The sequence below is a fragment of the Streptomyces sp. NPDC001220 genome (genome assembly GCF_053597895.1).
Genome location: NZ_JBSFJE010000002.1, coordinates 230,686 through 288,356, shown reverse-complemented (window position 1 = coordinate 288,356; position 57,671 = coordinate 230,686). Strand labels below are relative to the sequence as shown.

Below are 57,671 nucleotides of genomic sequence, written 5' to 3'. Positions count from 1 at the left end.
CGGGGCGTGGGACGCCAGCCCGTCCGGGGTGTGGGACTCCAGCCCGTCCGGGGTGTGGGGCCGGTAGCGCCTTCCGGTGGCCGGCGGCTCTCGGGGCGCGGACACGGCAGTGTGCGGCGGCCCGTAGGGGTACCCCGGACGCGCGCCCCTCAAGTCGGCCCGCTAACTTGGGCAGCGTGGACAAGAAGAACGCCCTGCGCGCCGGCGCCCTGGCTGCCGGTACGACGCTGATGATGCTGCTCCTGTCGTCCCCTGCCCTCGCGCTCACGCGTGACGACGGCGACGACCCCGGCAAGGGCCTGAGCGTCATCGAGACGCTGGGTCTCTACGTCCTGATCCCGCTCGTGCTGTTCGCGGTCATCGCGGGCCTGGTCATGGTGCTGGACAAGTCCAAGATCCGGGTCACCAAGCCGGGCACGACGAAGGCCAAGGCGAAGGCCTGACCTCCGCTTCTCCACCGAGGGCGCCGGTCGCCTTCCGTACGTCCCGTGGCGGGGCGTACGGGAGCTGACCGGCGCCCTCGGCGCGTCGCTCAGGGGCTCGGCGCGGTCAGGTACCGCTGCAGGGTCGGCCCCAGCCACGCCAGGATCTCTTCCCGCGCCAGCGCCACCACCGGCGGCAGCCGCAGCACGTAACGGGTGAGTGCGAGCCCCATCAGCTGCGCGGCGCACAGCCCCGCCCGTGTCTGCACCTGCTCGGGGTCGGGGCACACCCGCTGGGCCACCGGTACCACCTGCTCCCGGAAGATGCCCTGCAGCCGTTCGGCCCCCGCCTTGTTGGTGATGCCGACCCGCAGCACCGCGGTGAGCTCCTCGTTCGCCTCCCAGATGGTCAGGAAGTGGGCCACCAGCGCCCGCCCGACCTCGGTGCGCGGCACCTGGGACACGTCGGGCATCCGCAGGTCGAGCGCGACGGCCGCCGCGAACAGGCCGTCCTTGTTGCCGAAGTAGCGCATGACCATGGACGGGTCGATACGCGCGTCCTTGGCGATGGCGCGGATGGTGGCGCGCTCGTAGCCGTCGGTGGCGAAGCGCTCGCGGGCCGCGGCCAGGATGGCTGAGCGGCTGGCGTCGGAGCGGCGCGTCGCCGAGCCGGTCGTGGGCTCAGTGCTTCTACTGGGGGTGCCGGTCATGACAACGAGCGTAGGCCAACATGTGTGGGCCAACAAGTGTTGACTCTCGCGCTCGCCCCGACCTACGGTTGTCAACAAGCGTTGGCCAACAATCGTTGGCCAGCACCTGGTGGTCAACAGCTGTTGGCCAACGCGTGAAGGCATCCAGAGGAGGCCCCCCATGAACGGCCCGACCGCCGCCCCCGCAACCTCCCGCGTGATCGTCGTCGGCTCCGGTCCCACCGGCCTGCTCCTGGCCGGTGACCTCGCCGTCGCCGGCGTCCCGGTCACCCTCCTGGAGAAGCGGCCCCACCGGATCAGCAACCTCTCCCGCGCCTTCGTCCTGCACGCCCGCGCCCTGGAGCAGCTCGACGCCCGCGCCGTCGCCGACGAACTGGAAGCCGTCGGCAAGCCGCTCGCCCGGCTCAACCTCTTCGACGGGCTCACCCTCGACCTCGGCGGCCTCCCCTCCCGTTTCCGGCATGTGCTGGTGATCCCGCAGTACGAGGTGGAGAAGGTGCTGGAGCGCCGCGCGGTCGAGGCGGGTGTCGACTTCCGTTACGAGTCCGAGGTGACGGGACTGACGCAGGACGCCGACGGGGTCACCGTGCACGTCAGGGGCGCCGCCGAACTGCGCGCCGGGTACGTCGTGGGCGCCGACGGGATGCGCAGTGCCGTGCGGGAGGCGATCGGGCTGCCGTTCCCGGGGAGGTCGGCCATCCGGTCCGTGGTCCTCGCCGACGTGCTGCTCGACGAGCAGCCCGAGACGCTGATCACGGCCGCCGCGGTCGGTGACGCGTTCGCCTTCCTGGCGCCCTTCGGCGACGGCTACCACCGTGTCATCTGCTGGCACCGCGGCCGTGACGTCCCCGACCACGAGCCGGTCGGCCTCGACGAGGTCAGGGAGATCACCCGGCTGGCCCTGGGCCGGGACTACGGGATGCGCGAGGCCCGCTGGATGTCCCGCTTCCACAGCGACGAGCGGCAGGCGCCCGGCTACCGGGTGGGCCGGGTCTTCCTGGCCGGCGACGCGGCGCATGTGCACACCCCGGCCGGCGGGCAGGGAATGAACACCGGTCTGCAGGACGCGGCCAACCTGAGCTGGAAGCTCGCCGCCGTGCTGCACGGCCACGCCACCCCCGACCTGCTCGACACCTACCAGACAGAACGGCACCCGGTCGGCAGGTCGGTACTGCGCAGCAGCGGCGCGATCGTCCGCCTGGCGATGGCCAAGGGCTGGCAGCTGCCGGTGCGTTCGGTGCTCGTGACCGCCCTCGACCGGCTGGCCCCCGTCCGGGCCAGGATCATGGGCCGGATCACCGGCGTCGGCTACCGGTACCCGGCCCCGAGGGGCGCCCACCCCCTCACCGGCGCGCGCGTTCCCGACCTCCCCCTGGCCGGCGGCGGCCGGCTCTACGAGGCCCTGCGCGGCGGCCGGTTCGTCCTGGTGACCCCGGGTGCGTACGACGCGGGGGAGGGGCGCGCGGACCGGCTGGCGGTGGCGCACTGGGCGAGCGACCGCGGTACGACGCTGCTGGTGCGGCCCGACGGGTACGCGGCCTGGGCGGCGGAGGGCGCCCGGGCCGCGGACATCGGGTCGGCGCTGGCCGCGCACGTCGGCTGAACGGACGTCATCGGCGGCGGACCGGCTCAGCCGACGGTGAAGTCGGTGACCTTGGTGTCCAGGGTGGTGCGGCCGTCCTTGGCGGTGGCGAGTGCGGCGACGTGCCAGGTGCCGTGCGGGGCCGACGCGGCGTCGGCGGCGGCCACCACGGCCTTGTACACGCACCGCGTGGTGTCCTTCTCGGCCGCCGCGCAGGTCGCCGACTCCACCCCGGCCATGTCCTTGGCGGTCAGCGGCTTCTTCGCGAACGGGGACTTCTCCGGCCAGGCCAGCACCTTGAGGCTCTTCACCCCGGAGGACGCGGTGACCTCGGTGGAGAAGGTGACCGAACCGTCCCGGCCGCCGTCGGGCGCGGTGTAGCGGGCGGTGCTGTGCGCGAAGGCGGGCGGCTGGTCCCCCGCGTAGGCGAGGGCGTAGGCGCCGGCGCCTCCGAGGACGACGACACCGGCGGCGACGGACAGAGCGATACGACGGGACATGATGGTTTCTCCGTAACTGAGAAGTGCCTCGACTGGCCGAACCGGCGCTCTGTGCCGCGCCGTTGCACCGATGCTCGCAATCCGCGGCCACCCCGGGCGTGAGCACGGGTACTCAACTCCGGCTAGGTGATGGGGAGTAGGTGACCCGGGGGCACCCTTGACAGTCGTTGCGCCGGGAGTTCCCATGGGGACGCTCAACGTCCTTGCCGAAAAGGGAGTTGAAATGCCGGCCAAGATCGAGATCCGCCCGCTGGACAAGAAGGAAACCACCGGGGACAGCAACGCCAACGGGACCTGACCGAAGAGTGGTGTGCGGCACCGTCCTCCCGGCGGCCCTGCCACCCCGGGCCGACCGGGGGCATGACGAAGGGGGCGCCCGAAGCCTCGGCCCCGGGCGCCCCCTTCGTCGTACCGTCGGCTACTCGGCCGCCGCGTCCGCCGCCTGGGCCCGCAGGGCGCGCTCGACGCCCGCACGGGACTCGGAGACGAGCCGGGCCAGGGCCGCGTTCGGCTGGGCCGCGTTCAGCCAGGTGTCCGTCTTGGTGACGGTCTCCTCGGAGACCTGGAGGGCCGGGTAGAGGCCGATCGCGATCTGCTGGGCGATCTCGTGGGAGCGGGTGTCCCACACCGACTTCAGGACCTCGAAGTACCGGTCCGTGTACGGCGCCAGCAGCTCACGCTGGTCGGTCTGGACGAAGCCGCCGATCACCGCCTCCTGCACGGCGTTCGGCAGCTTGTCGGAGTCGATGACCGACGCCCACGCCTCGGCCTTCGCCTCCTCGGTCGGACGGGCGGCCCTGGCGGTGGCCGCGTGGCGCTCGCCGGCGGCCGTCTTGTCCCGCTCGTACTCGCCCGCGATCTCCGCCTCGTCGAACCGGCCGACCGCGGCCAGCCGCTCCACGAACGCCCAGCGCAGGTCGGTGTCGACCGCCAGGCCCTCGATGGTGTGGGTGCCCTCCAGCAGGCTGTCCAGGAGGTCCAGCTGCTCCGGGGTGCGGGCGGTCGTCGCGAACGCGCGGGCCCAGGCCAGCTGGTGGTCGCTCGCCGGGGCGGCGGACCGCAGATGGGCGAGGGTGGCGTCGGTCCAGCGGGTGAGCAGGGCCTCACGGGCGGTCGGGTCGGCGTACAGCTCGACGGCCAGCTTCACCTGGCGGTGCAGCGACTGCACGACACCGATGTCGGACTCCTTGCCGATACCGGCCAGCACCAGGGACAGGTACTCCCGGGCGGGCAGTTCGGCGTCGCGGGTCATGTCCCAGGCCGACGCCCAGCACAGCGCCCGGGGCAGGGAGGACTCGAAGTCGCCCAGGTGCTCCGTCACGAAGTGCAGCGACCGCTCGTCCAGACGGACCTTCGCGTACGACAGGTCGTCGTCGTTGAGCAGGAACACCGCCGGCCGGCGGCGGCCGGTCAGCTGCGGTACGGCGGTCAGCTCGCCGTCCACGTCCAGCTCGATCCGGTCGGTGCGGACCAGCTTGCCGCTCGTCTCGTCCAGGTCGTACAGGCCGACCGCGATCCGGTGCGGGCGCAGGACCGGCTCGCCCTTGGCACCGGCGGGCAGCGCCGGGGCCTCCTGGCGGATCGCGAAGGAGGTGACCACACCGTCGGCGTCCGTCTCGACCTCGGGGCGCAGGATGTTGATCCCGGCGGTCTGCAGCCACTTCTGCGACCAGGTGCTCAGGTCACGGCCGGAGGTCTCCTCCAGGGCGCCCAGCAGGTCGGACAGGCGCGTGTTGCCGAACGCGTGCCGCTTGAAGTACGCCTGCACGCCCGTGAAGAACTCGTCCATGCCGACGTAGGCGACGAGCTGCTTCAGGACGGACGCGCCCTTGGCGTAGGTGATGCCGTCGAAGTTGACGAGGACGTCGTCCAGGTCGCGGATCTCGGCCATGATCGGGTGCGTGGAGGGCAGCTGGTCCTGCCGGTACGCCCAGGTCTTCATGGAGTTGGCGAACGTCGTCCACGAGTGCGGCCAGCGCGAGCCGGGCGCGTACGCCTGGCAGGCGATGGAGGTGTAGGTGGCGAACGACTCGTTCAGCCACAGGTCGTTCCACCACTCCATGGTGACCAGGTCGCCGAACCACATGTGGGCCAGCTCGTGCAGGATGGTCTCGGCCCGCGTCTCGTACGCCGCGTCGGTCACCTTGGACCGGAAGACGTACTGGTCGCGGATGGTCACCGCGCCCGCGTTCTCCATCGCGCCCGCGTTGAACTCCGGCACGAACAGCTGGTCGTACTTCTTGAACGGGTACGCGTAGTCGAACTTCTCCTGGAACCAGTCGAAGCCCTGCCGGGTCACCTCGAAGATCGCGTCCGAGTCCAGGAACTCGGCGAGCGAGGGCCGGCAGTAGATGCCGAGCGGCACGCTCTGCCCGTCCTTCTCGTACACGCTGTGCACGGAGTGGTACGGGCCGACGATCAGCGCGGTGATGTACGACGAGATGCGCGGCGTCGGCTCGAAGACCCAGACGTCGTCCTTGGGCTCGGGCGTCGGCGAGTTGGAGATGACGGTCCAGCCGCTCGGCGCCTTCACCGTGAACTGGAAGGTCGCCTTGAGGTCCGGCTGCTCGAAGCTGGCGAACACGCGGCGCGCGTCCGGCACCTCGAACTGGGTGTAGAGGTAGGCCTGCTCGTCGACCGGGTCGACGAACCGGTGCAGGCCCTCGCCCGTGTTGGTGTACGCGCAGTCGGCGACGACCCGCAGGACGTTACGGCCCGCCAGCAGGCCCGGCAGCGCGATCCGGGAGTCCTCGAAGACCTCGGCGGCCTCGAGCGGGTCGCCGTTCAGGGTGACCTCGTGGACGGCCGGGGCCACCAGGTCGATGAAGGAAGCGGCGCCTGCTTCGGCGACGTCGAAGCGCACCGTGGTCACGGACCGGTAGGTACCGCCCTCCTGCGCGCCGGAGAGGTCGAGATCGATCTCGTACGAGTCAACGGTGAGCAGCTTCGCCCGCTGCTGTGCCTCTTCGCGAGTCAGGTTTGTGCCAGGCACGCGGTCATCTCCTCGTTATGTGTGGGTTGCGCCATCCTTCCACGGCGGCCCGGCCCCGGGCGACGAGGGAAAACCCCAGAGATCGCCCGGACCGGAGGCGTCAGGCGGCGGTCGTGCCGCCGTCGACCGGCATCGCCGCGCCGGTGACGAAGGAGGAACGGTCGCTGCACAGCCACAGCGCGGCCTCGGCGACCTCGGCCGGGCCGGCCATCCGCTTCTGCAGGGTCTCGCCCTCGAACCGCTCCCGCAGCTCCGGCAGCGTCCGCACGGCCCGGTCCATCATCTCGGTGCGGGTGCTGCCCACCACCAGCGCGTTGACGCGGATACCGCGCTGCGCGTACTCGGCCGCGGCCGCCCGGGTGAGCCCGAGGACGGCGTGCTTGGCGGCCACGTACGCCGCCGACGCCCCGGTCGCCCGCTGCCCCGCGACACTCGACGTGTTGACGATCGTGCCGCCGGACCCGAGCATCTCGGGGATCTGGAAGCGCAGGCAGTTCCAGACCCCGCGCACGTTGACGTCCATGGTCTGCTCGTAGACGTCCTGGCCGGTCTCGTGCAGCTCGGTGCCGGCGGTGCCGAACCCGGCGTTGTTGAAGGCGCAGTCCAGGCGGCCGAAGGCGGCCACGGCCGTACGGACGACCCGCTCGACGTCCTCGGCGGACGCCACGTCCGCCGGTACGGCCAGGGCCCGGCCGCCGCCGGCGTCGATCTCCTCGGCCAGCGCCCGCAGCCGGTCCGCGCGCCGGGCCGTCAGCACGACGGCCGCACCCTCCCGCGCGAACAGCCGCGCGGCGGCCGCCCCGATCCCGCTGGACGCACCGGTGATCATGGCGACCTTGCCGTCGAGGACGCGTGACGCGGCACAGGACGGCTGGGTGTTGCTCATGTGTGGTGGCTCCCCTTGACGAAGGACGTGAGGAACCGCGCCCCGCAAGGGGCGCGGGGCTGTGCCGATGTGCGGCTCCGCCGCGTGGGCGCGACCAGCCAGAACGGGTGCCGCACTCGCCCGACGGCGGTACGCGGCACCCCCTGAGGCGCCCGGCCCCCCTACTTCGCGGACAGCTCCGCCGCCACCAGCTCGGCGATCTGCACGGCGTTCAGCGCGGCGCCCTTGCGGAGGTTGTCGTTGGAGATGAACAGCGCGAGCCCGTTGTCCACCGTCTCGTCGCGGCGGATCCGGCCGACGTACGACGGGTCCTGGCCGGCCGCCTGCAGCGGGGTCGGGATGTCGGAGAGCTCGACGCCCGGGGCTTCCGCGAGCAGCTCGGTGGCGCGCTCGGGGCTGATCGGGCGGGCGAAGCGGGCGTTGACCTGGAGGGAGTGGCCGGAGAACACCGGCACGCGGACGCAGGTGCCGGAGACCTTCAGCTCGGGAAGTTCCAGGATCTTGCGGGACTCGTGGCGCAGCTTCTGCTCCTCGTCGGTCTCGTTCAGACCGTCGTCGACGAGGTTGCCGGCGAAGGGGAGGACGTTGAAGGCGATGGGCCGCTTGTAGACCTGCGGCTCGGGGAAGTCGACCGCCGCGCCGTCGTGGGTGAGCTTGTCCGCGTCGGCGGCGACCTTCTGCACCTGCCCGTGCAGCTCCGCGACGCCCGCCAGACCGGAGCCGGACACCGCCTGGTAGGTGGTGGCGACCAGCGCCTGCAGGCCCGCCTCCGCGTCCAGCGCCTTCAGGACCGGCATCGCGGCCATCGTGGTGCAGTTCGGGTTGGCGATGATGCCCTTGGGGCGGTCGGCGATCGCGTGCGGGTTGACCTCGGAGACGACCAGCGGGACCGCGGGGTCCTTGCGCCAGGCGGAGGAGTTGTCGATGACGACGGCACCCTGGGCGGCGACCTGTTCCGCGAGCGCCCTGGAGGTGGCCCCGCCCGCCGAGAACAGCACGATGTCCAGGCCGGTGTAGTCGGCGGTCGCCGCGTCCTCCACGGTCACGCCGTCCAGCACGGTCCCGGCGGAGCGGGCCGAGGCGAACAGCCGCAGCTCGGTGACGGGGAAGTCGCGCTCCGTGAGGATCCTGCGCATGACCGTGCCGACCTGACCGGTGGCTCCGACGATTCCGACCCTCACGGTGACTCCCTCTGCAGACGTTGACGTGTGCCTTCGGCCTTTCCATCATGCGGCCGACCCGGGTCAGCCTGTCCAATTCTTTGCCCGCCATGCCCGCCGAGCGGACCTCACGGCCTGCGGAACTCCCGCCGGAACCCACGCTGAGCTGCAGAAATTACCTCTCCGTGGGCTTCGTGCCGCAAGCTGTGCCGCGTGGCGCGCCGGTGTGACGTACGCCTCGGAAAAGATTTCCGGGAGCCGTCCGAACGTTTCCGGGGGCCGCGGCGTCGTAGGGGAAACGCGGTGAGGGGGGTGGGTTGTGCTGCGCAGAAAGGCCCGCCGGGCCCAGGGGGACCAGCACGGTGATCCTCTGGACGCGGACCAGGAGCGCCGGGTACGGGCGGTGCTCGCGCTGGGCGGCGTACCGCAGGCGGACCTGCTGGACGGGGTACAGCAGGTCCGCCTGCGGCTGCTGGAGCGGGCCGCGAGCGGCCGGGAGGCACCGCGGGACGTCTCGGCGTGGGCGGCGGTGGTCGCCTCCAACCTCGCCATGGACTGGCACCGCGCCAAGCGCCGCCAGGAACGCCTCGGCGAACGCCTGGCCGCTCTCCGCATCCCCGACCACACCTCCGGCGAGGACAGCAGCGTGCTCTCCGTCGCCGTCGCCCGCGGCCTGGACGAACTGCCGGACGCCCAGCGCCAGGTCCTCGTCCTGCGCTTCTACGCCGACCTGCCGGTGCGCGGCATAGCCGAGGAACTCGGCATCCCCGAGGGCACGGTCAAGAGCCGGCTGCACACGGCGGTACGCGCCCTGCGCGCCCGCCTGCACGAGGACGAGGTGGTGTGACCATGCCCGCCGAACACGACGGCCACGACGGCGAGATCCGGGACGACGGCCACGGCCGCCGCGACGGCGAGATCCGGGACGACGGCCACGGCCGCCGCGACGGGTACGGCCGGGGCGAGACGCGGGACGGGTTCTGCGGTGGTGCCGCCGGCGACGCCGACGCCCTGCTCGCCGTTCTCCTGGACGAGCCGCTCTCCGACGGGCAGCGTGCCGACCCCGGCTTCATGGCCGAGCACCGGGCCGCCGCCGCCGACGTGGCGCTGTTGCGCGCGCAGCTCGGGAGCATCGGGGACGCCCTGGCCGAGTCGCCGCGCCCGGAACCCCGGCCCCGGCCGAAGCCCCGGCCGCGCCCCCGCCTCTGGCAGCACCCCCAGGTCCGCTCGCTCGGCCTGGTCGGTGCGCTCGCCGCCGCGTTCGTCTCGGCCGTGTTCGGTATCGGCTGGCTCTCGGCGAACGGCGTCGACGACAAGGCGTCCGGCAGCAGCGCCGACAGCGCGGCCGGCAGCGCGGCGGTGGGCGTACCGGGCAAGGAGGTCCTGGGCGGCGCCCGCTACCTGGCCTGCGCCCGGCTGGTCGTCGAGGGCACGGTGACCGGTGTGCGCCGGCTCCCGCAGGGCGGCGGCGAACGCGTCACGCTCAAGGTGACCCACGCCTACAAACCGGCGAAGACCGGTGAGGAGGTCGACGTCCTCTTCGCGGCCGGCGCCGACCCCCGGATCCGTACCGGCGTCCGCCTCCTCGTCGGCGTCACGGCCGGACAGCAGGAGCCCGACCGGTACGCGGTCGGCGAAGCGGAGATCGCCCCGGAGCGGTCCTGGATCGTCCACGACCTGCCCGAGTCGCGCACCCTGAGCTGCCGGAAGTGAGAACCGGAACGGGGAAGGGGCGGGCGCCCCGAAGGACGCCCGCCCCGGCACCGCGGCCGTTGCCGCTACTGCGTGACCTTCTCGATCTTCACGCTGCCGATGCCCGCGACCGTGCCGCGCGCGTCGACCAGCTGGACCCGGCCGAAGAACTCACGTCCCTCGGGGGCCGCGGTGGCCGCCGTGACCCGGCCGGTCACCGTGGCCGAGGCGCCCGTGCCGAGCTTGACCGGCGTCGACCCGTCGACCGAGACCGTGCCGAGCGCGGCGGAGAAGAACACGTCCCGGTAGTCGTAGTCGGTGGTGCCCGACGGGACCGAGTAACCGGTGACCTTGACGGTGTACGTGCCGGCGGCCGGCGAGGCGATGGACACCGCCTCCTCCGAGTCGCCGTCGGCGGACTGCGCGACCTGCTTGCCGGACGCGTCGAACACCGCCAGGTCGAGGTCGGCGGCCGTGTCGGAGACGCCGCCGATGGCCACGTCCAGCGACTGCGCACCCGCCGGCACGGTCACCGTGGTGCTCTGGACCTCACCCTCCTTGATCGAGGGGCGGGTCGTCTTCGAGGAGCCGAGCGGGCCGCCGACCAGCTTGCCGTCGAGCGCGGCGAACTTGTTGGTCACCTTCCAGGAGGCGTCGGCCGGGACGCCGGCCTTGGCCTCGGGCAGGGTCACGGTCTCCGGGTCGAAGGCCGCGCCGAGCACGGTGGCGTCCAGGCGGTAGGGGTTGTCGAGCAGCGGCGAGGTGCGGCGCGCCTCGACCTCGATCTCCCAGACCCCGGCCTGCGGGTCGGCGTAGGAGCGGACGTCCGGCTTGCAGCCGTTGCCGTCGAGGTAGTTGTTGTAGCAGTACGGGGTGCCGGTGTCCTCGACCGGGACGCCGTACGGGTGGATGGAGATGAACCGCGTCTGGCTCTTGGCGGCCAGCCCGCTGATCGCGACCTCCAGCGACTTGGCGCCCTCGGGCACGGTCACGAAGTACGAGGTGGAGCTGTTGCGCTGCACCGAACCGGACGTGGCCCAGGTGTAGTCGACGGGCGCCGACACCACGACGGTCGTCAGGATCTGCTTGTCCACGCCCTCGGTCTTCGGGTCGTCGACCTCCAGGATCGCCGACTTGATGCCCGAACTCTTCGCCCGCGCCTGCACCTTGACCGTCACCGGCTGGTTCAGCGGCAGTTTCACCTCGTCCGAGCCGAGGATCTTGAAGGTGTGCCCGGCGTTGTTCTCGAAGTGCAGCTCGTGCCGGACCGCCTTGTCCGCGCCGGAGGTCCGGGTGATGGTGACGTCGTACGTCTTCTTCTGCCCGGCCTTCAGGCCGCCCTCACGGTCGTACAGGCCGGTGCCGTAGCCCGGGGTCTTCAGCGCGTAGTCGATCGCGGTGTCGACCGGCGCCTTGACGGTGTATCCGTGCGCGGTGGCGTGGTCACGGATGGCGTCCCACGCGTCGACGATGTCGATGCGGCCCGCGCCCTCCTCGTACGCCTGCACGTCCTTGATGTGGTGGGCGGTCGAGGTCAGGGCCGTGCGCAGGTCGGCGGGGGAGAGGCTGATCCCCTTCTCCTTCGCCGCCGACAGCAGCAGGGCGGAGGCTCCCGCGGCCTGCGGGGAGGCCATCGAGGTGCCCTGGAGCATGGAGTAGCCGGCCGGCAGCGAGTAGCCCGACTCGGCGACCGGGGAGCCCGGCAGCCAGGTCTGGGTGGTGTTGATCGCGGCGCCGGGGGCGACCAGCGTCGGCGTGAAGCCGCCGTCCTCACGCGGACCGCGCGAGGAGAACGGCAGCAGCTGGTACTTCGTGGTCACCTGGGAGCCGTAGTTGGAGGCCCAGGTGTCCCTGGAGATGCCCGCGCCGACCGAGATGACCTTGTCGGCGAGTCCCGGGTCACCGATGGTGTTCGCGCCCGGGCCGGAGTTGCCCGCGGAGATCACCAGCTGCACGCCGTAGGTGTCGATGAGCCGGGTGTACAGCTCGGCGCGCGCGTTGTTGCCGTCGTTCAGGGCCGGGAGGCCGCCGATCGACATGTTGACGATGTCGACGCCCCGGTTGGCGACCAGGTCGATCATGCCCTCGGTGAGCGCGACGTTGGTGCAGCCGCCGGTCCAGGTGCAGGCCCGGGAGGAGACGATCTTCGCGCCGGGAGCCGCGCCGTTCATCTTGCCGCCGAACAGGCCGTTGGCGGCGGTGATGCCGGCGACGTGGGTGCCGTGCTCGGACTCGATGACCCCGATGTTGACGAAGTCGGCCGTCTTGCCGACCCAGTCCCCGCCGAACGGGTCCATGGGGACGTCCTTGCGGATCTGCACGACGAACGGCTGCCGCTCGACGACGTCGGTCGCCGGGTTGTCGGTGCCGAAGTAGCCGACCTGGTAGCCGTCCTTGTACGGCTTCATCGGCGTGTCGTCGGAGAAGTCGTTGTTGTTGTTCAGGTCGACGGTGACCGTGCCGGCCGCCGGGTCGTAGAGCACGCCCCAGCTGTCGGTGGTGTCCCCGTCCCGGTTGGCGTCACCGGCCGCGTCGCCACCCGTGGTGTACGACTCCTTGAAGGTGCTGACCTGGTACGACCCGGCGGGCGCCGTCCAGGTCTTGCCCGCGTAGCCGAAGCTCGGCCCGGACACGGCCGTGACCATGGGCCGCCAGGTCTGGTCGCTGTCGACGATCGGGTCGGTCGAGGTCACCCAGTCGACGATCTTCCGCTCGCCCGTGGTGGTCTTCTGCAGCGCCGGGTGGCCGAGGTCGACGCCGGAGTCCAGGATGCCGATCGTGATGCCCCGGCCGTCCGCCTTCGGGTGGTCCTTGACGAAGTCGACGGCGCCCGTCTCGAAGGAGGGGTTGTAGGGGTTCTCGGCGGGGGTGTTCTTCCCCGGCGCCGGGTAGGTCTTCGCGGCCTTGGCCGACTTGGCGGTGTCCGACACCGCCGGGTCGTCGAGCTGGATCTCCTGGCGCAGGTCGATCGCGTGCACCGAGGACAGCTTCGCGGCGGCGGCGATCGCCGAGTCCGCCCGGCCGGTGGGGACGGTGGCGCGGACATAGCCGAGCTTGTCGTACGTACGGCCCACCGAGCCGCCCTTGACGCCGTCCAGCTCCCGGGCGACCTGCGCGGTCTGCCCCGGTGCGGTCGCGATCATCATCGTGACGTTCTTGGTGCCGTCGGCCTTGGCCTCGGCGAGCAGTTCGGCGTCGTCCGAACCGAGCTTGTCGTGGGCCGACTTGGCGTCCGCGGTGGCGGTGGCGGCCGGGGCCTGCGTCGCGGCGGCGGCCAGGGGTATCGGCCCGGCTGCGGAGAGCGCGGCCACGACACCGACGGCCAGGGCCATGCGGCCCATGCGTCTGTGGCCCGGTATCGGGTCGTGCTGGGGGCTGAGGGTCATCTGCATCCCTTGTAGGTAAAGGAACGAGCATGGAGCGGCCGGAACCTGGTCAAGAACCGGCACGTAGGCGCACAGCTTTCCCCAAGGGAACCGCCTTTTGGGAACGTTGACCGAATCGATATGAACGTATGGGGAAAACCCCCTATCTGTGTCCTTGCTGTGCGCGGAAATCCTGTTGGCCGTCGCCGCCCGGCGCCTCTAACGTGCGGATGTGCGCGAGAAGCTGAGGGTGGCGGCCTACGCCGTGTGCGTCCGCGACGGACAGATCCTGCTCGCCCGGTCACCCGACGACGACGGCACCCCCGAGTGGGTGCTGCCCGGCGGCGGCATGGAGCACGGCGAGGACCCGTACGACACGGTCCGCCGCGAGCTCATGGAGGAGACCGGCTACCGCATCGAGGTGACCGGACTGCTGGGTATCGACTCCTACCGGCACCACTTCGCCGCGGAGGGCCCGCTGCGTCTGCCCACCGACCACCACAGCGTGCGGATCATCTACACCGGTGAGATCGTCGGCGGCGAACTGCGCAACGAGATCGGCGGCTCCACCGACATGGCCGCCTGGCAGGACCTGATGGCCGTGCGGGACCTGCGGCGCGTCCGGCTGGTCGACGTCGCGCTGCGGCTGTGGTCGGAGCGGCCGGCGGCGGGACGGTTTGCACAGGAGCAGTCGTGAGCGCCGAAGGCCGGTCGTGAGCGCCGGAGACCTTCCCCTTCCCTGGCAGATGAACGCGGAGTAACCGGCCCCCGGCCGCCCGCAATCCGCTCCATGACCGGTCCCCACCTCACCTGATCCACGTACGGTGATCGGCGTTGCACGTTGCCGCCGCGTTCACGCACAGGCCATCCCCGGTGCCAACGATCCAGAGTGAGCGGGAAGTTCGCGGAAGCGATCGCCCGCGACCACTGTCGGACGCGTTCGCACTCGGGGAGACCGCGCCATGCCGCGCATACGCTCAGTCGCCACCTCCGCGGCCCAGAAGGGCCGCGAGGCACTGGAGATCAACCGTCGTACCGTGCTCGCCACCGCCGGAGCCGTCTCGCTCTCCGCCGGCGTCGGCTACGCCCTGCGCCCCACCGACAGCCAGGCCGCGCCCGCCGCGGCCGACGAGCCGCAGCCGGTCGCCGAGGGCCGAAGGGCCGCCGCGGCGCCCCTCGCGCCGTACACCAAGGGCACCACCCTCGCCTCCGTCGCCGCGCCCCGCACCGGCTCCGGCTACCGGCGGCTCGGCGACGGCGCCGGCTGGTCGCGGGTGCTCCGCTCCGACCTGGCCGCCGCCAAGTCCGGCCGGGCGGGCCGCCGCACCGCCCTGGCCGCGTTCGTGCAGTTCACCGACCTGCATCTGATGGACGTCCAGCACCCGCTGCGCCTGGAGTACCTGCGCGCCCACGACCCGCACGCCTGGCGCCCCCACGAGGCGCTCACCGTGCCCGGCGCCATCTCCCTCGTCGAGCGCGTGAACGCGCTGCGCGGCGCCCCCGTCACCGGCTCCGCGCTGCACTTCGTGATGACGACCGGCGACAACACCGACAACAACGCCCACTCCGAGCTGGAGTGGTTCATGAAGGTGATGAGCGGCGGCCGGATCACCCCCAACAGTGGTGACCCCAAGCACTACGAAGGTGTCCAGAACAGCGGCCTGAAGCTGTACTGGCAGGCGAGCTCCACCGTCCGCGACGGCGACAAGGCGCTCGGCTTCCCGCACCTGGCGGGCTTCCTCGCCGCCGCGATCCGCGAGGTGAACAGCCCCGGTCTCAACCTCCCCTGGTACTCCACCGTCGGCAACCACGACGCGCTGCCGCTCGGCTGCTTCGGCTCCCACGCCGACCCGTACCTGGCGGCGGCCGCCATCGCCGGCAAGAAGCTGATGACGGTGACCGACGCCGAGGCCAGGAAGCTCCAGGACTCCATCCGCAACGCCCGGGACCCCAAGGGCAGCGGCTACCGCGACTTCCTGAAGGCCCACGCCCGGTCGGCGCGCTCGGTCACGGCGGACGAGAAGCGCGCCCCCTACACGGCGTCGGACTACCTCAAGGCCCACCTGGACCCGGCCTACCAGGGCCTCGGTCCGGTCGGCCACGGCTACTCGAGCGCGAACGTGGCCGCGGGCACCCAGTACTACGCCTTCCGTATCTCCGACGACGTCATCGGCATCAGCCTCGACACGACGGACGCCGGCGGCCACTACGACGGATCGATCGGAACGGCCCAGCTGGCCTGGCTGGAGAAGACGCTGAAGGAGAACAAGGACTCCTACGCCGTCGTCTTCAGCCACCACACCAGCCAGACGATGACCAACACCCGCCCCGACCCGGCCCACCCGGGCGACCGCCGCCACTCGGGCGCCGAGCTGGTCACCCTCCTCAACCGGCACGCCCATGTGCTCGCCTGGGTGAACGGCCACATCCACCGCAACCTCATCACCCCGCACAAGGCCTCGAACGGCAACTCCTTCTGGGAGATCACCACCGCCTCGCACGTGGACCACCCGCAGCTGGCGCGGGTCGTGGAGCTGGCGGACAACAAGGACGGCACGGTCTCCCTCTTCACCACCCTGATCGAGTCCGCCGCACCCCACCGCACGGACTTCTCCGACCTCTCCCAGACCGGCCTCGCGGCCCTCTACCGGGAACTGGCCTTCAACGCCCCCGGTTCCAGCAAGGTCCTGGGCGGCAACCCGGCGGACCGGAACACGGAGCTGGTCCTCAAGAAGGGCTGAAACTCACCCAACCGGCCCACAGCCGGGCAACCTCGCCGATCACGGCGGTGTCCCTTCCCCCGACCGAGTGCGACGACCGCGTCGACTCGACCGGTGACCCAACTGGGGGAGAGACATGCACGTACGTACGACACTGGTGGCGGCCACGGCACTGGCCCTGTCGGCGGCACTGGTGGCACCGGCGGTGGCGGCACCCGCCGCCGGCCACCAGGCCACCCGCAAGGCGGTGCGGGCCGCGGTCGCGGCCGGCGTGCCCGGGGTGACGGCCACGGCCCGTGACCCGCACGGCACCTGGTCGACGACGGCCGGGGTGGGCGACACCCGGACCGGCGCCCCGCGTTCCGCCTCCGACCGCTACCGGGTCGGCAGCATCACGAAGACCTTCGTCTCCACGGTCCTGCTCCAGCTGGAGGCGGAGGGCCGCCTGTCCCTGGACGACACGGTGGACAAGTGGCTGCCCGGAGTGGTCCGCGGCCACGGCAACGACGGCCGCCGCGTCACCGTCCGCCAGCTCCTCAACCACACCAGCGGGATCTTCAACTACACGGCGGACGAGGACTTCGGCCGCACGTACTTCCTGAAGGACGGCTTCTTCCGGCACCGCTACGACACCCTGACGGCCGCCGGACTGGTGGGCATCGCGATGAAGCACGAGCCGGCCTTCGCACCGGGCACCAGCTGGGCCTACTCCAACACGAACTACATCCTGGCCGGCCTGGTGGTCAAGGCGGTGACCGGGCACTCGTACGCCCGGGAGATCACGGACCGGGTGATCGAGCCGCTCCACCTGACCGGCACGTCCCTCCCCGGCACCCGCACCACCCTCCCGCGCCCCAGCAGCCGCGCCTACTCGAAACTGGCGGACGCCACCGGCCCCACCTACGACGTCACCACGCTCAACCCCTCGATGGCCTCCTCGGCCGGCGAGATGATCTCCACCTCCGCCGACCTGACCCGCTTCTACGAGGCCCTGCTGCGCGGCCGCCTCCTCCCCGCGCACCAGCTGGAGGAGATGAAGACCACGGTCCCCGTCCCCGGCGACCCCAACAGCGCCTACGGCCTCGGCCTGATCGACCACACCCTCTCCTGCGGCGTCCACGTCTGGGGCCACGACGGCGGCATCCACGGCTCCACCTCCACGGCGGCCGCCACCGCCGACGGCCGCCACGCCCTGGCCGCGAACTTCAACGGCGACTGGAAGGGCGACCCGGGCAACGTCCTGGACGCGGAGTTCTGCGGGGACTGAGCGCCTTCCGCGGGCGCCCGGAAAAAAAATCCGCCGGCGATGTCGAGAACGCGCGGCCGGCTCCGTCCCAGGGGTGAGCGCGGCCACAATGGGTCGCACGAACACCAAGGAGAACCACCATGGCCAAGTACCTGCTGCTGAAGCACTACCGAGGCGCCCCCGCATCGGTCAACGACGTGCCCATGGACCAGTGGACGCCCGAGGAGATCTCGGCCCACCTGGGGTACATGAACGACTTCGCGGCCCGGCTGGAGAAGAGCGGCGAGTTCGTCGACAGCCAGGCGCTGGCTCCGGAGGGGACGTTCGTCCAGTACGGCGGTGAGGGGCGGCCGCCGGTCACCGACGGACCGTTCGCGGAGACCAAGGACCTCATCGCCGGCTGGATGATCATCGACGTCGACAGCTACGAGCGTGCCGTCGAGCTGGCGGGGGAGCTGTCGGCCGCCCCCGGGGCCGGGGGCCGGCCGATCCACGAGTGGCTGGAGCTGCGCCCGTTCTACGGCGTGCAGCCCACGATCACGGAATGACCTCGGAGGTGACCGAGGCTCTGCTCCGGAGCCTCACACCGAGCGTGCTCGGGATCCTCGTCCGCCGCGGAGCCGACTTCGCGGCGGCCGAGGACGCCGTGCAGGACGCGCTCGTCGAGGCGGTCCGGGTCTGGCCCGCCGACCCGCCGCGGGACGCGAAGGGCTGGCTGGTCGCCGTGGCCTGGCGCAGGTTCCTCGACGCCACCCGGGCGGACAGCGCCCGCCGCCGGCGCGAGGACCTCGTCGACGAGGAACCGGCCCCCGGGCCGGCGCCCGCGGTGGACGACACACTCCAGCTGTACTTCCTGTGCGCCCACCCGTCCCTGACCCCGTCGTCGGCGGTCGCGCTCACACTGCGCGCCGTCGGCGGGCTCACCACCCGGCAGATCGCCCAGGCCTACCTGGTGCCGGAGGCGACGATGGCCCAGCGCATCAGCCGGGCCAAGCGCACCGTCTCCGGCGTGCGCTTCGACCAGCCCGGCGATGTCGCCACCGTGCTGCGCGTCCTCTACCTCGTCTTCAACGAGGGCTACTCGGGCGACGTCGACCTCGCCGCCGAGGCCATCCGGCTCACCCGGCAACTCGCCGCCTCGGTCGACCACCCCGAGGTGGCCGGCCTGCTCGCCCTCATGCTGCTCCACCACGCCCGCCGTGCCGCCCGCACCGCGCCCGACGGCGGTCTGGTGCCGCTCGCCGAGCAGGACCGCAGCCGCTGGGACACCCGTCTGATCGCCGAGGGCGTCGTGATCCTCCAGGCGGCCCTCGCCCGCGACCGCCTCGGCGAGTTCCAGGCCCAGGCCGCGATCGCCGCCCTGCACGCGGACGCGCCCGCCGCCGGGGAGACCGACTGGGTGCAGATCGTCGAGTGGTACGACGAACTCGCGCGCCTGACCGACAGCCCGGTGGTCCGGCTCAACCGCGCGGTCGCCGTGGGCGAGGCCGACGGACCCCGCGCCGGCCTGGCCGCGCTCGCGGCGCTCGACGCCGCCCTGCCCCGGCACACCGCGGTCGCCGCCTACCTCCACGAGCGCGACGGCGACCTGCCGACCGCGGCCCGGCTGTACGCCGAGGCGGCCCGGAAGGCGACCCACCTCGCCGAACGCGACCACCTGACCCGTCAGGCCGCCCGGCTCAACGCCCGCCGCGGCCGTCACTGACACCGTCGTACGTTCGGGTGGCGCGCTTGCCGATTTTTTGCCGTCGCCCGGGTCGGTACCGTGCCTCCCACCGCCCCGGCAAGGTCCCGTAAAACCGCAGGTCAGAGGGGTGACGGCGAGGGCCGTCGGGCGATGCCGGGAGTGACGGTCCCGGCACCCGCCGTGTAAATGAATCGGACTCCGATACGAGACATACCGTTCATCCGAATGAAACGTCCGTACCGCCTCATATCGGCTAACCCGCGGTTCCCGGGGATGGCTCGATATGGTGCAAGGTTGGTGATCGTGTGGGCGCTCGGCTCGGACTTCGTGTGCTCTCGGTCTACGAGGGTTTTTTCTCCGGGGGAGCCCGGATCGTGCACAGTGATGTGCTGCTGGGCCTCGTCGAGGGCGGTCAGCAGTGGCATCGCGTGTTGAGTCTGCACGGTGAGGTCCACCGGGAAGCCACCACGCAACGGATGGAGGACGACGCCTGCTACCGCGCGCTCACCGCCGGCGGCATCGACGTCACCTCCCTCGGCCGTACCGCGGGCCTCGTCGACGGCACCGTCGCGGCGTCGGTTTTCAGCGGGCCCGAGCTGGCCGATACCGCGCGGGCGATGGCCGGCGCGGACGTCATCCTCTCCCTGAAGGAGCAGCCGCTGGCGCTCCTCAACCAGGCCGGGCTGCCCCGTCGCCCCGTCGTCGTCTGCCTGCACCGGTCCGACCCGGAGAACCAGGGCCCGGCGCTGGACGAGCTGAAGGCCGCCATCGCGGACGGCACGGTGGTCGCCTGCGTGTGCTGCGCCGAGTCGACGCGGGACGCCTACCAGGCCGCCGGCATCCCCGGTGAGCTGCTGCACGTCATCCCGAACGGCGTCGACCTGCTCCGCTTCCGCCCGGACGCGGCGGTGCGCCTCGCGTTCCGCGAGTCCGCCGGGATCCCGGCCACCGCTCCCGTCGTCGTCTTCGCCGCCCGGTACGCGGGCATGAAGAACGTGCCGCTCTTCCTGCGGGCGGCCCGGGCGTGGCTGGCCCGTGAGGGCGGCGGTCACGTGGTCATGTGCGGCGCCGGGATGACCGAGGACAACCCCGCCCTCTGGGCCGACATGGAGATCGCCTTCGGTGCCGACCGGGCCGCCCTCGGCGACCGCGTGCACCTGTTGGGCGTGCGGCACGACATGGAGGCCGTCTACGCCGGCTCCGACGTCGTCGCCCTCACCTCCGTCTCCGGCGAGGCGGCACCGCTCTGCCTGATCGAGGGCATGATGAGCGGCGCCGTACCGGTGACGACCGACGTCGGCGACAGCGCGTCGATCGTGGCGGGGCACGGTCTCGTGACGCCCTTCGACCCCGACGCCATCGCCTTCGCGTGGTCGGCGGCGGTGGCCGAGCGGGACGCGTTCGCGCCGGCGCTGCTGGCGAGCCGCGAGCGGTTCAGCCGTACCCGGATGATCGCCGCGTACGCCGACCTGCTCGACCGCGTCGCCGGCGACGTGCGCGACGAACTGCGCCCAGGCGTCAGCGGGCAGTAGGGGAGCGGGCCGGTGAGGGGCCGCCGCGACGTGAGGAGGGGCCGCCGGTCCCCCTCCGACCGGCGGCCCCTCCTCTCCCCTCCTGGCGGCGACCCCCCTCGTTACCGGGGCAGCACCACGACATACGCGGCCGGGTCCCGGTCGTCGGCCGCCATCAGTGCCGTACGGACCACCGCCGCCTGCTGCTCCATGGCGTCGCGGAGCTTCTTCGGGGTGAGGTGGACGACGGTGATGCCCAGCCGCTCCAGGTGCTCGCGCTTGCAGGCGTATTCGGACCACAGGGCGTCGTCCTCCTGCCGATCGCCCTGGCGCGGGGCGCGGGTGTCCAGTTCGAGCGCCACCGCCTGCTCGGGCCAGTAGGCGTCCAGGCCGCCCAGGTGCGGGCCGCCGGGCAGGCGCAGGTCCACGTTCCACACCGGGTCGGGCAGGCCGTACTCGTGGACCATCCGGTAGAGGCGGTCCTCGGCGATGGCCCGGCCCTCGGCGACCAGCGAGTCGACGGCGTCCACCACATGCGGGCGGGACAGCAGCTTCGCCTCGTTCAACGCCCGTACCACCGCGGCCGGTTCGCAGTGGTGGCCGCGGACCGCCTCCGTCAGCAGCCGTCGTACCGCCTCCCCGTCGGTCAGGTCCGCGACCGCGTCCGCGAGGGCGCGGGGGACCGGGGCGACGGGCAGGCCGGTCACCGGCTCGGGGGTCGGCAGGGCCGAGGTGCGGAGCACCCGGACGTAGGAGGTGGAGCGGATCCGGCGCAGGCGCGGGACCAGCACGTCCACGTGGTCCAGGGAGAGGAGCGGCGGGGTGGCGGAGAAGCCGTGGAGGGTCAGCGCCGCCAGACCCGTGATCATCGCCTCCGGGTAGACCGTGCGGTGCGGGGAGTCGGCACCCGGCTGGACCGGGACGCCGGGGGCCGGCTCACGGGCGGCGAACAGCAGCGCTCCGTGCAGCCGTTCCTCGCTGGTCGGCGGCCCGGGGTGGAGCAGGATCACCCCGGGGAGCAGCTGCTGCCAGGGGCCGTCCGCCCGGCACTGCTCGGCGATCTCGGTGGCCGGGACGCCGTGGGAACGGAGCTGAGCCGTCGTCAGCACCCGGCGGTGGACGTCGGAGAGGTGACGGAGGGGGCGGGGGGAGAGCGGGGTGTTGTGGGTCATGGACCGGAGATTCCCTTGTCCGGTCTGCCCCTTAACCGCTGTTACGTTCCTGTTGAAGAATGCGGACAGGACGGTGCTAAAGGTCAGGTGTTCGAGTGCCGAGTAGGAGGCGAAAACCCCTGGTCCGATCGGGTGCGGACCAGGGGTTACGGTCATGATTGACTGAATTCCGTAACGGTCACCCGGCGGGAAACCCAAGGCCAAAGGTCAGCCGGTCACGGCTCGCGCGTCGCACTCCTGTCCGTGCAGCGTCCGGGCCAGGTCGTCGCGGGCCTCCAGGACCAGCCGGCGCAGCGCGGGCGGCGCGTCGGCGTGCGCCGTCAGCCAGGCGTCCGTCGCCTCCAGCGTCTCCGGGCGGTCCTGGAGCGAGGGGTAAAGGCCCCGGACCACGTCCATGCCGATCTGGATCGAACGGTCCTCCCAGATCCGCGCGATGACCTCGAAGTACTTCTCCGCGTAGGGCGCCAGCAGGTCCCGCTGCGACGACTGGGCGAAGCCCGCGATCGTCGCCTCCACCAGCGCGTTGGACAGCGCGTCCGACTCCACGACCTGCGCCCAGGCCTGCGCCTTCACGGCAGCCGAGGGCCGGGCGGCCAGGCAGCGCACCTGGTGGCGCTTGCCGGACGCGGTGTCGTCGCGGGTCAGTTCGGCCGCCAGCGCGGAGTCGTCGGCCACGCCGTGCGCGGCGAGGGGTTCGAGGAACGCCCAGCGCAGCTCCTGGTCGACGTCCAGGCCGTCGATCGTGGCCGTGCCCGACAGCAGCTCCTGGAGCAGCTGGAAGTCGGCCCCGTCCGCAGCCGTCGACGCGAAGAACCGTGCCCAGGCCAGCTGGTGCTCGCTGCCCGGCTCGGCCTGCCGCAGCTCCCGCAGGGCACCCTCCGCGAGCCGCCGCCCGGCGGTCTCCCGCCACTCGGGCGCCACGTAGTTCACCAGCGCCGAGTTCGCCCACGCGTGCAGCATCTGCAGCACCCCGATGTCCGACTCGCGGCTCGCGAACCGCAGCACCAGGTCGACGAAGTCCCGGGCCGGCAGCAGCGCGTCCCGGGTCAGGTTCCACAGCGCCGACCAGCACAGGGCACGGGCGAGCGGGTCGGTCAGGGCGCCCAGGTGGTCCCGGAGCGTCGCCAGCGAGGTGTCGTCGAAGCGGATCTTGCAGTAGGTGAGGTCGTCGTCGTTGACCAGGACCAGCTCCGGGGCCTCGGCGCCGGCCAGGTCGGCGATCACCGTGCGCGGGCCGTCGACGTCGGTCTCCGCGCGCGCGTACCGCTCCAGCGTGCCCTCGGCCGTGCGGCGGTAGAGGCCGATCGCGACCCGGTGCGGGCGCAGGTCGGGATGGGACTCGGCGGCCTCCTGCACCACCGCCAGCTCGGCCACCCTGCCGTCCCCGTCAAGGAGCACCTGCGGGGTCAGCGAGTTCACCCCCGCCGTCTGCAGCCACTTCCCGGCCCAGGCGCTCATGTCCCGGCCGCTGGTCTCCTCGAGGACCGACAGCAGGTCACCGAGGCGGGTGTTGCCGTACGCGTTGCGCTTGAAGTAGCGGCGGGCGCCCTCCAGGAAGGCGTCCTGACCGACGTAGGCCACCAGCTGCTTGAGGACGGAGGCGCCCTTGGCGTAGGTGATGCCGTCGAAGTTGAGCTTGGCGTCCTGCAGGTCGCGGATGTCGGCGGTGATCGGGTGCGTGGACGGCAGCTGGTCGGCGCGGTAGGCCCAGGCCTTGCGGCGGTTGGCGAAGGTGGTCCAGGCGTTGGTGAAACGGGTCGCGTTGACGTTCGCGAAGGTGCCCATGAAGTCCGCGAAGGACTCCTTCAGCCACAGGTCGTCCCACCACACCATGGTGACCAGGTCGCCGAACCACATGTGCGCCATCTCGTGCAGGATGACGTTGGCCCGCGCCTCGTAGGACGCCTGGGTCACCTTTCCCCGGAAGATGTACTCCTCCCGGAACGTCACCAGACCCGGGTTCTCCATCGCGCCGAGGTTGTACTCGGGCACGAACGCCTGGTCGTACTTCCCGAACGGGTACGGGTAGTCGAAGTGGTCGTGGAAGAAGTCCAGGCCCTGCTTGGTGACGAGGAAGACGTCGTCCGCGTCGAAGTAGGGGGCCAGACCCTTGCGGCACATCGCGCCGAGCGGGATCTCCAGCGTCGTCCCGTCGGGGAGCGTGCGCGCGTACGCGTCCGTCACGTAGTGGTACGGGCCCGCCACCACGCACGTGATGTACGTCGAGATCGGCTTCGTCTCCGCGAACCGCCACACCCCGTCGGCGAGTTCACCGGCCCCGTTGCTCCACACCGTCCACTCCTCGGGCGCCCGCACCTCGAAGCGGAACGGCGCCTTGAGGTCCGGCTGCTCGAAGTTGGCGAAGACCCGGCGGGAGTCGGCCGGCTCGTACTGCGTGTAGAGGTAGACCTCGCCGTCCTCGGGGTCGACGAAGCGGTGCAGGCCCTCGCCGGTGCGGGAGTAGGCGCACCGGGCGTCCACCACCAGCTCGTTCTCCGCGGCCAGGTCCTCCAGGAGGATCCGGGTGCCGTCGAAGACCTCGCCCGGGTCCAGGTCCTTGCCGTTCAGTGTCACCGCGGTCACGCCCGGTGCGATCAGGTCGGCGAAGCTCGCCGCGCCCGGTTCGTTGCAGCGGAAGCGGATCGTGGTCACCGAGCGGAAGGTGCGCGGTTCGCCCTGGCCCTCGCCGACGGCCGACCGCACGTCCAGCGACACGTCGTAGCCGTCCGCCGACAGCAGGGCGGCCCGCTCCCGGGCCTCGTCGCGGGACAGATTCTCACCGGGCACGGGCGGCACTCCCTCATGGTTGTCGGTACGCCGGAACAGCACCGATCCTCCCATGCGCACCTGACCGCGGGTACCCGGGAATGGGGTGGCCGGTGTCGGTGTTGCGGCTGGAAAAGGACCGTATTCCGAGGAGAACCATGTCCGAGAGCGTGACGAGTTCCGGCAAGACCCCAGTCGACTTCTGGTTCGACCCGCTGTGTCCCTGGGCCTGGATGACCTCCCGGTGGGTCCTGGAAGTGGAGAAGGTCCGCGACATCGAGGTCCGCTGGCACATCATGAGCCTCGCGGTGCTCAACGAGCCCAGGCTCGACGAGCTCCCCGAGGAGTACCGCGAGCTGCTGGAGACCAAGGCGTGGAAGCCGATCCGCGTGGTCACCGCGGCCTGGCAGAAGCACGGCGCCGACGTCCTCGGCCCGCTGTACACCGCGCTCGGCACCCGTATCCACAACAACGGCGAGGGCCCGACCGTGGAGGCCGTCGCGGGCGCGCTCGCGGACGTCGGTCTGCCGGCCGACCTGATCGACTACGCCGAGCAGGAGGACTTCGAGTTCGACGCGGAGCTGCGCGCCTCCCACAAGGAGGGCATCGACAAGGTCGGCCAGGACGTGGGCACCCCGGTCATCGCGGTCCCCGGCCCGGACGGCGAGCAGATCGCCTTCTTCGGCCCGGTCGTCACCCCCGCCCCCAAGGGCGAGGAGGCGGCCCGCCTGTGGGACGGCACCCTCGCGGTCGCCTCGGTCCCCGGCTTCTACGAGATCAAGCGGACCCGCACCAAGGGCCCCGACTTCAGCAACCTGTAGACCCGGTCGGGTCGCGGGCCCGCGCCCTGACGAACCCCTACGGGAAGACCCCCGCGAGTCACGTCCTCGCGGGGGCCTTCTTTTTCCGCCTGCCCCCGTGAGCGGTGAGAAGACGATCACGAGGCAGGGCGTGCCGGTGGCTCAGGGAGCCGGCGGCAGCACATCCGCGCGGGACTTCGCCGCCTCGTGACGGCGGGCCACGTCCTGCCAGTTGACGACGGCCCACATGGCGTCGATGAAGTCGACCTTCTGGTTCCGGTACTGGAGGTAGAAGGCGTGCTCCCAGGCGTCGAAGACCAGGATCGGGGTGGAGCCCTGGCCGACGTTGCCCTGGTGGTCGTAGACCTGCTCGACGATCAGCCGGCCGCTGAGCGGCTCGAGGGCGAGGACGCCCCAGCCGGAGCCCTGGGTGGTGGCGGCGGCCTTGGTGAGCTGGGCCTTGAAGCCGGCGAAGGAGCCGAAGGACTCGGTGATCGCGTCGGCCAGTTCGCCCACGCCGTCGGCGGCCAGCGGCTCGCCGCCGCCGTCCTTCGGGCCGGTCATGTTCTGCCAGTAGATGCTGTGCAGGATGTGGCCGGACAGGTGGAACGCCAGGTTCTTCTGCAGGCCGTTGACCGAGCCCCAGGTGTCCCTCTCCCGTGCCTCCGCGAGCTGCTCCAGTGTGTCGTTGGCGCCCTTGACGTAGGCGGCGTGGTGCTTGTCGTGGTGCAGCTCGATGATCTCGGGGCTGATCACGGGCGCGAGCGCGGAGTAGTCGTAGGGCAGTTCAGGGAGCGTGTAGACGGGCATGGGCGTGAGTCCCCTCCGGACCTCTTGTTGCAAAGAACTTGCAACTACACGTTAGCAACAAGAAGCCGGGTGCGGGCAACGGACGAGGCCCCCACGTGTCGTCACGTGAGGGCCTCGGGGGAGGGAACGGGGCGTCAGGCGCCGGCGCGCCGCCGCTGCCGGACGTAGCCCACCGCCGCGAGCACCGCGGTCATCCCGCCCGTGTAGTACAGCTGCACCCGGGTGTCCGCCTCACGGGCCATCAGGACGAAGACCGCCGTCATGCCGGCCAGCGCCAGCCACGTCAGATACGGGAACGCCCACATCCGGACGACCGGCCGCCGCGCGGTCTCCCGCTCCAGGCGGCGGCGGAGCAGCAGCTGGGAGACGGCGATGAAGACCCAGACGACCAGGATCACCGCGCCGATCATGTTGAGCAGCCAGGGGAAGACGTCGTCCGGACGCCAGTAGCTGAGCACGACACAGACGAATCCGAAGACGCACGAGGTCAGGACCGCGCGGCGCGGTACGCCGCCGGAGACCCTGGCCAGTGCCCTGGGGCCCTGCCCGCGCGCCACCAGGGAGTGGGCGATGCGCGAGGAGCCGTAGACGTTGGCGTTCATCGCGGAGAGCAGGGCGACCAGGACGACCACGTTCATCACCTGGCCGGCGCCGGGGATGCCCAGGTGGTCGAGGGCGGCGACGTACGGGCCCTTCTCGACGACCTCCTTGGAGTCCCAGGGGACCAGGGTGACGATGACCGCCATCGAGCCGATGTAGAACAGGGCGATGCGCCACATGGCGGTGCGCACCGCGCTCGCCACGCCCCGCACCGGGTCCTCCGACTCGGCCGCCGCGATGGTGACCGTCTCCAGGCCGCCGTAGGCGAAGACCGAGGCGAGCAGGCCGACGATCAGGCCCTCGCCGCCGTTCGGGAGGAAGTCGGTGAGATGGGTGGTGCCCGGGGAGTCCGTGCCCGGGAGCACGCCGGCGATCGCCAGGACGCCGAGGATCAGGAACAGGCTGATCGCGCCGACTTTCAGCGCCGCGAACCAGAACTCGAACTCGCCGAAGTTGCGCACCGCGGCCAGGTTCGTGACACAGAAGACGACCATGAAGAGGGCCACCCAGGCCCACTCCGGGGTTCCCGGCAGCCAGCCGGTCACGATCTTCGCGGCGCCGATGCCCTCCAGGCCCACGGCCGTGCAGAGGAGGACCCAGAAGGACCAGCCCGCCGTGAAGCCCGCCCAGGGGCCGATCGCCCGTTCCGCGTGCGCCGAGAAGGAACCCGACGACGGATGGGCGGCCGACATCTCGCCCAGCATCCGCATGACCAGCATGACCAGCAGGCCGGAGAGGGCGTAGGCGACGACGACCGACGGGCCGGCCGCGGCGATGCCCGCGCCGGAGCCCACGAACAGACCCGCGCCGATGACACCCCCCAGGGCGATCATCGACAGGTGGCGCTGCTTGAGGCCGTGGGAGAGCGAGGCGTCGGCGCCCTGCGCGGGCGGGTGCTCGACCTGGGTGGTGCGGTGCGGCATGGGCGCGGCTCGTCCAATGCGTGAGATGGGCAAAAACGCCCACAGTCTGGGCGGCCGCTCCGCTCACGGGGAGCGGCCGCCCACCATCCGGACGCCCCGCTAACGCACCGCGGTCACGCGGCCACGGTCGTGTAGTGCGAGGCGTCGCCCGCGATCGAGTAGCTCTCCTTGCCCTCGGTGCCCACCGGGACGTCACCGGCGAGGGTCACCCGGTGCAGCCGGCGCGGCAGGCCGTCGTAGTTGTCGATGGCGTAGTGCTGGGTGATCCGGTTGTCGAAGATCACCAGCTGGTTCGGCGACCAGCGGTGGCGCAGGATGTTCTCCGGCCGGGTGACGTACGCCTGGAGCAGGTCGAGGATCTTGCGGGACTCGGACGGCGAGAGGCCCGCGATCCGCTGCGCGAAGCCGCCGATGAACAGACCGCGTTCGCCGGTCAGCGGGTGGACGCGGACCACCGGGTGGACCGTGCGGTAGGTGATCGAGGTGAACTGGGCGCGCTGGGCGGCCTGCTCCTCGTCGACCTCCTCGTCGGGTACGGCGTAGTCGTAGTCGTTGGTGTGCTCCGCCCACAGGGTGTCCGCCAGCCGGCGCAGGGGCTCGGGGAGCTGGCGGTAGGCGGCGGCCGAGCTGGCGATCAGGGTCTCGCCGCCGTACGGCGGGACGGTGACCGAGCGCAGGGTGGTGGCCTGCGGCGGGTTGAGGACGAAGGTCACGTCCGTGTGCCAGTGGTTGGCGGCCCGGCCGCGCTCGCTGTCGACCGGGAGGACGTTCGGGACGCCGGCGATCGAGGAGACCGTCGGATGGGCGGTGGTGATCTCGCCGAAGTGCCGGACGAAGGCCTGCTGGGTGTCGTCGTCGAGGTTCACGTCGTCGAAGACGAGCGCCTTGTGCGTGCTGAGGGCCTCGCGGATCGCGGCGGCGGTCTCGGCGCCGAGCGGCCGGGAGATGTCGACGCCGGAGATCCGGGCGCCGATGTTCGCGGTGATCTTGGTGATCTCGAGGGACATCGCGGTTCCTTTCGGATGAGCTTCAGACGAGCACGGGGCCGACGTACTGGTTGGCGGGGCGGGGGAGGCCGTAGCGCTCCCGCAGGGTGCGGCGGGGGCCGTACTCCCCGCGCAGCAAGGAGCGGGCGCGCAGGATCGGTACGACGTGGTCGACGAAGGCCTCCAGGCCGGAGGGCAGCACCGGCGGCATGATGTTGAAGCCGTCGGCGGCGCCCTGGGTGAACCAGGTCTCGATCGCGTCGGCGATCTGCTCGGGTGTCCCGGCGAAGGTCAGATGGCCGCGGCCGCCGCCCAGCCGGCCGATCAGCTGCCGTACGGTGAGCCGCTCGCGGCGGGCCAGCTCGACGACGAGCGTGTAGCGGCTCTTGGCCCCTTCGACGGCGTCCTCGGACGGCAGGTCGGCCGGCAGCGGCGCGTCCAGCTCCAGGGTGCCGGGGGCCAGCTGCAGGAGCCGCTCCAGACGGTCGACACCGTGCCGGTGCACGATGTGGTCCTCGAGGAGCTGCTCGTTGGCCCGGGCCTCGGCCTCCGTCGAGCCGATCACCGGGACGATGCCCGGCAGCACCTTGATGTGGTCCGGGTCCCGGCCCGCCGCGGCCGTACGTGCCTTGAGGTCGGCGTAGAAGGCGCGGGCGTCCTCGATGGTCTGCTGCGCGGTGAACACCGCCTCCGCGTACCGGGCCGCGAACGCCTTGCCGTCCTCGCTGGACCCCGCCTGCACCAGCAGCGGGTAACCCTGCGGGGAGCGCGGCACGTTGAGAGCGCCCTCGACGCTGAAGTACGGCCCCTGGTGGCGGGGCGGGTGGATCTTCGCGTCGTCGCCCCAGACGCCGGCCGCCTTGTCGGCGACGATCGCGTCGTCCTCCCAGCTGTCCCAGAGCTTCAGGGCCACGTCGAGGAAGTCGGCGGCCCGGGCGTACCGCTCGGCGTGCGCGGGCTCCGCGTCCAGACCGAAGTTGCGGGCCGCCTCCGCCCCCGCCGTGGTGACGATGTTCCAGCCCGCCCGGCCGCCGCTGACGATGTCCAGGGAGGCGAACCTGCGGGCCAGGTTGTAGGGCGAGTTGTAGGAGGTGGAGGCGGTGGCGATCAGACCGATGTGCTCGGTGGCGGTGGCCAGCGCGGTCAGCAGGGTGAGGGGTTCGAGCGCCCCGGAGGGCCGCTGCTCGACACTGCCCCACAGGTGCGGGCCGTCGGCGAGGAACAGCGAGTCGAAGGTGCCGCGCTCGGCGGTCCTGGCCAGCCTTACGTAGTGCGCGAGGTCGGTGTGTGCGTGGGGGTCGCTCTCCGGGAGGCGCCAGGAGGCCTCGTGGTGACCGGTGTTCATCAGGAAGGCGTTGAGGTGGAGCGGGCGGGTCATGCGGGGTCCTCCGTGACACCGAGGGCGGTGAGCAGCTGCTTCCGATAGAGGGCGCCGGGCTGGGTGCGGTCGACGGTCAGGTCCAGGCCGATCCGGCCGTTCTCCAGGACCAGGACGCGGTCGGCGAGGACGATCGCCTCGTCGACGTCGTGGGTGACGAGCAGCACGGACGGCCGGTGCCGCCGCCACAGCTCGCGCAGCAGGTGGTGCATCTTGATGCGGGTGAGCGCGTCGAGCGCGCCGAACGGCTCGTCGGCGAGGAGCAGTTCGGGCTCCCGGACCAGGGAGCGGGCGAGCGCGGCGCGCTGCGCCTCACCGCCGGACAACTCGCCCGGCCAGGCCCGCTCCCGGCCGCCGAGGCCGACCTCTTCGAGCGCGGAGCGGCCCTTCGCGTCGGCGTCCTTGCCGTCCAGTCCCAGCACCACGTTGTCCAGCACCCGGCGCCAGGGCAGCAGCCGGGAGTCCTGGAAGACCACCGACACCCGTTCCGGAGCGGTGAGTTCACCGGTCCCCGCGACCCCGTGGTCGAGTCCGGCGACCGCCCGCAGCAGGGTGCTCTTGCCGGAGCCGCTGTGTCCGAGCAGGGCGGTGAACTGCCCGGCGGGCAGGTCGAGGTCGATGTCGTCGAGGACCGTACGGCCCCCGAACGACCGGGTCAGCCCCCGGAGCCGGACGGCGGGGCGGGTCAGCTGCTCAGTGTGCGGCGCCATGACAGCACCCTCCGTTCGATGCCACGGACCACGGTGTCGGAGACGAGGCCGAAGACGCCGTAGATCAGCAGGCCGACCAGGATGATGTCGCTGCGGCCGTAGTTCTGGGCCTGGAACATCATGTAGCCGAGGCCGCTGGTGGCGTTGATCTGTTCCAGGACGACCAGACCGAGCCAGGATCCGGTGACACCGAGCCGGAGTCCCACGAAGAATCCGGGCAGCGCGCCGGGGATCACGATCTGCCGGATGAACTGGAGCTTCGACAGGTCCAGGACCTCGGCGAGTTCGACGTACCGGCTGTCGATGGCGGACAGCGCGGCATGCGTGTTCAGGTAGACCGGGATGTAGACGACGATCGCGATGATGGCGATCTTGAAGGTCTCGCCGATGCCCAGCCAGAGGATGAACAGCGGGATCAGACCGAGGGTGGGGATGGCCCGGTTGATCTGCACGGTCCCGTCGATCAGCGCCTCCCCGGTCCGGGTGAGTCCGGCGGCCAGGGCCAGCAGCACCCCGGCGGTCAGTCCGATCGCGAAGCCGTACCCGGCCCGCTCCACGGAGGTCAGGATGTCGGTGCGCAGCGTCCCGGCCGTCCACAGGTGGACGGCGGTGTCCAGGACCGTCCACGGCGCCGGGACGGCGCCCGGGTCGAGCTGCCCGGCGGCGGACGCGATCGCCCAGGCGGCGAGGAGGACCAGGGGCCCGGCCAGCCGGGCGGCGGGCAGCCGGCGGCCGGGGGAGAGGCGGCGGCGCGGGCGGACCCGGCGGGCCTCCTCCTCGACGGGAACCGGCACGGTGCCGGTGGCCACGGCGGTCATTTCCGGTACTCCGCCGGTACGGCCTTCGCGGCGATGGACTCGAAGCGGTGGTCGAAGAGCGAGGAGACGTCGGTCTTCTTCACGAAGCCGCCCTCCGCCAGCAGATCGGCGGTCTCCTGCTCCCACTTGACCGCCTCGTCCCAGCTCGGCGGGAACAACGGCTTGTTGGCCAGCTTCGTGATGCCCTGGGCCTGGGCGAGGGTCAGGTTCTGGGTCTTCACGTAGAACTCCTCGTTCCAGGTGTCCGGGTTCTCCCACTGCCAGACCAGGCCCTTGGCCCACTGCGGGATGTACGCGGCGACCGCGGCCGCCTTGGCCTTGTCGTTCAGCACCGCCTGCGGCGCCCAGAGCAGGTTGAGCAGGTCGACGACGTCGGTGGCGATCGTGTGGGCGCCCTTCGCGCCGTACTGCTGGAGGTAGGCCGGCGCCTGGGTGTTGGCCAGCGGGGCCACGTCCACCTGGCCGGACTGCAGGGCGGTGAGGAACTGGTTGCTGGTCAGCGGGACCAGCTTCACGTCGCCGTAGGCGAGCCCGGCCTCCTTGAGGGCCCGCAGCAGCACGACCCCCTGGGCCTGCCCCTGCGAGAAGGCGAGCTTCTTGCCCTTGAAATCGGCGACGGTGCGGATATCACTGCCGGGCTTGGTGGCGAACAGGTAGTTCGGCTTGCGGGTGATGTTGATCGCCACGATTTTTGCGGCGAACCCTTGATACTGCGCCTGGATCGGCGGAATTCCCGCGTTGTTCGCGAGGTCCAGGGACTTGGCGCGGAACGCGTTGATGACATCGGGACCGGCCCCGATGTTCAGCCAGCTCGACACCGTGAACGGCAGTGCCGGCAGTTTCGCCAGCTTGAACTGCAACTGCTGGGTGTTCAGATACGAGGCGATCTTCAGGCTGGTGCCGGACGGCACCTTGTCGGCCAGCGGAGCGGTCGAGGCGCCCGCGGTGTCGGCGGAGGCACTGCCGCCCGCGCAGCCGCTCAGCCCGGCCACGGCAGCCGAGGCGCCGAGCAGTGAGGTGAGGAAGAGCCGGCGGTCGATGCCGGAGGAGGACGCAGAAGGCATGGGAGTGCTCCGGGGAGAAAAGCAGCAGAAAGGCAGGGCGAATTCCCGGCGACGGAAGGCCGGAGAGAGAGATCTCACGCAGAGGGAAATGCGCGCCCGGGGCGCGTCAAGACGTCAGCAACAGAGGGTGCGACAGGTCATGAGAAGGATGCTCCTTGCCGTGGACGACGGCTGTCAACATTCCGAGTTTCTGAATTAAATAAGCCGTGGTGACGCGCTCAACGGGTCCCGGTACAGCACGTCCAGGACCACCGAACCGCCCGCCACCGCCAGCACGGAGTCCCCGAAACTGGTCGGCGCGACCACGGCCGCCCGCTCCGGCCCGACCGCCTCCCGCAGCGCGGCCAGGCAGTCCTCGCGGTTCAGTACGCCGACCTCGGTGACCACCACGCTCTCCGGGTTGAGCACGTCGAGCAGCAGCCCCGCCGCCCGCCCGGTCAGCCGCGCCCGCTCCACCAGCAGCCGCGCCGCCACCGGGTCACCGGCGCCGGCCGCGGCGAGGACGTCCATCGGATTGACGCCGTCGACGACCCCGGCCGCCCGGGCCCGGCGCACCAGCGTCCGCTCGCTCAGCTCCACCTGCAGGCAGCCGGTGCGCCCGCAGCCGCACGACTCGGTGCCGCCCGGCACCGGGAGATGGGCGATCGTGCCCGCCTGCGAGCGCGGGCCGTGGTGCACCTCGTCGCCGGTGGCGAAGGCCGCGTCGACCACGTTCCCGACGAACAGATGCAGCACGCTCCGGCTGCCCCGGGCCCGCCCGAAGAGCCGCTCCCCGTTGACCAACGCCCGGGCGTGCCCGTCCACATGGACCGGCAGCCCGGTGCCCGCGCCGAGCAGCTCCCGCACCGGCACCTCACGCCAGCCCAGCAGCGGGTGCTCGACGACGGTCCCGGAGTCCCGGTCCACCCAGCCGCCGACCGCGACCCCGACGCCCAGCGGCCGGCTGCCCGGCACCCCGTCGAGCAGCGCGGCCAGCCCGGCGGCGGCCCGCTCCAGCACCCCGCGCGGCTCGATGTCCCGGTGCTTCAACTCCCGCCGTACGAGCACCCGTCCGCGCAGGTCGAGCAGGGCGACCGTGGTGTACGGCACGGCCACGTGCACCCCGCCGACCACGAACCGCGAGTCGTCCAGGTCGACGGGGACATGCGGGCGCCCCACCCCGCCGGCCCGGCGCGGCGCCTGCGCCTCGCGGATCAGGCCGAGTTCGGTGAACCGGGCGCAGTAGTCGGTGACGGAGGCCGGGGAGAGCCCGGTCAGCCGGGCGATGGTGGAGCGGGCCACCGGTCCGTGCTCCAGCACCGACCGCAGGATCACGCTGGCGCTGGCCCGCCGGCGGTCGCCGGGGGGAGAGATGAGCGGGGGTGCCGCGGTACGGGGCATGGGAACCGTCCTCGGGAACGGGGGCCGACACGTCTCGGAGGGTGAGGCGCGCCGGGTCCGGTCCCTGCCACGCGGCCTCAGACCGGGCGGCGACAGGTGGCAGCCCCTTGCCGTCGCAGGTCGACATAGCGACGCGACGTGAAGTTCCGGGACTGGGCGACCATGTCCGAAAGCGTAGGCCAGCGACCCGGAATCCCACCAGACCACTAGGATTCGATTGGTGGAACTCCACAGGCCTGTTCAACGCCGTTGACGTGACTGAAACATCTCTGCCTCAGTGATCGGCGTCACCTCAAACCGTGTGTAGCCCGCATCCTTTGTGGGGAGCCCACCAAGCGCCCGTTCCGGCCTTTGTCGATCGCTGACGTGTTCGGCTCAGGCGGGCCGGGATAGCGTCACGGTGTTCCCTGCTTGTCTGCCCACCCTCACCTCGCGGAGTCCCCATGAGCACCGCCACCGCAGCCGCGTCGCCCCGCACCGGCACCGTCCTCGCCGACCTCCTGCCCGCGTCCCGGGTGCGCGACGTGGCCCTCGTGGTCGGCGGCGCCGCGCTCACCGGCCTCGCCGCCCAGATCGCCGTCCCGGTGCCGGGCTCCCCGGTCCCGGTCACCGGCCAGACCTTCGCGGCCCTGCTCGTCGGCACCGCCCTCGGCGCCCGCCGCGGTCTGCTCTCCCTCGCCCTGTACGCGCTGGCGGGTCTGGCGGGCGTGCCGTGGTTCGCGAGCGGCACCTCCGGGGTCTCCGTCTCCTTCGGCTACATCCTCGGCATGATGCTCGCCTCCGCCGTCGTGGGCTCCCTGGCCCGCCGCGGTGCCGACCGCAACGTGCTGCGGATGGCGGGCACGATGCTGCTCGGCGAGGCGATCATCTACGCGATCGGTGTGCCGTACCTGGCCTACGCCGCCCACCTGTCCGCGTCCGCGGCGATCGCCGCCGGCCTCACCCCGTTCCTGATCGGCGACGCGGTGAAGGCGGCCCTGGCGATGGGCGCGCTGCCGGCCGCCTGGAAGCTCGCCGACAAGAGCTGACGGCGCCGAACGGCCGACATGAACTGACGGCGCCGAACGGCCGGCATGAACTGACGGCACCGAACGGCCGGCATGAACTGACGGCACCGACGGCCGACATGAACTGACGGCACCGACGGCCGGCAGAGGCTGACGGCACCGGATACGGGAAGGGGCCCGGGGCGCGCACGCGCCCCGGGCCCCTTCCCGTGGGTGTCCCGCTCAGCAGGTCCGCCGCCGCGACCACCACACGCCCGCCGCCCCGGCCGCGATCAGCGCCGCGCCGGCCGCGCCGAGCGGCAGCACGTCACCGCCCGCCCCGGTCTTCGGCAGCTGGTCGCCGCCCGGCCCCACCGGCTTGTTGTCGGTGCCCAGCAGCAGCGGGGTGGCCGGGGCGTTCGGCGACGGGTTCGTCGTACCGAACGGCACCGGGCCCTGCTGCCAGAAGGTCTTCTCCCCGTCCGCGCTCTGCACGGGCAGACAGATCTTCCCGGTCCTGCCCAGGTCGAACGTGGCGTCCACCGGGTACGACTTCGACTTGCCCGCGCCGAGCGTGCCGACCGGGCAACTGAAGCCGCTGTTCGAACCGGCCGGCAGATCCTTCGCCGCGAGGGCGTCGCAGCCCTGCACGTTCGTGACTTTCAGGCCGTCGAAACCGACCACCAGAAGTTTGATGTCGGCACTGTCCTTGGTTCCCTCGTTCTTTACCGTGGCGGTGATCGCCGTTTTCTGCGAACTGTTGTCGACCGAGATCCTCCCGGGCAGCGTGGTCGTCAGCCGCACACCCGCCGGTGCCTGGTCAACCGCCTTTCCCCCCTTGCCGCTTGCCGGTCCCTGGTCATCGGCGGCCGCCGTTGACGGGAGGATCATCACGGCCGAGAAAGATGCCGTGACCAGCGATCCCGCGACGACTGCCATACGACGAGAACTCATGTTCGTCCCCCTTGCGACCCCCTGGACCGCGCCTGAATTCGCGGTCACTTGAAGAGGTACCACAAGATTTCTCCGCACTATGCTGGTACGGCCGTAAGTGTGACCATTGTGTGTCAGCAGGGGCGGTCGTTGAGGGGGTGCAGCGAATTGCCGGAGAATTCAGGGAGTCCAGGGATTCCAGGGAGCGCGGGGAATTCCGTTGGTCCAGGTAATTCCGGTGGTCCAGGGAACGCGGTTGGCCCAGGGAACGCGGAGAGCGCGGGGCGCGGTGGTGTGCCGGGGCTGCTGGTGACCGGCCGCTACCGGCTGGCCGAAAGCATCGGGCAGGGGGGAATGGGGCGGGTGTGGCGGGCCGCCGACGAGACGCTCGACCGGCAGGTCGCCGTCAAGGAGATGCGGATCGACGGCCTCGACGCCGAGGACACCCGCACCCGCCGTGAACGCACCCTGCGCGAGGCCAGGGCCACCGCCCGGATCGACCACCCCAACGTCGTACGGGTCTACGACGTCGTCGACGAGGGCGAACGCCTGTGGATCGTCATGGAGCTGGTCAACGGCCGCTCCCTCGAGTGGATCATGGCCGAGGAGGGGGCGCTGAGCCCGCGCGCCGCGGCCCGGATCGGCCTCGGCCTGGTCGCCGCGCTGCGCCAGGTGCACGCCGGGGGAGTGCTGCACCGCGACATCAAACCCGGGAACGTCCTGGTCGAGAACACCGCCGGCCGGGTCGTGCTCACCGACTTCGGCATCGCGGCGATCCAGGACGCCAAGGCGCTCACCATGGTCGGCATGCTCGTCGGCTCCCCCGACTACATGGCACCCGAGCGGATCTCCGGGCGCCCGCAGGGCCCGCCGTCCGACGTCTGGTCGCTCGGCGCGACCCTGTGCGCGGCCCTCGGCGGCCGCTCCCCCTTCTCCCGCGACACGACCCTGGCCACGCTGCACGCGGTCCTCTACGAGGAGCCCGAACTTCCCGCGGCGGCAGGCCCGTTGCACGACCTGCTGGCGGCACTGCTGGCGAAGGAACCGACGGCCCGGCCCGGCCTGGCGGAGGTCGAACAGACCCTGCGCCCGGTGGCATACCCACCCCGGACCCCGACGCAGACCTGCCCGGCCCCGGCCCCGGCCCCGGCCCCAGCGGAGCGCCCGACCCCGGCGTACGTGGACCTGACGAAGCCGCGCATTCCGGAGCCGGAGGACGAACGCCCGCAGCCCCACCCGACGGAGGTGCGGACGTCCCCGCCGACGAGCGCTTCGACGGAGGCGGCGACGCAACGCTCAGAGGTCCGCTCGGAGACACCGCCCAGCAATTCAGCGGTCCCGACCTTGCAGCGCCCCGACAGGGGCGCGGGGAACGGCGCGCCCAGCCCCCACGAACCCGCGGCGACCCACCCGCGCAAAGCCCCCAAACGCACAACTCTCCTGGCCGTACTGGGAACCGCCGCGGTAGCCACCGCCCTCGCCGTCCTCCTCACCACCACAACAGGCGGCGGCGACAAGGACACAGCGACCGGCGCCTCTTCAACCCCCTCGGCCACAACCTCGCCGTCGGCGACCGTGGCCGGCACCGCCCGCCCCCGCAGCCTCCCGCCCGGCGCCCACGAGGAGGCCGGCGGCTTCGCCTGGGTGACCCCGAAGGGCTGGCGCAGGGACGTGAAGACCGGCGCCGAGGTGCACTACACCTCCCCCGACGGCAGCCAGGAACTCGTCGCCAAGTCCTCCCTGGCCCGCGGTGACCTCATGGACAGCTGGAGCGCCTCCGAACGCAGCGCCCACCAGGGCCAGGACTACAGCAAGATCCGGCTGGTCGAGACGAGGTTCCGCGGCTACCCGGCGGTGGTCTGGGAGTACACCTTCTCCCTCAAGGGCGTCCGCTGGCACGCACGGCTGCTGGGCTTCGACGCCGACGGCAAGTCGTACCAGATCAACACCTGGTACCAGCCGGCGATCGAAGCCCAGGCCGTGCAGACGTACGAGCAGGTCAAGGAGGGCTTCACCCTCCTGTGACCGGTGGTCGGCTCAGCCGACGGACACCTTGTCGGCGGGCTCGCCCGCCTCGGCGGCGGTCGCCGCCACGCGGTTCCCCGTGAGCTTCTGCTTCACCACGGCGACGGCGATCACGAGCGCCGCGACGAGCAAGGACAGCAGCACGGTCGTACGGCCGCTGCTCTCGCCCTCCGTGTCGGTCAGCATGTAGCCCAGGACGAACACGATCAGACCGGCCGTCGCCCAGGTCAGGTACGGGTACAGCCACATCTTCACGACGAGCTTCTCCGGTGCCTCGGCCTGGATGATCTTCCGCATGCGCAGCTGCGAGAAGCAGATGACCAGCCAGACGAACAGGGCCACCGCACCGGAGGAGTTGACGAGGAAGAGGAAGACGGAGTCCGGGAACCGGTAGTTGAAGAAGACGGCGACGAACCCGAAGACGACGGAGGCGACGATCGCGGCCATCGGCACGCCGCGGGAGGTGGTCCGGGCGAACGCCTTCGGCGCGTCGCCGCGCTGTCCGAGCGAGAACGCCATCCGGGAGGCCGTGTACAGGCCGGAGTTGAGACAGGACAGCACCGAGGTCAGCACGATGAAGTTCATGATCTCGCCGGCGTGTGCGATGCCGAGGGAGTCGAGGGCGGCGACGTACGAGCCCTTCTCCTTGATCGACGGGTCGTTCCAGGGCAGCAGCGCGACGACGATGAGGATCGAGCCGAGGTAGAAGACGCCGATCCGCCAGATGATGCTGTTCGTCGACTTGGTGACCGCGCGCTGCGGGTTCTCGGACTCGCCGGCGGCCAGGGTGGCGATCTCGCTGCCCATGAAGGAGAAGACGACCAGCAGCACACCGGTGAGGATGGCGCCGGGCCCGTGGGGCAGGAAACCGCCGTGGTCGGTGAGGTTGGCGAAACTCGCCTTGTCCGCGTGCACGCCGGGCAGCACACCGAAGACGGCCAGCAGGCCGACGACGATGAACGCGCCGATCGCGACGACCTTGATCCCGGCGAACCAGAACTCGAACTCGCCGTACGAGCCGACCGAGACCAGGTTGGTGGCGGTGAGGACCACCATCACGATGAGCGCCCAGCCCCACTGGGGGACGGCCGGGATCCAGCCCTCCAGGATCTTGGCGCCGGCGGTGGCCTCCACCGCCAGCACCACGACCCAGAAGAACCAGTACAGCCAGCCGATGGAGAACCCGGCCCAGCGGCCGAGCGCGCGGTCCGCGTGCGCGGAGAACGAACCGGAGGTCGGATTGGCGGCGGACATCTCGCCGAGCATCCGCATCACCAGGACGACGAGGGTGCCGACGAGGGCGTACGACAAGAGGATGCCGGGCCCTGCGGTGGCGATACCCGAACTGGAACCGACGAAGAGACCGGCGCCGATGACGCCGCCGATGGCGATCATCGACAGATGACGGTTCTTGAGTCCTGCGTGCAGACCGTTGCCGTTGCCGGGATCGCCGGCCGGGGGCGGGGCAGTCGTGGTCGGCTGCGAAGTCATGGGGGGGAATTCCTTTGCGCCGTTGAGCGGGGGTGAGCGGGGGTCCCGTACGAGCGGCGTACGAGTTGGTCCAGTGAAACGGAGGCTGGTGAATTCCTGAACCTTTGATTCCAGATCGTTACTTGAGGTTTTCCTGAGGTTCTGTAGTGTTACTCACACTTTCCGGGGCGTGGCCCCCGTACTGCCGCACGTTTACGGCCATGTCACACTCATCCCATGCGCGTGTATCTCGGCTCCGACCATGCGGGCTTCGAACTCAAGAACCACCTCGTCGAGTGGCTGAAGGAAGCGGGCCACGACCCCGTCGACTGCGGCCCCCACATCTACGACGCCCAGGACGACTACCCGCCCTTCTGCCTCCGTGCGGCCGAGCGGACGGCGGCGGACCCGGAGTCCCTCGGCATCGTGATCGGCGGCTCCGGCAACGGCGAGCAGATCGCCGCGAACAAGGTGAAGGGCGTGCGGGCGGCGCTCGCCTGGAGCGAGGAGACCGCGTCGCTCGGCCGGCAGCACAACAACGCGAACGTCGTCGCGGTGGGGGCGCGGATGCACACGCAGGAAGAGGCGACGAAGTTCGTCGAGACCTTCCTGAACACGCCGTTCTCGCAGGGTGAGCGCCATGTCCGCCGCATCGACATGCTGACGGAGTACGAGACGACGGGCACCCTCCCGCCCATCCCGGCGCACCACCCCCAGCCGTAATACTGTCGCCGGCCGCCCGATTCGGCCCGCCGTGAGGTGAGGCCGGGCCGGGCGGCGGCTGCACGGTTGCGGCCCGGCCCGGGCTGATCGCGCCCACGCGGCGGAGCCGCGAACCAACACAGCCCCGCGCCCCCTACGGGCCGCTCCCCGTCCCGCCTCCGACGGGGCACCCGCAGCCCCCGGACGGGCCACTGCCCCTGGCGCCTCCGACGGGGCACACTCTCAGCCCCCGGACGGGCCACTGCTCCTGGCGCCTCCGACGGGGCACACTCTCAGCCCCCGGACGGGCCACTGCTCCTGGCGCCTCCGACGGGGCGTCCTCGTTCCCTCGGGATCGCCTGTCCTCTCGACGTCTGCTCTCCACTGAGCGAGTCGGGTGGGTGGGTGGGAAAGGAATGGCTTTCGTGCCGGAAGGGCACACGATCCACCGGCTCGCGCTGGACTACCGGCGGCTCACCGGACCCGTGCGGGTCAGCAGTCCGCAGGGCAAGTTCTCCGACGCCGCCCAGCTGGTCGACGGCGCCCCCCTCACCCGTACCGAAGCCCACGGCAAGCACCTCTTCCTGGGCTTCCGGGACAGCGACTGGGTCCACATCCACCTCGGCCTCTTCGGCAAGGTCACCTTCGGCGACGCCCCCGCGCCCCCGGCCACCGACACCGTCCGGCTCCGCCTCGCCGACGCCACCTCGTACGTCGACCTGCGCGGCCCCACCACCTGCGCCCTGATCACCGACGCGGAGAAGAACGCCGTACACGCCCGGCTCGGTCCGGATCCGCTCCGTGCCGACGCCGACCCGAGCGTCGCGTACCGGAAGATCTCCCGCAGCCGTACGACCGTCGCCGCGCTGCTGATGGATCAGAAGGTCATCGCGGGGGTCGGCAACGTCTACCGCGCCGAGGTGCTGTTCCGGCACGGAATCGATCCCTACCGCGCCGGGAAGGAGATCGGGCCGGCCGAGTGGGACGCCGTCTGGGCCGATCTCGTCGCGCTCATGCACGAAGGCGTGCGGAACAACCGGATCGACACCGTCCGCCCCGAGCACACCCCGGAGGCGATGGGCCGCCCGCCGCGCGTCGACGACCACGGCGGCGAGGTGTACGTCTACCGCCGGGCCACCCTGCCCTGTCACATCTGCGGCACCGGGATCCGCACCGCGGACCTCGCCGCCCGCAACCTCTTCTGGTGCCCCCGCTGTCAGAACCGCTGAGCGGCGCCCACCGGAGGGCGCACTAGAAACCGTGCGGCAGCCACGGCAGCGCCGCCGACCCGAACGCCGTCGACGCCTCGGCCAGCGCCCCCGGCCGCAGCTCCCGCACCCGGCCCGCCCGGGCCAGCGACACCAGGGACACGCCACCGAGGTACGCCGCCGCCAGCTCCCGTACGGACAGGGCGAGTTCGGCCGGGTCCGTCGTACGTTCGCAGGACGCGCCCTTGGCGTCGCCGGTCAGCCGCCAACGCCCCTCGTTCCAGGGGCAGAAGACGTCCGTCACCTCCAGCACCACGTCCACCGGCGCCTGATAGGTCCGCGCCGCGAGCGCCCTGCCGACGTCGACGAGACGGAGGTACCCCATGTCCCGCACCCGCGTCAGACAGCGCCGGATGTCGGAGACCAGGTACTGCCAGGCGTCGTCGACCGGCCGCCCCCGCAGCGTCAGCTTCGACATCAGGTCGATGCCGAACAGGAACCGCCACAGCGCCGCGTCGCTCGCCGCGTCCACCGCGGCCAGGTCCTGCAGCGCCACCGTGCCGTCGTGTCCGCTCGGCGACCAGCCCAGCTTGGTACGGAACCGGGCGTACCCGGTGACCCGCCCGTCCCGCTCGGCGACCACGCACTGCAGCGCCGACGCCCCGTCCCGGTCGCTCTCCGGGTCCACCAGCGCCGCCCGCTCCCAGCCGGGCTGCCGGGCCAGCATCCCGGGGCGCAGCGGGACCAGCTCCGCGTACACCGCCTCGCACGCGTCGAGCACGTCGGCCGGCCTGGCGTAGCGCAGCCGCACGTCGTCGGTGCCGGCCGGCACGGCCAGCGTCACCCGGCTCGTGTCGATCTCGGCCTGCAACTGCTGGACCGCGGTGTCGTACCCGAAGCGGCCGTAGATCGCCGGCTCGGAGGCGGTCAGCGCGGCGAGCACCTCGCCCCGCTCCCGTACGTCGTCCAGCTGGCGCCGCATCATCGCGGTCAGCACCCCGCGCCGCCGGTGCGTCGCGGACACGCTCACCATGGTGACGCCCGCCACCGGCAGCACGGCGCCGCCCGGCACGCTCATCCGGAAGCTGAACGCCCCGCCCGTCCCGACGAGTTCGGCCCCGTCCCAGGCGGCCAGCGAACGCTCGAACTCCGTGAGGGAGCGGTCAAGCTCACGCTCCTCGGCCGACGCCGGTCCGGCCCCGAAGGCCCGTATCAGATGGTCCCACCACCCGTCGAACTCCTCGGCACGCAGCACCTTCAACTCGGTCGTACGGTCGGTCGCCATACGCCATGCCTACCAGGGGCAATGCGGGACGAGCCAGCGAATTTCTCCCGGACGGCGACGCGGGGGCTCCCGGTGAAGTTCACTGTGAAGTCGCACTCACAGGTGAGCCTCGGACGGGGGACAAGTGGGACCTCCCGTGCCAAGCAGCTGGTCCGATGGATAGGGTCCCGAACTAATGGCTGTAGACCGAGAGCGGCGCGGAAAGGCCGAGACGCTTACGGCCCGGTGGAAGATGCAGTGGCACCGGGTCCGCGTCGGCCTGCGCAGAAGCGCCGTGGACTACTTCCGCGGCGACGGTTCCGACTGGATCGCGCTCGCCGGACTCCTGCTGACCGTCCCGGTCCTCGCCGCCATGACCCTCGCCAACTCGGTGTGGTTCTCGCCGGCCTCCCTGGTCCTGCCGATCATCGCGGGCGGCCTGCTGCTGCGCCCGGCGAGCCTGCTCGGCCTGTACGCGGCAGGGGCGACGGCACTGATCGTGGAGTCGGTACGGCTCGGCCCCTACACCGAGGGCCCCTCCCGGGTCACCCCCGGCGTGGTCCTCGTCGTCGCCGCCTGCGGTTTCTTCGGCCTGCTCACCGCCCAGTTCCGCAGCCGGGTCGGCGTGCCCTGGCGGCGCGGCGGCACCATGCTCTTCGACCTGCGCGAACGCATCCGGGTGCAGAGCAAGCTGCCGAAGCTGCCGCCGGGCTGGCACCGCGAGATGGCCCTGCGGCCGGCCGGCGGGCAGTCCTTCTCCGGCGACTTCGTGGTCGCGGCCCGCACGAACAACGGGCGCACGATGGAGGTCGTCCTCACGGACGTCTCCGGCAAGGGCATGGACGCGGCGTCCCGCGCCCTGCTGCTGTCCGGTGCGTTCGGCGGCTTGCTGGGGTCCCTGCCCCCGCACGCCTTCCTCACCGCCGCCAACGGATACCTCCTCCGCCAGGACTGGGACGAGGGCTTCGCCACCTCGATCCACCTGGTCCTCGACCTGGACTCCGGCGACTACGAGCTCTACTCCGCCGGCCACCCCCCGGGCCTCCAGCTCAGCGCGGGCAGCGGCCGCTGGGAGGAGAAGGCCGCGGAGGGTCCGCTCCTGGGCGTCTACGACGGCGCGCAGTTCGACTCGGTCAAGGGGTCGCTGCGCCCGGGTGACGTCCTGATGCTCTTCACGGACGGCCTGGTGGAGACGTCGGACCGGGACATCGTGGAGGGCATCGACCGCCTCACGGGAGAGGCCGACCGCTATGTCGCCGGCGGCTTCCACGGGGCGGCGTGGCACCTGATCGAGGCGGTCGCGAGGGACGTGAACGACGACCGCGCGCTGCTCCTGATCTGCCGGGAGGCGGTGCGATGAGCGCGGACCGGGGGCGCGGTTGCGGACCGTCGGCGGCTGCGGGTGCGCGGGGGCCGATCGCGCAGTTCCCCGCGCCCCTGACGGGGCGCTCCCCAGCCGTGTCTCACATAGCCGCGGGCAGGCGTGCCTCCCCCAGTGCCTCAAGGGCCTGGGAGGTGCCCAGGCGGCACGGGTGGGCGCAGGCGGCACCCCGCAAGCGCCGGTAAGCGTCCCCACCCCCACCCACGCCACGGGATACTCGCACCGTGACCCCGACCCCGCTCTCCCTCCCCGAGGTGGAGGCGCTCGCCCGGGCCGCGCACGCCGCGCAGACCGACAAGGCCGGCCGCCCCTACGCCGAGCACCTCGCCGCCGTCGCCGAAGGCGTCCGCGTCCGCGGCGGCGACCCGGAGCAGATCGCCGCCGCCTGGCTGCACGACGCCGTCGAGGACCACGCCCTCACGGCGGACTGGCTGGCGGCGGCCCCCCTCACCGCCCGCACCAGGGCCATCGTCCTCGCCGTCACCAAACACCAGGGCGAGCCGCCCGAGGCGTACGCCCGCCGCATCCTCGACACCCCGGGCGCGCTCCTCGTCAAACAGGCCGACCTCGCGCACAACGCCGACCCTGGCCGGCTCGCCGTACTCGACGAGGACACCCGGAAACGGCTGACCGAGAAGTACGCACGGATGCGCGCCCTCCTCGGTCTGCCCGCGTAGGCGGAATCACACGCCGGCCGTCTCCCGGGCTTCCCGGCTCTGCCGCCCCCGCGCCAGTTCCGCCGGGTCCTGGCGGAACGCCCACGCCATCCTCGGCTCCATGGCGAACCGGAAGACCCGCCGGACGGGCCCGGAGCACAGCAGCGTGACAACGGCGCCGGCGAGCGCGGTGACGAGGATCTCGCCGAGCGGGCGGTGCAGCCACCGCGGGTCGAACCAGCCCGCGTGGTCGGCGTACTTCACGACGAAACCGTGCAGCAGATAGCCGTACAGCGTGCCCGCGCCCAGGGTCGTGAACCACATCCGCCGCCCCGGTACCCAGGACAGGAAGCCGGCCGTCAGCACCATCGAGCAGCCGAACATCGCGAGCACCATCACCGGCCCGCACCACCACGGCACACCCAGCTCCTGCGCGGCGTCCCGGTGGTAGAACCACGCGGTGTTCATCCGCGGCACCGACCACCAGGAGAACGCCAGTGCGACCGCGAACACCGGCACCGCGGCGATCCGCACCGGCCACCGGCGTACCAGCCGGAAGTGCTCGGGCCGCAGGCACAGGCCGAGCACGAAGTAGGGCAGGAACTGCAGGACCCGCTGGAGGTCCAGGTCGTCACCGATGGTGGGGGACACGGACGCCAGCATCGCGATGACGAAGGCGACCGGCAGCGGATGCCGGACCGCCCGCCAGATCGGCGTGGTCAGCCGCCAGACGAACAGCGCGCACAGGAACCAGGTCAGGTACCAGGGGTCGAGCAGGCTGATGTCCTGGCCGGGGGAGTGGTCGATGTACCGCTGGAACAGCGAATAGGCGGTCTCGAACAGGACGTACGGCACGACGACACCGGTGACCAGCCGCTTCAGCCGGTCCGGCCGCATGTCGAAATTCCGGGAGAAGTAGCCGGAGATGATGATGAACGCCGGCATGTGGAAGGCGTACACGACGCAGTACAGCGCCTCCAGGACGCGGCTGTCGCCCTTCAGCGGCTCCCAGGAGTGGCCCATCGCGACGAGCACGATCGCCAGGTACTTGGCGTTGTCGAAGAACGCGTCGCGCTGTCTGTCCGCCGGCGGCCGGGCCGGGGGACGCGGTGCTGGGTTCTGGCCGGGGGACGTGGCGGCGGCAAACATCTGAGGCACCCTAGCGTCGCCTGTGGGATTTCGTGAAACCGCCGAAGTGAATGCTGGATATCTTCCGTGATCTCTTGTGAACCGCCGGTCTATTTACCCGGGTCGACTCCTGTGGCCATGCGGTTTCATGGGGCACTTACACCCGTGATGTCCCTATTCATCCTGACTAATTGGTGCATAACGCCAGCGTGTGATCCCGTCTTGTGATGCCTGTGTCAACAATTCGAATTGGCTGCGCGGGCGTTGTGTGGACACCGAAACCAAGTCGGCCAATTGCCTTGGATCCAAGGCCGGGTGGGGCGTCGAATTACTGTGCGGGCGGGGGCCGGTGGGCGATGAGTTGTCGACGTTGTGTCACGGGCCGCATAGTGCGGCCGGGTTGGTGGCACGATGGTTCTGGCGGGGGTGCGGGGTCGTACCCCCGGGCCGGGAGAGCGGAACCGACCGAGGGCGTGATCAGTTGTGGCCATTTCACTGTCTGTGGTGCTGCTGTTGGCGATCATCCTGGTAGTGCTGATCAGAGGGGGGAACATCAAGGCCGGCCCCGCGATCGTGGCCGTCCTCTTCGGCTTCTTCCTCGCGTCGACCGGGATGGCCCCCTCGATCCAGCGCTTCCTCGACTCGATAGCGCAGACCATCAACTCGATCAGCTTCTGACCGCGCGGGCGCGCGCGGGCGCGCCCGCGCGGCGGAGAACCTGATCCATGGACGCGCCCCCCCTGGACGCGGTCCGTGAGCGAAGGAGCACGAGACGTAGATTCCGTACGCCCTGTACGGCGTCCGCTCCGTCCGTGCGGTCGGCGTGTCCGGCGAGCGGCGGCCCGGCCCCGGATGCACCGAAGGCCCAGGCGACGAGGTCGGAACCTCTCACCTGGGCCTTCGCCACGCAGAGCGGGCGACGGGAATCGAACCCGCGTAGCCAGTTTGGAAGACTGGGGCTCTACCATTGAGCTACGCCCGCACAACACGCGCCGCAGCTCGGTGACCGCGGCACAGAAGGCATCGTAGCGGGTCGTCCGCCGCGTAGGCCAACGTGTTGGTCTGCACGGATGGGATGCCGACGCGGGTGAACAAAGCGGCCGACGCGGGCTGCCCGGCCATGTACCCTACGTGTCGCACCGAAACGGGGTGTGGCGCAGCTTGGTAGCGCGTCCGCTTTGGGAGCGGAAGGCCGTGGGTTCAAATCCCGCCACCCCGACCACCTGATGACGGCGTCCGTCTTGATCGCCTTTTGGGGCGCTGAGCGGCTGCGGTTACTATGCAAGCTGCGCGCCCGCGTGTCCCGGCCCCCACTCGGCGGCCTACGAACTCCTCCGGGCGGCGAAACTCCGCCGGTGCCTCTCTGGCCCCGGCAGAACCCAAGCAGTCAGCCACAAGGAGACCGAACCGTGAAGAGCGCCGTGGAGACCCTGAACCCGACCCGGGTTCGGCTCACTGTCGAGGTGCCCTTCGAGGAGCTCAAGGACAGCCTCGACGCGGCGTACAAGAAGATCAACCAGCAGGTCACGGTGAAGGGCTTCCGCAAGGGCAAGATCCCGGCCCGCGTCATCGACCAGCGGTTCGGCCGCGGTGCGGTGCTGGAGGAGGCCGTCAACGACGCGCTCCCGAAGTTCTACACCGAGGCGGTCAACGAGGCCGAGCTCAACCCGCTGGGCCAGCCCGAGGTCGACATCACGGAGCTGAAGGACGGCGAGACGCTGAACTTCACCGCCGAGGTCGACATCCGCCCCGCCCTGGAGATCCCGGACTACTCCGGTATCGAGGTCGAGGTCGACGCCGTCGAGGTGACGGACGAGGACATCGAGAAGTCCGTGGAGCAGCTCCGTGAGCGCTTCGCCTCCACCTCCCCGGTCGAGCGGGCCGCCCAGGACGGCGACGTCGTCACCATCGACCTGGAGGCCAAGGTCGACGGCGAGGTGCTCGAGGACGGCATCGCCGACGGCGTCTCCTACACCATCGGCTCCGGTGAGCTGCTGGACGGCATCGACGACGCCGTGAAGGGCCTGGAGGCCGGTGGCGAGGCCACCTTCACCTCCGAGCTCAAGGGCGGCTCCGCGGCCGGCCGCGAGGCCGAGGTCACCGTCAAGGTCACCCAGGTCGCCGCCCGCGAACTCCCCGAGCTGGACGACGAGTTCGCGCAGCTCGCCTCCGAGTTCGACACGCTGGACGAGCTGAAGGCCGACAGCCGCAAGCGCCTGGCCAACATGAAGACGTACGACCAGGCCACCCAGGCCCAGGAGCGCGTCCTGGAGAAGCTCCTGGAGCTCGTCGAGGTGCCCGTCCCCGAGAAGCTGCTCGAGGACGAGATCAACACCCGCAAGCACAACCTGGAGCACCACCAGCTCGGCCAGATGGGCCTCGACCTGGAGAAGTACCTCGAGATCCAGGGCAAGACCGCCGAGGAGTTCGAGGCCGAGACCAAGGAAGCCGCGGTCAAGGGCATCAAGACCCAGTTCGTCCTCGACGAGCTGGTCAAGGTCGAGAAGCTGAACGTCAACCAGGAGGAGCTCACCGAGCACCTCATGCGGCGCGCGGCCTCCTCCGGCATGTCCCCCGACCAGTTCGCCCAGGCCGTCGTCGAGGGCGGTCAGGTCCCGCTCCTGGTCGGCGAGGTCGCCCGCGGCAAGGCCCTGGCCGTCGTGGTCGAGGCCGCCACGGTGAAGGACACCAACGGCGAGATCGTCGACCTGGACGACGAGGACGAGGACGAGACGGAGGCCCCCGAGGCCGCCGCCGAGTCCGCGGACGCCACGGACGCCACCGACGGGGAGAAGTCCGAGGGCTGAGCCCACGGCGCCCGTAACGGCTTGCAGGGGGCTCCCGGGCACTGTCCCGGGGGCCCTCTGTCGTACGCGCCACGCGGACCCACCCAGGGGCGCGGGGAACCGCGCGACCGGCCCCCACGCACCCGCACGCGCCCCCACGACGCACCCCGGACGGCGCTACGCCCCCGGCGAACAGCCCTGTTACCGGGATTCCCCGAAGGGACCATCGCGTTAGGGTCCATGAGTACGAGGGCAGCCAAGCCCCCGGCTACGGAAACGTGAGACGGCCCGGCGCCGTCGTAAGACGAGCAGGTGGATACGTGACGAATCTGATGCCCTCCGCCGCCGGCGAGCCTTCCTTCGGTGGTGGCCTCGGCGACCAGGTCTACAACCGGCTGCTCGGCGAGCGGATCATCTTCCTGGGTCAGCAGGTGGACGACGACATCGCCAACAAGATCACCGCGCAGCTGCTGCTGCTGGCGGCCGATCCCGGCAAGGACATCTACCTCTACATCAACAGCCCCGGTGGCTCGGTGACGGCCGGCATGGCGATCTACGACACCATGCAGTACATCCCGAACGACGTGGTGACCATCGCGATGGGCATGGCGGCCTCGATGGGCCAGTTCCTGCTCACCGGCGGCGCCGCCGGCAAGCGCTTCGCGCTGCCGCACGCCGACATCATGATGCACCAGGGCTCCGCGGGCCTCGGCGGTACCGTCTCGGACATCAAGATCCAGGCCGAGTACCTGCTGCGCACCAAGAAGCGCATGTCCGAGCTGACCGCGCAGCACTCCGGCCAGACCGTCGAGGCGATCGTCCGCGACGGTGACCGTGACCGCTGGTTCACCCCGGAAGAGGCCAAGGAGTACGGTCTCATTGACGAGATCATCACGCATGCCTCCGGTGTTCCGGGAGGCGGCGGCACCGGCGCCTGAGACCAGGCCCGGCCGCCACGCTCCGCCGAGACTCCAGCCCCCGAACGCCACCAGGACGGTGAACACCCTCATGAGCAACATTCCCGGCGCCGCTGACGCCCGCTACGACGGGCCCCGGCCCGACGCCCGCTACGTCATCCCGCGCTTCGTCGAGCGCACCTCCCAGGGCATTCGCGAGTACGACCCGTACGCGAAGCTCTTCGAGGAGCGCGTGATCTTCCTCGGCGTCCAGATCGACGACGCCTCCGCCAACGACGTCATGGCGCAGCTGCTGTGCCTGGAGTCGATGGACCCCGACCGGGACATCTCGATCTACATCAACAGCCCGGGCGGCGACATGACCGCCCTCACGGCGATCTACGACACGATGCAGTTCGTGAAGCCCGACATCCAGACGGTCTGCATGGGCCAGGCGGCCTCCGCCGCGGCCATCCTGCTGGCCGCCGGCACGCCCGGCAAGCGCATGGCGCTGCCGAACTCCCGCGTGCTGATCCACCAGCCGGCCGGTTCCACCGGCCGTGGCCAGCTCTCCGACCTGGAGATCATCGCCAAGGAGTTCACGCGGATGCGTGACCAGCTGGAGACCATGCTGGCCAAGCACTCCAACCGGCCGATCGAGCAGGTCCGCGAGGACATCGAGCGCGACAAGATCCTCACGGCCGAGGAAGCGCTGGAGTACGGCATCGTGGACCAGATCATCTCCACCCGGAAGATGAACAACGCTGACGTCCGCTGACAGAGGATGTAGTCTCTGCCGCCCTTGGCCCGGTTTGACCGTGGGCTCGGCAAGGTGCACGTCAAAGTGAACCGTGCCAAGGGGGGCCCGTACGGGGGGCCCGGCAAGGTACCGTCGACATAAGGCAGCACCAGGAGCCGCTGGATTCGAAAGAGTCCAGGCGTCTCCCAGGCGAAGGGGAAGCACACCGTGGCACGCATCGGTGACGGCGGCGATCTGCTCAAGTGCTCGTTCTGCGGCAAGAGCCAGAAGCAGGTCAAGAAGCTCATCGCAGGGCCCGGTGTGTACATCTGCGACGAGTGCATCGACCTCTGCAACGAGATCATCGAGGAGGAACTCGCCGAGACGAGCGAGGTGCGCTGGGAGGAACTCCCCAAGCCCCGCGAGATCTACGAGTTCCTGGAGGGCTACGTGGTCGGCCAGGAGGCCGCCAAGAAGGCCCTCTCGGTCGCGGTGTACAACCACTACAAGCGGGTCCAGGCCGGTGAGAACGGCGGCGGCCAAAGCCGCGAGGACGCCATCGAGTTGGCGAAGTCCAACATCCTGCTGCTGGGCCCCACGGGCTCCGGCAAGACGCTCCTGGCGCAGACCCTGGCCCGCATGCTGAACGTCCCGTTCGCGATCGCCGACGCGACCGCGCTGACGGAGGCGGGCTATGTGGGCGAGGACGTCGAGAACATCCTCCTCAAGCTGATCCAGGCGGCCGACTACGACGTCAAGAAGGCCGAGACCGGGATCATCTACATCGACGAGATCGACAAGGTAGCCCGTAAGAGCGAAAATCCTTCGATCACGCGAGACGTCTCCGGCGAGGGTGTGCAGCAGGCCCTTCTCAAGATCCTCGAAGGGACCACGGCCTCCGTCCCGCCGCAGGGCGGCCGCAAGCACCCGCACCAGGAGTTCATCCAGATCGACACGACGAACGTGCTGTTCATCGTGGGCGGTGCGTTCGCGGGCCTGGAGAAGATCATCGAGTCCCGGGCGGGTGCCAAGGGCATCGGCTTCGGCGCGACGATCCGCTCCAAGCGGGAGCTGCAGTCCAAGGACCAGTTCGAGGACGTCATGCCCGAGGACCTGGTGAAGTTCGGCATGATCCCCGAGTTCATCGGCCGGCTGCCCGTCATCACCTCGGTCCACAACCTGGACCGCGAGGCCCTGCTCCAGATCCTGATCGAGCCGCGCAACGCGCTGGTGAAGCAGTACCAGCGCCTCTTCGAACTCGACGGCGTGGAGCTGGACTTCGAGCGCGAGGCCCTGGAGGCCATCGCCGACCAGGCGATCCTCCGCCAGACCGGCGCGCGCGGCCTGCGCGCCATCATGGAGGAGGTCCTCATGTCGGTGATGTACGAGGTGCCGTCCCGCAAGGACGTGGCCCGCGTCGTCATCACGGCCGACGTCGTCCACTCCAACGTCAACCCGACCCTGATCCCGCGCGACGCGCGCGGCCGGGGCGCGGGCGAGCAGAAGTCGGCGTAACCACGTCAACACCGAAGCGCCGGGCCCTCCTCGGAGGAGCCCGGCGCTTCGGCGTTCACACCGTTCGCACGTCGTACGGGTCTACTTGGCGACGCGCGCCTGCGCGCGGACCTCGGCGGCGAGCTTCGCCGACTCGTCGACGCTGTACGTCTTCACACCCGTCGTCGGCTCCACCATGCCGATCGTGCTGTAGTCCGCCCAGATGCACAGGTACGCCGTCTGCTGCTTGCCGGTGAGCTGGCTCTTGCCCTGCGCCTGCTGGCACTTCATCACCGCGCCGTCCAGCCCGGCGGGGGACACCGACTGCGCGTCGCCGACCAGCTTCACGCTGTCGTCGTCGGAGGTGCCCTCCTTCTTCATCTGCGCGAAGGTGGCGTCCAGCGCGGCCTGCGGGTCCTTCACCGAGCCGTAGACCCCGAACAGGGTGAGGTTCTCGGCGGTCTGCGCCTTCGCCAGGTCCGTCGGGTCCGTGGCGTCGAGGGACCCCAGGTCTACGGTCGAGTAGATCGCGGTGACAGAAGTGGCGTCGGTGACACCGGACTTGGCGAAGTCCTTGGCGTCACTCGAACTCGCCTTCTCCTCGCTGGGGTCGCCCACCCGCTTGTACTTGGCGGACAGCAGCGAGGCCGGCGCGGTGAGCTTGTGCGGCCCGTCGTCCTTGAGCCCGCCGCTCCCGCCCCCGGCGAGCACGAAGTACGCGCCCACCGCCACGGCCGCCACCACCGCCACCGCGCCGATGACCAGGCCCGTCTTCTTCCGGCCGCCGCCCGGAGCCGGCGGCTGCGGAACGCCGTAGGGCTGCTGGCCGTACGGAGGCTGGCCGTAGGGCGGCTGCTGCTGGCCGTACGGGTTCTGCTGCGGCGGGACGGGAGGGACGCCCTGGGGCGGGTAGCCGTAGCCCGGCTGCGGCGGCTGCGGCGGGGCCTGCTGGGGGTAGCCGTAGCCGGGCTGGGGCGCCTGCGGCGGCTGGCCGTACGGACCCGGCTGCTGTCCGTACGGTCCCGGCTGCTGCGGCGGCCCTCCGTACGGGCCCGGCTGGTTGTAGCTCATCTCTGGGTTCCCCTCCAGATGCTTATGTGTTCCTGACATCCTGGCTCAGCCACAGGGGACGCACGGCACGCGGGTGCCCACCGTTACAGAACAAACGCGTTTCGGGACAGCGCCGGGACACCCCTAAACTGAGCCCCGTGACCGAGAATGCTCAGCAGCAGCCCACAGCGCCCAGCACCGAACTGCCGACCCAGTACGCGCCGGCCGATGTAGAGGGGCCGCTGTACGAGCGCTGGGTGGAGCGGGGTTACTTCGCGGCCGACGCCAAGAGCGACAAGCCCGCGTACACCATCGTCATCCCGCCGCCGAACGTCACCGGCTCCCTGCACCTGGGCCACGCCTTCCAGCACACGCTGATGGACGCGCTGACCCGCCGCAAGCGCATGCAGGGCTTCGAGGCGCTCTGGCTGCCCGGCATGGACCACGCCGGTATCGCCACCCAGAACAAGGTCGAGCAGCAGCTCGCCGAGGAGGGCAAGTCCCGCCAGGACCTCGGCCGCGAGACGTTCGTCGAGCGCGTCTGGCAGTGGAAGGAAGAGTACGGCGGCAAGATCCTCGGCCAGATGCGCCGGCTCGGCGACGGCGTCGACTGGGACCGTGAGCGCTTCACCATGGACGAGGGCCTGTCCAAGGCCGTCCAGACCATCTTCAAGAAGCTCTACGAAGACGAGCTGATCTACCGCGCCGAACGCATCATCAACTGGTGCCCGCGCTGTCTGACGGCCATCTCGGACATCGAGGTGGAGTACCAGGAGGACGACGGCGAGCTGGTCTCCATCAAGTACGGCGAGGGGGACGAGACGCTGGTCGTCGCCACCACCCGCGCGGAGACGATGCTCGGTGACACGGCCGTCGCCGTCCACCCCGACGACGAGCGGTACCGGCACCTGGTCGGCAGGCGCATCAAGCTCCCGCTGACCGACCGCACGATCCCCGTCGTCGCGGACACGCACGTCGACCCGGAGTTCGGCACGGGTGCCGTCAAGGTCACCCCGGCCCACGACCCGAACGACTTCGCGATCGGCCAGCGGCACGACCTCGAGTCCATCACCGTGATGGACGAGCGGGCCGTCATCACGGTCCACGGTCCCTTCGAGGGCCTGGACCGCTTCGAGGCGCGTTCCGCGATCGTCGCGGCGCTGCGCTCGCAGGGCCGGATCGTCGCCGAGAAGCGGCCGTACGCCCACAGCGTCGGCCACTGCTCGCGCTGCAGCACGACCATCGAGCCGCGGCTGTCCATGCAGTGGTGGGTCAAGGTCGGCCCGCTGGCGAAGGCGGCCGGAGACGCGGTCCGCGACGGGCGGGTCAGGATCCACCCCGAGGACATGTCGAAGCGGTACTTCGACTGGGTCGACAACATGCACGACTGGTGCATCTCGCGCCAGCTGTGGTGGGGCCACCGGATCCCGGTCTGGTACGGCCCCGGCGGCGAGGTCGTCTGCGTCGGCCCCGACGAGCAGCCGCCCGGCACCGAGGCGGAGGGCTGGAAGCAGGACACCGACGTCCTGGACACCTGGTTCTCCTCGGGCCTGTGGCCGTTCTCCACCCTCGGCTGGCCCGAACAGACCGCGGACCTGCGGAAGTTCTACCCGACCGACGTCCTGCTGACCGGCCACGACATCATCTTCTTCTGGGTCGCCCGGATGATGATGTTCGGTCTCTACGCGATGGACGGCGAGGTCCCCTTCCGCACCATCGCGCTGACCGGCCTGGTCCGTGACGAGCGCGGCAAGAAGATGTCGAAGTCCTTCGGCAACGTCGTCGACCCGCTCGACTGGATGGACAAGTACGGCTCCGACGCCGTCCGCTTCACCCTGGCCCGCGGCGCCAACCCCGGCACCGACGTCCCGATCGGCGAGGACTGGGTCCAGGCCTCCCGCAACTTCGCCAACAAGATCTGGAACGCGACCCGCTTCGCCCTGATGAACGGCGCGACCGTCGAGGGCCCGCTCCCGGACGCGTCCGAGATGTCGGCGACGGACCGCTGGATCCTGTCCCGCCTCAACAAGACGGTCGCCGAAGTCGACGCGTTCTACGACGACTTCCAGTTCGCGAAGCTGTCCGACGCCCTCTACCACTTCGCGTGGGACGAGGTCTTCGACTGGTACGTCGAGCTGTCCAAGACGACGTTCCAGGCGGGCGGCCGGGGCGCCGAGGTCTCCCAGCGGGTCCTCGGCGAGGTCCTCGACGTCACCCTGAAACTGCTCCACCCGGTCGTCCCGTTCGTCACGGACACCCTGTGGACGACGCTGACCGGCGGCGAGTCGGTCGTCGTCGCCGACTGGCCGTCCGACAGCGGCTTCCGCGACGACGCGGCCGAGCGGGAGATCGAGAGCCTCCAGTCCGTCATCACCGAGGTCCGCCGCTTCCGCGCCGACCAGGGCCTGCAGCCCGGCCAGCGGGTCCCGGCACGCCTCACCCTCGACGGCACGGCGCTCGCCCCGCACGAGGCGGCCATCCGCCAGCTGCTGCGCCTCCAGCCGGAGGGCGACGCCTTCGCGGCCACGGCCACCCTCCCGGTCGCCGGCGCCACGGTCGCCCTCGACCTCTCCGGCACGATCGACGTCGCGGCGGAGCGCAAGCGCCTCGCCAAGGACCTCGCGGCCGCCGAGAAGGAGAAGGCCCAGGCGACGGCCAAGCTGGGCAACGAGGCGTTCCTGGCGAAGGCCCCGGACAACGTGGTGGACAAGATCCGCGGCCGGCTGGCCAAGGCGGACGAGGACATCGCCCGCATCCAGACCCAGCTGGACCGCCTTCCGCAGGCCTGACCCGCACGTCCCCGCAGGCGTCCGGCAGCCCGTTCCGCGGGCCGCCGGGCGCCTGCGCGTATTTCTTCCGTCATCAAGCGCGGAACGGTCACCGCCCTACAATCCAAAAGTAGGAACATGACCTGAATGTTCCGTTTTGATGCTTCGTGGCGGAGGGAACGCCCGCATGCTGCGCAGGGGCCGAACGAAGACACCTCCGCACAGGGGACTGGTTCCCCTGACGGCTGTCACGGGCGCCCTGCTCGCCGTACTCATCGGCCTCGTCTTCCTGATGCTGGTGTGGGCGATCCAGGACGCGCGCGGCTCCGTGCAGACCGCCCGTGCAGGCCGGCCGGCACTGGACCAGGCCGGGGCGGTCCAGAAGGTCGTGCTCGACATGGAGGGCGGGCAGCTGGGCTACGTCATCACCCGGCAGGACGAGTTCCTCAAGCCCTGGCGGGCCGCACGCGACGCGTTCCCCGTGCAGGCACAGCGGCTCGTGGACGTCAGCTCGTCCCCCGACCAGCGGCGGCTCGCCCAGCAGATCCGGCAGTCCGGGCAGTCCTTCATCGACGACTACTCGGTCCCGCTCGTCGACGCGGTCCGGCGCGGCGATCCCGCCGCGAGCAGCACGGCACGCACGCGGGACGGCAGGCAACGGGTCGAGGAGCTGCGCAGCCGGCTCAGGGACTACCTGGGCGGCGAGCGCGTCGGCATCGACAAGCAGGAGCACGCCATCGAGCACCGGATGGACCGGCTCGCCATCGGGGCGTCCATCGGCGTGTTCGGGGCGGTCCTGATGATCGTCGGCTACGGGGCCTACGTGACCCGGGTGATCGTCTGGCCGGTGCGCAGAATGGCCGTCACCGCCACCCGGCTCGCCGCCGGTGACCTCAGCGCACGGGTGCCGCCCTCCGGCAGACGGGAGATCGGACAGCTGGAGACGGCGTTCAACAGCATGGCCGCCTCCCTGGAGAAGAGCCACCGGCGGCTCAGACTGCTCTACGACGCCGGTACGGCCGTGGGCACCACCCTCGACGTGCGGCGGACCGCCGACGAACTCGTCCGGGTCGCCGTCCCCCGCTTCGCCGACCACGTCACCGTCGACCTGGCGGCGGCCGTCCTGACCGGCGGGGAGCCCGCGGACGACGACGGCGCGGGCCTGCAGCGGATCGCCCGGGGCGGCATCCGCGACGGGTCGCCGCTGGACCCGGTCGGCACACCGGCCGCACCCTGCCGGGTCGCCCCCGGCACCGGCCCGGCCCTCCACTCCGACCTGCGCACCGCTCCGGCGGGCTGGGCCGCCGACACCCGGTGCGCGGACCGGCTGCTCGCCTACGGCATGGGCTCGTTGATCACCGCGCCGCTGTCGGCGCAGGGCGTCCCGATGGGGGTGATCGCCTTCTGGCGGACCCGGGACTCCCCGCCGTTCGAGAAGGACGACCTGTCCGACGCCGAGGAACTGGCCGCGAAGACCGCGGCCGCCATCGACAACGCGCGGCGCTACAGCCGGGAGCGCGGGACCGCGCTGGCCCTCCAGCACAGCCTGCTGCCGCACGACCTGCCCGCCCGGCCGACCGTCGACATCGCCTACCGCTACCTGCCGACCGGCACCCGGGCCGGGGTCGGGGGCGACTGGCTCGACGTGATCCCGCTGTCGGGCACCCGGGTGGCCCTGGTCGTCGGGGACGTCGTCGGCCACGGCATCCAGGCCTCGGCCACCATGGGCCGGCTGCGCACGGCGGTCCGTACCCTCGCCGACGTCGACCTGCCGCCCGAGGAACTCCTCACCCATCTCGACGACCTCGTCCTCCACCTCGACGACGGCGCCTCGGAACCGGCCGGAGAGGTGGGTTCGACCTGCCTGTACGCCGTCTACGACCCGATCTCGCGGCGCTGCTCCCTCGCCAGCGCGGGCCATCCGCTGCCCTTCGTGATCACCCCGGAGGGCGCGGTGGAGAAGGCCCCCGGCCAGGCCGGACCACCCCTCGGGCTCGGCGAACTGCCGTTCGAGACGACCGAGCTGGACCTCGCCGGGGGCACCACCCTCGCGCTGTTCAGCAACGGCCTGGTGCACTCCCGCAACCTCGACCTGAGCCAGGGCCTCGAACGGCTCCGGCGTGCGCTGGCGACGCCCGGGGAGTCGCTGGAGGCCACCTGCGACCGCGTCATGGCGACGCTGCGCACCGGCGAACAGGCGGACGACGTCGCCCTGCTGCTCGCCCGCACCCATGCCCTGCCCTGCGACCGGGTGGCCACCTGGGAGGTCCCCGCGGACCCCGAGCACGTCGCCCGGGCCCGGACG

General features: G+C 71.1%; 45 protein-coding genes and 2 tRNA genes (1 of these 47 running past the window's edge). 25 read left to right on the top strand and 22 right to left on the bottom strand.

Going from position 1 to position 57,671, the window contains the following annotated elements; genetic code table 11:
* Window positions 1-176 precede the first annotated feature (176 nt).
* On the top strand, window positions 177-443 hold the full coding sequence (locus tag ACWDGI_RS05840; protein ID WP_360483747.1) for a hypothetical protein: 267 nt from the start codon (window positions 177-179) through the stop codon (window positions 441-443).
* A gap of 89 nt (window positions 444-532) precedes the next feature.
* On the opposite strand, the gene ACWDGI_RS05835 is transcribed toward ACWDGI_RS05840, so the two are convergent.
* A complete protein-coding gene (locus ACWDGI_RS05835; RefSeq protein WP_450755731.1) occupies window positions 533-1,132 on the bottom strand; it encodes a TetR/AcrR family transcriptional regulator in 600 nt (199 codons plus the stop codon).
* 160 nt (window positions 1,133-1,292) lie between these two features.
* Here ACWDGI_RS05835 and ACWDGI_RS05830 point away from each other — a divergent pair, with 160 nt between their 5' ends.
* Entirely contained in the window at window positions 1,293-2,735 is a 1,443-nt protein-coding gene (locus ACWDGI_RS05830) for an FAD-dependent monooxygenase (protein WP_450755727.1), read from the top strand.
* Window positions 2,736-2,761: 26 nt separating this feature from the next.
* Here the strand turns inward: ACWDGI_RS05830 and ACWDGI_RS05825 are convergent, their stop codons facing one another.
* The 4 genes from ACWDGI_RS05825 to ACWDGI_RS05810 form a co-directional block, all read right to left on the bottom strand.
* Window positions 2,762-3,214 carry a DUF5707 domain-containing protein gene (locus ACWDGI_RS05825; protein WP_450755725.1) on the bottom strand — a complete coding sequence of 151 codons (453 nt, stop codon included), beginning with the start codon at window positions 3,212-3,214 and terminating at the stop codon, window positions 2,762-2,764.
* Between the two features lie 418 nt (window positions 3,215-3,632).
* Window positions 3,633-6,206 carry an aminopeptidase N gene (gene pepN / locus ACWDGI_RS05820; protein ID WP_450755723.1) on the bottom strand — a complete coding sequence of 858 codons (2,574 nt, stop codon included), beginning with the start codon at window positions 6,204-6,206 and terminating at the stop codon, window positions 3,633-3,635.
* A gap of 100 nt (window positions 6,207-6,306) precedes the next feature.
* On the bottom strand, window positions 6,307-7,092 hold the full coding sequence (locus ACWDGI_RS05815) for an SDR family NAD(P)-dependent oxidoreductase (RefSeq protein ID WP_450755721.1): 786 nt from the start codon (window positions 7,090-7,092) through the stop codon (window positions 6,307-6,309).
* Window positions 7,093-7,253: 161 nt separating this feature from the next.
* Window positions 7,254-8,273 (bottom strand): aspartate-semialdehyde dehydrogenase, encoded by a 1,020-nt coding sequence (locus tag ACWDGI_RS05810; protein ID WP_450755719.1) that lies wholly within the window; start codon window positions 8,271-8,273, stop codon window positions 7,254-7,256.
* 298 nt (window positions 8,274-8,571) lie between these two features.
* On the opposite strand from ACWDGI_RS05810, the gene ACWDGI_RS05805 reads away from it, so the two are divergent.
* Both ACWDGI_RS05805 and ACWDGI_RS05800 read left to right on the top strand, forming a co-directional pair.
* Window positions 8,572-9,099 (top strand): RNA polymerase sigma factor, encoded by a 528-nt coding sequence (locus ACWDGI_RS05805; protein WP_450755717.1) that lies wholly within the window; start codon window positions 8,572-8,574, stop codon window positions 9,097-9,099.
* 2 nt (window positions 9,100-9,101) lie between these two features.
* The gene (locus ACWDGI_RS05800) at window positions 9,102-9,965 is read left to right on the top strand and encodes a hypothetical protein (RefSeq protein ID WP_450755715.1); all 864 of its coding nucleotides are present in this window, start codon (window positions 9,102-9,104) and stop codon (window positions 9,963-9,965) included.
* A gap of 65 nt (window positions 9,966-10,030) precedes the next feature.
* Here ACWDGI_RS05800 and ACWDGI_RS05795 read toward each other — a convergent pair whose 3' ends face one another.
* A complete protein-coding gene (locus ACWDGI_RS05795) occupies window positions 10,031-13,330 on the bottom strand; it encodes a S8 family serine peptidase (RefSeq protein ID WP_450755713.1) in 3,300 nt (1,099 codons plus the stop codon).
* A gap of 211 nt (window positions 13,331-13,541) precedes the next feature.
* On the opposite strand from ACWDGI_RS05795, the gene ACWDGI_RS05790 reads away from it, so the two are divergent.
* From ACWDGI_RS05790 to ACWDGI_RS05765, 6 genes are all read left to right on the top strand, one after another.
* Entirely contained in the window at window positions 13,542-14,006 is a 465-nt protein-coding gene (locus ACWDGI_RS05790) for an NUDIX hydrolase (protein ID WP_450755711.1), read from the top strand.
* Window positions 14,007-14,271: 265 nt separating this feature from the next.
* Complete coding sequence (locus ACWDGI_RS05785; RefSeq protein ID WP_450755709.1) at window positions 14,272-16,050, top strand: TIGR03767 family metallophosphoesterase; 1,779 nt, start codon at window positions 14,272-14,274, stop codon at window positions 16,048-16,050.
* A 115-nt stretch (window positions 16,051-16,165) separates the two neighbouring features.
* A complete protein-coding gene (locus ACWDGI_RS05780; RefSeq protein ID WP_450755707.1) occupies window positions 16,166-17,296 on the top strand; it encodes a serine hydrolase domain-containing protein in 1,131 nt (376 codons plus the stop codon).
* A gap of 119 nt (window positions 17,297-17,415) precedes the next feature.
* Window positions 17,416-17,823 (top strand): YciI family protein, encoded by a 408-nt coding sequence (locus tag ACWDGI_RS05775; RefSeq protein ID WP_450755705.1) that lies wholly within the window; start codon window positions 17,416-17,418, stop codon window positions 17,821-17,823.
* A gap of 8 nt (window positions 17,824-17,831) precedes the next feature.
* Window positions 17,832-18,980 carry an RNA polymerase sigma factor gene (locus ACWDGI_RS05770; RefSeq protein WP_450756491.1) on the top strand — a complete coding sequence of 383 codons (1,149 nt, stop codon included), beginning with the start codon at window positions 17,832-17,834 and terminating at the stop codon, window positions 18,978-18,980.
* A 311-nt stretch (window positions 18,981-19,291) separates the two neighbouring features.
* Entirely contained in the window at window positions 19,292-20,494 is a 1,203-nt protein-coding gene (locus tag ACWDGI_RS05765) for a glycosyltransferase (RefSeq protein WP_450756489.1), read from the top strand.
* Window positions 20,495-20,595: 101 nt separating this feature from the next.
* On the opposite strand, the gene ACWDGI_RS05760 is transcribed toward ACWDGI_RS05765, so the two are convergent.
* Together ACWDGI_RS05760 and pepN (ACWDGI_RS05755) are read right to left on the bottom strand one after the other, a co-directional pair.
* A complete protein-coding gene (locus ACWDGI_RS05760; protein WP_450755703.1) occupies window positions 20,596-21,645 on the bottom strand; it encodes a hypothetical protein in 1,050 nt (349 codons plus the stop codon).
* 207 nt (window positions 21,646-21,852) lie between these two features.
* Window positions 21,853-24,432: an aminopeptidase N gene (pepN, locus tag ACWDGI_RS05755; RefSeq protein ID WP_450755701.1), complete on the bottom strand. Its 2,580-nt coding sequence runs from the start codon at window positions 24,430-24,432 to the stop codon at window positions 21,853-21,855.
* 137 nt (window positions 24,433-24,569) lie between these two features.
* Between pepN (ACWDGI_RS05755) and ACWDGI_RS05750 the strand changes: the two genes are divergently transcribed.
* Window positions 24,570-25,232, top strand: a complete 663-nt coding sequence (locus tag ACWDGI_RS05750; protein ID WP_450755699.1) for a mycothiol-dependent nitroreductase Rv2466c family protein — start codon at window positions 24,570-24,572, stop codon at window positions 25,230-25,232.
* A 141-nt stretch (window positions 25,233-25,373) separates the two neighbouring features.
* Here the strand turns inward: ACWDGI_RS05750 and ACWDGI_RS05745 are convergent, their stop codons facing one another.
* The 8 genes from ACWDGI_RS05745 to ACWDGI_RS05710 form a co-directional block, all read right to left on the bottom strand.
* On the bottom strand, window positions 25,374-26,021 hold the full coding sequence (locus ACWDGI_RS05745; protein ID WP_450755697.1) for a superoxide dismutase: 648 nt from the start codon (window positions 26,019-26,021) through the stop codon (window positions 25,374-25,376).
* Window positions 26,022-26,155: 134 nt separating this feature from the next.
* Entirely contained in the window at window positions 26,156-27,544 is a 1,389-nt protein-coding gene (locus ACWDGI_RS05740; protein WP_450755695.1) for an amino acid permease, read from the bottom strand.
* A gap of 113 nt (window positions 27,545-27,657) precedes the next feature.
* Complete coding sequence (locus ACWDGI_RS05735; protein WP_450755693.1) at window positions 27,658-28,551, bottom strand: TauD/TfdA dioxygenase family protein; 894 nt, start codon at window positions 28,549-28,551, stop codon at window positions 27,658-27,660.
* A 22-nt stretch (window positions 28,552-28,573) separates the two neighbouring features.
* The gene (locus tag ACWDGI_RS05730; protein ID WP_450755691.1) at window positions 28,574-29,908 is read right to left on the bottom strand and encodes an LLM class flavin-dependent oxidoreductase; all 1,335 of its coding nucleotides are present in this window, start codon (window positions 29,906-29,908) and stop codon (window positions 28,574-28,576) included.
* Complete coding sequence (locus ACWDGI_RS05725; RefSeq protein ID WP_450755689.1) at window positions 29,905-30,618, bottom strand: ABC transporter ATP-binding protein; 714 nt, start codon at window positions 30,616-30,618, stop codon at window positions 29,905-29,907. Before ACWDGI_RS05725 ends, ACWDGI_RS05730 begins: the two co-directional genes overlap by 4 nt.
* A complete protein-coding gene (locus ACWDGI_RS05720) occupies window positions 30,594-31,436 on the bottom strand; it encodes an ABC transporter permease (protein WP_450755687.1) in 843 nt (280 codons plus the stop codon). Before ACWDGI_RS05720 ends, ACWDGI_RS05725 begins: the two co-directional genes overlap by 25 nt.
* Window positions 31,433-32,500, bottom strand: coding sequence for an ABC transporter substrate-binding protein (locus ACWDGI_RS05715; RefSeq protein WP_450755685.1), 1,068 nt, complete (start codon window positions 32,498-32,500; stop codon window positions 31,433-31,435). The genes ACWDGI_RS05720 and ACWDGI_RS05715 overlap by 4 nt, the downstream gene beginning before the upstream one ends.
* A 195-nt stretch (window positions 32,501-32,695) precedes the next feature.
* Entirely contained in the window at window positions 32,696-33,880 is a 1,185-nt protein-coding gene (locus tag ACWDGI_RS05710) for an ROK family protein (RefSeq protein WP_450755683.1), read from the bottom strand.
* A 443-nt stretch (window positions 33,881-34,323) separates the two neighbouring features.
* On the opposite strand from ACWDGI_RS05710, the gene ACWDGI_RS05705 reads away from it, so the two are divergent.
* Window positions 34,324-34,908, top strand: a complete 585-nt coding sequence (locus tag ACWDGI_RS05705) for a biotin transporter BioY (protein WP_450755681.1) — start codon at window positions 34,324-34,326, stop codon at window positions 34,906-34,908.
* Window positions 34,909-35,109: 201 nt separating this feature from the next.
* Here ACWDGI_RS05705 and ACWDGI_RS05700 read toward each other — a convergent pair whose 3' ends face one another.
* On the bottom strand, window positions 35,110-35,820 hold the full coding sequence (locus ACWDGI_RS05700) for an LPXTG cell wall anchor domain-containing protein (RefSeq protein ID WP_450755679.1): 711 nt from the start codon (window positions 35,818-35,820) through the stop codon (window positions 35,110-35,112).
* A gap of 282 nt (window positions 35,821-36,102) precedes the next feature.
* Between ACWDGI_RS05700 and ACWDGI_RS05695 the strand changes: the two genes are divergently transcribed.
* Window positions 36,103-37,824 carry a protein kinase domain-containing protein gene (locus ACWDGI_RS05695; protein WP_450756487.1) on the top strand — a complete coding sequence of 574 codons (1,722 nt, stop codon included), beginning with the start codon at window positions 36,103-36,105 and terminating at the stop codon, window positions 37,822-37,824.
* Between the two features lie 12 nt (window positions 37,825-37,836).
* Here the strand turns inward: ACWDGI_RS05695 and ACWDGI_RS05690 are convergent, their stop codons facing one another.
* Window positions 37,837-39,315, bottom strand: a complete 1,479-nt coding sequence (locus ACWDGI_RS05690) for an amino acid permease (protein WP_450755677.1) — start codon at window positions 39,313-39,315, stop codon at window positions 37,837-37,839.
* 216 nt (window positions 39,316-39,531) lie between these two features.
* Here ACWDGI_RS05690 and ACWDGI_RS05685 point away from each other — a divergent pair, with 216 nt between their 5' ends.
* Window positions 39,532-40,017 (top strand): ribose-5-phosphate isomerase, encoded by a 486-nt coding sequence (locus tag ACWDGI_RS05685; RefSeq protein WP_450755675.1) that lies wholly within the window; start codon window positions 39,532-39,534, stop codon window positions 40,015-40,017.
* A gap of 404 nt (window positions 40,018-40,421) precedes the next feature.
* On the top strand, window positions 40,422-41,225 hold the full coding sequence (locus ACWDGI_RS05680; RefSeq protein WP_450755673.1) for an Fpg/Nei family DNA glycosylase: 804 nt from the start codon (window positions 40,422-40,424) through the stop codon (window positions 41,223-41,225).
* A 22-nt stretch (window positions 41,226-41,247) separates the two neighbouring features.
* Here the strand turns inward: ACWDGI_RS05680 and ACWDGI_RS05675 are convergent, their stop codons facing one another.
* Window positions 41,248-42,489, bottom strand: a complete 1,242-nt coding sequence (locus ACWDGI_RS05675; RefSeq protein WP_450755671.1) for a GNAT family N-acetyltransferase — start codon at window positions 42,487-42,489, stop codon at window positions 41,248-41,250.
* A gap of 175 nt (window positions 42,490-42,664) precedes the next feature.
* Between ACWDGI_RS05675 and ACWDGI_RS05670 the strand changes: the two genes are divergently transcribed.
* The gene (locus ACWDGI_RS05670) at window positions 42,665-43,828 is read left to right on the top strand and encodes a PP2C family protein-serine/threonine phosphatase (protein WP_450755669.1); all 1,164 of its coding nucleotides are present in this window, start codon (window positions 42,665-42,667) and stop codon (window positions 43,826-43,828) included.
* A gap of 245 nt (window positions 43,829-44,073) precedes the next feature.
* Window positions 44,074-44,526, top strand: a complete 453-nt coding sequence (locus ACWDGI_RS05665) for an HD domain-containing protein (protein WP_450755667.1) — start codon at window positions 44,074-44,076, stop codon at window positions 44,524-44,526.
* 6 nt (window positions 44,527-44,532) lie between these two features.
* On the opposite strand, the gene ACWDGI_RS05660 is transcribed toward ACWDGI_RS05665, so the two are convergent.
* Entirely contained in the window at window positions 44,533-45,654 is a 1,122-nt protein-coding gene (locus ACWDGI_RS05660) for an acyltransferase family protein (protein ID WP_450755665.1), read from the bottom strand.
* A gap of 462 nt (window positions 45,655-46,116) precedes the next feature.
* Between ACWDGI_RS05660 and ACWDGI_RS05655 the strand changes: the two genes are divergently transcribed.
* Complete coding sequence (locus tag ACWDGI_RS05655) at window positions 46,117-46,311, top strand: hypothetical protein (RefSeq protein ID WP_123976981.1); 195 nt, start codon at window positions 46,117-46,119, stop codon at window positions 46,309-46,311.
* A gap of 233 nt (window positions 46,312-46,544) precedes the next feature.
* On the opposite strand, the gene ACWDGI_RS05650 is transcribed toward ACWDGI_RS05655, so the two are convergent.
* A tRNA-Gly gene (locus ACWDGI_RS05650) sits at window positions 46,545-46,615 on the bottom strand.
* Between the two features lie 163 nt (window positions 46,616-46,778).
* Here ACWDGI_RS05650 and ACWDGI_RS05645 point away from each other — a divergent pair.
* The 5 genes from ACWDGI_RS05645 to clpX all read left to right on the top strand — a co-directional run bounded on the left by ACWDGI_RS05645 (window position 46,779) and on the right by clpX (window position 51,569).
* Window positions 46,779-46,855, top strand: a tRNA-Pro gene (locus ACWDGI_RS05645).
* A gap of 187 nt (window positions 46,856-47,042) precedes the next feature.
* Window positions 47,043-48,440 (top strand): trigger factor, encoded by a 1,398-nt coding sequence (gene tig / locus ACWDGI_RS05640; protein WP_450755663.1) that lies wholly within the window; start codon window positions 47,043-47,045, stop codon window positions 48,438-48,440.
* Between the two features lie 311 nt (window positions 48,441-48,751).
* On the top strand, window positions 48,752-49,357 hold the full coding sequence (locus tag ACWDGI_RS05635) for an ATP-dependent Clp protease proteolytic subunit (protein WP_362723412.1): 606 nt from the start codon (window positions 48,752-48,754) through the stop codon (window positions 49,355-49,357).
* Between the two features lie 70 nt (window positions 49,358-49,427).
* Window positions 49,428-50,093 carry an ATP-dependent Clp protease proteolytic subunit gene (locus ACWDGI_RS05630; RefSeq protein ID WP_450755661.1) on the top strand — a complete coding sequence of 222 codons (666 nt, stop codon included), beginning with the start codon at window positions 49,428-49,430 and terminating at the stop codon, window positions 50,091-50,093.
* A gap of 189 nt (window positions 50,094-50,282) precedes the next feature.
* The gene (gene clpX, locus ACWDGI_RS05625; protein WP_351319384.1) at window positions 50,283-51,569 is read left to right on the top strand and encodes an ATP-dependent Clp protease ATP-binding subunit ClpX; all 1,287 of its coding nucleotides are present in this window, start codon (window positions 50,283-50,285) and stop codon (window positions 51,567-51,569) included.
* Window positions 51,570-51,650: 81 nt separating this feature from the next.
* On the opposite strand, the gene ACWDGI_RS05620 is transcribed toward clpX, so the two are convergent.
* Entirely contained in the window at window positions 51,651-52,619 is a 969-nt protein-coding gene (locus ACWDGI_RS05620) for a hypothetical protein (protein WP_450755659.1), read from the bottom strand.
* A gap of 137 nt (window positions 52,620-52,756) precedes the next feature.
* Between ACWDGI_RS05620 and ACWDGI_RS05615 the strand changes: the two genes are divergently transcribed.
* On the top strand, window positions 52,757-55,387 hold the full coding sequence (locus tag ACWDGI_RS05615) for a valine--tRNA ligase (protein ID WP_450755657.1): 2,631 nt from the start codon (window positions 52,757-52,759) through the stop codon (window positions 55,385-55,387).
* Between the two features lie 166 nt (window positions 55,388-55,553).
* A protein-coding gene (locus tag ACWDGI_RS05610; RefSeq protein ID WP_450755655.1) for a SpoIIE family protein phosphatase crosses the window boundary here: on the top strand, window positions 55,554-57,671 show its 5' portion. 327 nt of this gene lie beyond the right edge of the window; 2,118 of the gene's 2,445 nt are visible here — the first part of the coding sequence; its start codon is at window positions 55,554-55,556; its stop codon lies beyond the right edge, outside the window.

What these genes read in the sequence shown, in the direction of transcription:
- ACWDGI_RS05835 (WP_450755731.1), bottom strand. Translation starts at nt 1,132, where the DNA reads ATGACCGGCACCCCCAGTAGAAGCACTGAGCCCACGACCGGCTCGGCG.
- ACWDGI_RS05830 (WP_450755727.1), top strand. Translation starts at nt 1,293, where the DNA reads ATGAACGGCCCGACCGCCGCCCCCGCAACCTCCCGCGTGATCGTCGTC.
- ACWDGI_RS05825 (WP_450755725.1), bottom strand. Translation starts at nt 3,214, where the DNA reads ATGTCCCGTCGTATCGCTCTGTCCGTCGCCGCCGGTGTCGTCGTCCTC.
- ACWDGI_RS05815 (WP_450755721.1), bottom strand. Translation starts at nt 7,092, where the DNA reads ATGAGCAACACCCAGCCGTCCTGTGCCGCGTCACGCGTCCTCGACGGC.
- ACWDGI_RS05800 (WP_450755715.1), top strand. Translation starts at nt 9,102, where the DNA reads ATGCCCGCCGAACACGACGGCCACGACGGCGAGATCCGGGACGACGGC.
- ACWDGI_RS05795 (WP_450755713.1), bottom strand. Translation starts at nt 13,330, where the DNA reads ATGACCCTCAGCCCCCAGCACGACCCGATACCGGGCCACAGACGCATG.
- ACWDGI_RS05785 (WP_450755709.1), top strand. Translation starts at nt 14,272, where the DNA reads ATGCCGCGCATACGCTCAGTCGCCACCTCCGCGGCCCAGAAGGGCCGC.
- ACWDGI_RS05780 (WP_450755707.1), top strand. Translation starts at nt 16,166, where the DNA reads ATGCACGTACGTACGACACTGGTGGCGGCCACGGCACTGGCCCTGTCG.
- ACWDGI_RS05775 (WP_450755705.1), top strand. Translation starts at nt 17,416, where the DNA reads ATGGCCAAGTACCTGCTGCTGAAGCACTACCGAGGCGCCCCCGCATCG.
- ACWDGI_RS05760 (WP_450755703.1), bottom strand. Translation starts at nt 21,645, where the DNA reads ATGACCCACAACACCCCGCTCTCCCCCCGCCCCCTCCGTCACCTCTCC.
- ACWDGI_RS05750 (WP_450755699.1), top strand. Translation starts at nt 24,570, where the DNA reads ATGTCCGAGAGCGTGACGAGTTCCGGCAAGACCCCAGTCGACTTCTGG.
- ACWDGI_RS05745 (WP_450755697.1), bottom strand. Translation starts at nt 26,021, where the DNA reads ATGCCCGTCTACACGCTCCCTGAACTGCCCTACGACTACTCCGCGCTC.
- ACWDGI_RS05740 (WP_450755695.1), bottom strand. Translation starts at nt 27,544, where the DNA reads ATGCCGCACCGCACCACCCAGGTCGAGCACCCGCCCGCGCAGGGCGCC.
- ACWDGI_RS05735 (WP_450755693.1), bottom strand. Translation starts at nt 28,551, where the DNA reads ATGTCCCTCGAGATCACCAAGATCACCGCGAACATCGGCGCCCGGATC.
- ACWDGI_RS05730 (WP_450755691.1), bottom strand. Translation starts at nt 29,908, where the DNA reads ATGACCCGCCCGCTCCACCTCAACGCCTTCCTGATGAACACCGGTCAC.
- ACWDGI_RS05725 (WP_450755689.1), bottom strand. Translation starts at nt 30,618, where the DNA reads ATGGCGCCGCACACTGAGCAGCTGACCCGCCCCGCCGTCCGGCTCCGG.
- ACWDGI_RS05720 (WP_450755687.1), bottom strand. Translation starts at nt 31,436, where the DNA reads ATGACCGCCGTGGCCACCGGCACCGTGCCGGTTCCCGTCGAGGAGGAG.
- ACWDGI_RS05715 (WP_450755685.1), bottom strand. Translation starts at nt 32,500, where the DNA reads ATGCCTTCTGCGTCCTCCTCCGGCATCGACCGCCGGCTCTTCCTCACC.
- ACWDGI_RS05710 (WP_450755683.1), bottom strand. Translation starts at nt 33,880, where the DNA reads ATGCCCCGTACCGCGGCACCCCCGCTCATCTCTCCCCCCGGCGACCGC.
- ACWDGI_RS05705 (WP_450755681.1), top strand. Translation starts at nt 34,324, where the DNA reads ATGAGCACCGCCACCGCAGCCGCGTCGCCCCGCACCGGCACCGTCCTC.
- ACWDGI_RS05700 (WP_450755679.1), bottom strand. Translation starts at nt 35,820, where the DNA reads ATGAGTTCTCGTCGTATGGCAGTCGTCGCGGGATCGCTGGTCACGGCA.
- ACWDGI_RS05690 (WP_450755677.1), bottom strand. Translation starts at nt 39,315, where the DNA reads ATGACTTCGCAGCCGACCACGACTGCCCCGCCCCCGGCCGGCGATCCC.
- ACWDGI_RS05685 (WP_450755675.1), top strand. Translation starts at nt 39,532, where the DNA reads ATGCGCGTGTATCTCGGCTCCGACCATGCGGGCTTCGAACTCAAGAAC.
- ACWDGI_RS05675 (WP_450755671.1), bottom strand. Translation starts at nt 42,489, where the DNA reads ATGGCGACCGACCGTACGACCGAGTTGAAGGTGCTGCGTGCCGAGGAG.
- ACWDGI_RS05670 (WP_450755669.1), top strand. Translation starts at nt 42,665, where the DNA reads ATGGCTGTAGACCGAGAGCGGCGCGGAAAGGCCGAGACGCTTACGGCC.
- ACWDGI_RS05660 (WP_450755665.1), bottom strand. Translation starts at nt 45,654, where the DNA reads ATGTTTGCCGCCGCCACGTCCCCCGGCCAGAACCCAGCACCGCGTCCC.
- ACWDGI_RS05635 (WP_362723412.1), top strand. Translation starts at nt 48,752, where the DNA reads ATGCCCTCCGCCGCCGGCGAGCCTTCCTTCGGTGGTGGCCTCGGCGAC.
- ACWDGI_RS05630 (WP_450755661.1), top strand. Translation starts at nt 49,428, where the DNA reads ATGAGCAACATTCCCGGCGCCGCTGACGCCCGCTACGACGGGCCCCGG.
- ACWDGI_RS05620 (WP_450755659.1), bottom strand. Translation starts at nt 52,619, where the DNA reads ATGAGCTACAACCAGCCGGGCCCGTACGGAGGGCCGCCGCAGCAGCCG.